The sequence below is a fragment of the Streptomyces sp. NPDC052043 genome, from assembly GCF_044548235.1.
Lineage (GTDB): Bacteria > Actinomycetota > Actinomycetes > Streptomycetales > Streptomycetaceae > Streptomyces.
Window position 1 is genome coordinate 700,102 of sequence record NZ_JBIUBT010000002.1, and the last position, 53,453, is coordinate 753,554.

Annotated in this window: 39 protein-coding genes, 1 tRNA gene and 1 pseudogene (1 of these 41 running past the window's edge); 22 read left to right on the forward strand and 19 right to left on the reverse strand. The window is 71.0% G+C overall.

Translation table 11 applies throughout. The annotated features are described in order from the left end of the window. On the forward strand, positions 1-72 hold the final stretch of the coding sequence (locus ACIHCX_RS07775) for a class I SAM-dependent methyltransferase (RefSeq protein WP_400027623.1). 846 nt of this gene lie to the left of the window's left edge; 72 of the gene's 918 nt are visible here — the last part of the coding sequence; its start codon lies beyond the left edge, outside the window; the stop codon is at positions 70-72. A gap of 64 nt (positions 73-136) precedes the next feature. Here ACIHCX_RS07775 and ACIHCX_RS07780 read toward each other — a convergent pair whose 3' ends face one another. The 3 genes from ACIHCX_RS07780 to ACIHCX_RS07790 form a co-directional block, all read right to left on the reverse strand. Further along, the gene (locus tag ACIHCX_RS07780; RefSeq protein WP_400027624.1) at positions 137-973 is read right to left on the reverse strand and encodes an aldo/keto reductase; all 837 of its coding nucleotides are present in this window, start codon (positions 971-973) and stop codon (positions 137-139) included. A gap of 93 nt (positions 974-1,066) precedes the next feature. Further along, a complete protein-coding gene (locus ACIHCX_RS07785; protein WP_400027626.1) occupies positions 1,067-2,893 on the reverse strand; it encodes an AMP-dependent synthetase/ligase in 1,827 nt (608 codons plus the stop codon). 230 nt (positions 2,894-3,123) lie between these two features. Continuing rightward, positions 3,124-4,011: a LysR substrate-binding domain-containing protein gene (locus ACIHCX_RS07790; RefSeq protein WP_400027628.1), complete on the reverse strand. Its 888-nt coding sequence runs from the start codon at positions 4,009-4,011 to the stop codon at positions 3,124-3,126. 169 nt (positions 4,012-4,180) lie between these two features. On the opposite strand from ACIHCX_RS07790, the gene ACIHCX_RS07795 reads away from it, so the two are divergent. Next, complete coding sequence (locus ACIHCX_RS07795; protein WP_400027630.1) at positions 4,181-5,227, forward strand: bile acid:sodium symporter family protein; 1,047 nt, start codon at positions 4,181-4,183, stop codon at positions 5,225-5,227. Between the two features lie 87 nt (positions 5,228-5,314). Here the strand turns inward: ACIHCX_RS07795 and fdhD are convergent, their stop codons facing one another. Continuing rightward, complete coding sequence (gene fdhD / locus ACIHCX_RS07800; RefSeq protein ID WP_400027632.1) at positions 5,315-6,163, reverse strand: formate dehydrogenase accessory sulfurtransferase FdhD; 849 nt, start codon at positions 6,161-6,163, stop codon at positions 5,315-5,317. A 314-nt stretch (positions 6,164-6,477) separates the two neighbouring features. Between fdhD and ACIHCX_RS07805 the strand changes: the two genes are divergently transcribed. From ACIHCX_RS07805 to ACIHCX_RS07885, 17 genes are all read left to right on the forward strand, one after another. Beyond that, positions 6,478-7,425 carry a beta-ketoacyl-ACP synthase III gene (locus tag ACIHCX_RS07805; RefSeq protein WP_400027634.1) on the forward strand — a complete coding sequence of 316 codons (948 nt, stop codon included), beginning with the start codon at positions 6,478-6,480 and terminating at the stop codon, positions 7,423-7,425. A 193-nt stretch (positions 7,426-7,618) separates the two neighbouring features. Beyond that, on the forward strand, positions 7,619-8,296 hold the full coding sequence (locus tag ACIHCX_RS07810) for a GntR family transcriptional regulator (protein WP_400027636.1): 678 nt from the start codon (positions 7,619-7,621) through the stop codon (positions 8,294-8,296). Between the two features lie 306 nt (positions 8,297-8,602). After that, the gene (locus ACIHCX_RS07815) at positions 8,603-9,784 is read left to right on the forward strand and encodes an ROK family protein (protein ID WP_400027722.1); all 1,182 of its coding nucleotides are present in this window, start codon (positions 8,603-8,605) and stop codon (positions 9,782-9,784) included. A gap of 169 nt (positions 9,785-9,953) precedes the next feature. Then, the gene (locus ACIHCX_RS07820) at positions 9,954-11,510 is read left to right on the forward strand and encodes a sugar ABC transporter ATP-binding protein (RefSeq protein WP_400027637.1); all 1,557 of its coding nucleotides are present in this window, start codon (positions 9,954-9,956) and stop codon (positions 11,508-11,510) included. After that, entirely contained in the window at positions 11,507-12,553 is a 1,047-nt protein-coding gene (locus ACIHCX_RS07825; protein WP_400027639.1) for an ABC transporter permease, read from the forward strand. The genes ACIHCX_RS07820 and ACIHCX_RS07825 overlap by 4 nt, the downstream gene beginning before the upstream one ends. Before the next feature lie 103 nt (positions 12,554-12,656). Continuing rightward, positions 12,657-13,697: a substrate-binding domain-containing protein gene (locus tag ACIHCX_RS07830; protein WP_400027641.1), complete on the forward strand. Its 1,041-nt coding sequence runs from the start codon at positions 12,657-12,659 to the stop codon at positions 13,695-13,697. A 79-nt stretch (positions 13,698-13,776) separates the two neighbouring features. Continuing rightward, the gene (locus ACIHCX_RS07835; protein ID WP_400027643.1) at positions 13,777-14,997 is read left to right on the forward strand and encodes a Gfo/Idh/MocA family protein; all 1,221 of its coding nucleotides are present in this window, start codon (positions 13,777-13,779) and stop codon (positions 14,995-14,997) included. A gap of 12 nt (positions 14,998-15,009) precedes the next feature. Then, positions 15,010-16,008, forward strand: a complete 999-nt coding sequence (locus ACIHCX_RS07840) for a sugar phosphate isomerase/epimerase family protein (protein ID WP_400027645.1) — start codon at positions 15,010-15,012, stop codon at positions 16,006-16,008. Positions 16,009-16,257: 249 nt separating this feature from the next. Further along, a complete protein-coding gene (locus tag ACIHCX_RS07845) occupies positions 16,258-19,413 on the forward strand; it encodes a ThuA domain-containing protein (protein ID WP_400027647.1) in 3,156 nt (1,051 codons plus the stop codon). Between the two features lie 750 nt (positions 19,414-20,163). Beyond that, a complete protein-coding gene (locus ACIHCX_RS07850) occupies positions 20,164-21,291 on the forward strand; it encodes an inositol-3-phosphate synthase (protein ID WP_400027649.1) in 1,128 nt (375 codons plus the stop codon). 248 nt (positions 21,292-21,539) lie between these two features. After that, complete coding sequence (locus ACIHCX_RS07855) at positions 21,540-22,499, forward strand: SCO3242 family prenyltransferase (protein ID WP_400027724.1); 960 nt, start codon at positions 21,540-21,542, stop codon at positions 22,497-22,499. Beyond that, entirely contained in the window at positions 22,496-23,509 is a 1,014-nt protein-coding gene (locus ACIHCX_RS07860; protein WP_400027651.1) for a sugar phosphate isomerase/epimerase family protein, read from the forward strand. Before ACIHCX_RS07855 ends, ACIHCX_RS07860 begins: the two co-directional genes overlap by 4 nt. Beyond that, the gene (locus ACIHCX_RS07865) at positions 23,506-24,204 is read left to right on the forward strand and encodes an EboA domain-containing protein (protein WP_400027653.1); all 699 of its coding nucleotides are present in this window, start codon (positions 23,506-23,508) and stop codon (positions 24,202-24,204) included. Before ACIHCX_RS07860 ends, ACIHCX_RS07865 begins: the two co-directional genes overlap by 4 nt. Further along, entirely contained in the window at positions 24,204-25,052 is an 849-nt protein-coding gene (locus ACIHCX_RS07870) for a TatD family hydrolase (RefSeq protein ID WP_400027655.1), read from the forward strand. The genes ACIHCX_RS07865 and ACIHCX_RS07870 overlap by 1 nt, the downstream gene beginning before the upstream one ends. A 3-nt stretch (positions 25,053-25,055) precedes the next feature. After that, the gene (gene eboE / locus ACIHCX_RS07875) at positions 25,056-26,225 is read left to right on the forward strand and encodes a metabolite traffic protein EboE (RefSeq protein WP_400027657.1); all 1,170 of its coding nucleotides are present in this window, start codon (positions 25,056-25,058) and stop codon (positions 26,223-26,225) included. Then, positions 26,222-27,646, forward strand: coding sequence for a nucleotide pyrophosphatase/phosphodiesterase family protein (locus ACIHCX_RS07880; protein ID WP_400027659.1), 1,425 nt, complete (start codon positions 26,222-26,224; stop codon positions 27,644-27,646). The genes eboE and ACIHCX_RS07880 overlap by 4 nt, the downstream gene beginning before the upstream one ends. Further along, positions 27,643-28,800 carry a sugar phosphate isomerase/epimerase family protein gene (locus ACIHCX_RS07885; RefSeq protein ID WP_400027661.1) on the forward strand — a complete coding sequence of 386 codons (1,158 nt, stop codon included), beginning with the start codon at positions 27,643-27,645 and terminating at the stop codon, positions 28,798-28,800. The genes ACIHCX_RS07880 and ACIHCX_RS07885 overlap by 4 nt, the downstream gene beginning before the upstream one ends. 62 nt (positions 28,801-28,862) lie before the next feature. Here ACIHCX_RS07885 and ACIHCX_RS07890 read toward each other — a convergent pair whose 3' ends face one another. Further along, positions 28,863-30,269, reverse strand: coding sequence for an OFA family MFS transporter (locus ACIHCX_RS07890; protein ID WP_400027663.1), 1,407 nt, complete (start codon positions 30,267-30,269; stop codon positions 28,863-28,865). Between the two features lie 325 nt (positions 30,270-30,594). Here ACIHCX_RS07890 and sucC point away from each other — a divergent pair, with 325 nt between their 5' ends. Together sucC and ACIHCX_RS07900 are read left to right on the forward strand one after the other, a co-directional pair. Then, a complete protein-coding gene (gene sucC / locus ACIHCX_RS07895; RefSeq protein WP_400027665.1) occupies positions 30,595-31,737 on the forward strand; it encodes an ADP-forming succinate--CoA ligase subunit beta in 1,143 nt (380 codons plus the stop codon). Between the two features lie 144 nt (positions 31,738-31,881). Continuing rightward, positions 31,882-31,966: transfer RNA gene (locus tag ACIHCX_RS07900), tRNA-Leu, on the forward strand. A gap of 284 nt (positions 31,967-32,250) precedes the next feature. Here ACIHCX_RS07900 and ACIHCX_RS07905 read toward each other — a convergent pair. The 14 genes and pseudogenes from ACIHCX_RS07905 to ACIHCX_RS07970 all read right to left on the reverse strand — a co-directional run. Then, a pseudogene (locus ACIHCX_RS07905) lies at positions 32,251-32,705 on the reverse strand (deoxyribodipyrimidine photo-lyase); the annotation flags it as partial. A gap of 38 nt (positions 32,706-32,743) precedes the next feature. Continuing rightward, complete coding sequence (locus ACIHCX_RS07910) at positions 32,744-34,321, reverse strand: SDR family oxidoreductase (protein ID WP_400027666.1); 1,578 nt, start codon at positions 34,319-34,321, stop codon at positions 32,744-32,746. A 610-nt stretch (positions 34,322-34,931) separates the two neighbouring features. Continuing rightward, complete coding sequence (locus ACIHCX_RS07915; RefSeq protein WP_400027668.1) at positions 34,932-35,834, reverse strand: hypothetical protein; 903 nt, start codon at positions 35,832-35,834, stop codon at positions 34,932-34,934. Then, the gene (locus ACIHCX_RS07920) at positions 35,831-38,038 is read right to left on the reverse strand and encodes a hypothetical protein (protein WP_400027669.1); all 2,208 of its coding nucleotides are present in this window, start codon (positions 38,036-38,038) and stop codon (positions 35,831-35,833) included. The genes ACIHCX_RS07915 and ACIHCX_RS07920 overlap by 4 nt, the downstream gene beginning before the upstream one ends. Positions 38,039-38,534: 496 nt before the next feature. Further along, positions 38,535-38,834 carry a hypothetical protein gene (locus tag ACIHCX_RS07925; RefSeq protein WP_400027671.1) on the reverse strand — a complete coding sequence of 100 codons (300 nt, stop codon included), beginning with the start codon at positions 38,832-38,834 and terminating at the stop codon, positions 38,535-38,537. Next, entirely contained in the window at positions 38,831-39,298 is a 468-nt protein-coding gene (locus ACIHCX_RS07930; RefSeq protein WP_400027673.1) for a hypothetical protein, read from the reverse strand. The genes ACIHCX_RS07925 and ACIHCX_RS07930 overlap by 4 nt, the downstream gene beginning before the upstream one ends. Then, a complete protein-coding gene (locus tag ACIHCX_RS07935; RefSeq protein WP_400027675.1) occupies positions 39,295-39,678 on the reverse strand; it encodes a TIR domain-containing protein in 384 nt (127 codons plus the stop codon). Before ACIHCX_RS07935 ends, ACIHCX_RS07930 begins: the two co-directional genes overlap by 4 nt. 455 nt (positions 39,679-40,133) lie before the next feature. Continuing rightward, positions 40,134-43,217, reverse strand: a complete 3,084-nt coding sequence (locus ACIHCX_RS07940; protein WP_400027676.1) for an NPCBM/NEW2 domain-containing protein — start codon at positions 43,215-43,217, stop codon at positions 40,134-40,136. Positions 43,218-44,064: 847 nt separating this feature from the next. After that, on the reverse strand, positions 44,065-45,159 hold the full coding sequence (locus ACIHCX_RS07945) for a recombinase family protein (RefSeq protein WP_400027677.1): 1,095 nt from the start codon (positions 45,157-45,159) through the stop codon (positions 44,065-44,067). A gap of 17 nt (positions 45,160-45,176) precedes the next feature. Then, positions 45,177-45,650 (reverse strand): nuclear transport factor 2 family protein, encoded by a 474-nt coding sequence (locus ACIHCX_RS07950; RefSeq protein WP_400027725.1) that lies wholly within the window; start codon positions 45,648-45,650, stop codon positions 45,177-45,179. Between the two features lie 217 nt (positions 45,651-45,867). Further along, positions 45,868-46,401 carry a flavin reductase family protein gene (locus tag ACIHCX_RS07955; RefSeq protein ID WP_400027679.1) on the reverse strand — a complete coding sequence of 178 codons (534 nt, stop codon included), beginning with the start codon at positions 46,399-46,401 and terminating at the stop codon, positions 45,868-45,870. A gap of 83 nt (positions 46,402-46,484) precedes the next feature. After that, positions 46,485-47,321 carry a daptide-type RiPP biosynthesis methyltransferase gene (gene mpaM, locus ACIHCX_RS07960; protein WP_400027680.1) on the reverse strand — a complete coding sequence of 279 codons (837 nt, stop codon included), beginning with the start codon at positions 47,319-47,321 and terminating at the stop codon, positions 46,485-46,487. Between the two features lie 93 nt (positions 47,322-47,414). Next, positions 47,415-48,218 (reverse strand): SDR family NAD(P)-dependent oxidoreductase, encoded by an 804-nt coding sequence (locus tag ACIHCX_RS07965; protein ID WP_400027681.1) that lies wholly within the window; start codon positions 48,216-48,218, stop codon positions 47,415-47,417. After that, a complete protein-coding gene (locus ACIHCX_RS07970) occupies positions 48,205-49,281 on the reverse strand; it encodes an LLM class flavin-dependent oxidoreductase (protein WP_400027683.1) in 1,077 nt (358 codons plus the stop codon). Before ACIHCX_RS07970 ends, ACIHCX_RS07965 begins: the two co-directional genes overlap by 14 nt. Positions 49,282-49,440: 159 nt before the next feature. On the opposite strand from ACIHCX_RS07970, the gene ACIHCX_RS07975 reads away from it, so the two are divergent. After that, on the forward strand, positions 49,441-53,453 hold a 4,013-nt coding region (locus tag ACIHCX_RS07975), incomplete at its 3' end, for a type I polyketide synthase (protein WP_400027684.1).

Sequence of the window (53,453 nt, forward strand, 5' to 3'; positions counted from 1 at the left end):
AGCGTGCACCGCAGGAACGACCTCTTCGTACTCAAGGCGCACACGGTGCACACGGCGGTACGGACCGCCTGAGCGGCAGGTGCCCGGCCACCGTTCGGCGCCGGGCACCGGCTCAGTTCGCCGCGCGCGGTGCGGGTCAGGCGACCTCGAACGCCGCCGGGTCCGGGCCCAGACGCCGGTCCTCGTTCAGGGCGCTGATCGCCGCGAGGTCCTCGTCGTCCAGGCTGAAGTCGAAGACGTCGATGTTCTCCCGGATCCGGGACGGCGTCACCGACTTCGGGATCACGACGGTGCCGAGCTGGAGGTGCCAGCGCAGCACGATCTGGGCGGGCGTGCGGTTGTGCTTCTGCGCGATCGCCACGATCGCCGGAACCTCCAGCAGGCCCTTGCCCTGGCCGAGCGGCGACCAGGCCTCGGTGGCGATGCCCTGCTCCGCGTGGTACTCGCGGGCCGCGTGCTGCTGGAGGTGCGGGTGCAGCTCGATCTGGTTGACCGCCGGGATCACCGAGGTCTCGGCGATCAGGCGCTCCAGGTGCTCCGGAAGGAAGTTGGAGACGCCGATCGCCCGGACGCGCCCGTCGGCGTGCAGCTTCTCGAACGCCTTGTAGGAGTCGACGAACTTCCCCCGGGCCGGCGTCGGCCAGTGGACCAGGTACAGGTCCACGTACTCCAGGCCGAGCTTGGCCAGCGAGGCGTCGAAGGCGCGCAGCGTGGAGTCGTATCCCTGGTCACTGTTCCAGAGCTTGGTGGTGACGAAGACCTCCTCGCGGGGGATCCCGGAGGCGGCGATGGCCTTGCCGGTGCCTTCTTCGTTGCCGTAGATCGCCGCTGTGTCGACACTGCGGTACCCGGCCTCCAGCGCGGTGGCGACGGCCCGCTCCGCCTCGTCGTCCGGCACCTGCCAGACCCCGAAGCCCAGCTGGGGCATCTCGACGCCGTTGTTGAGGATGATCGGGGGGACCTTGCTGCTCACGAGCTTCTCGATCCTTCGTTTGTGGTCGTGTGTCGGTCCCATCGTCAACGATCACGAGCCGTCACGCATTCCTGAGCTGCCGATCCGACCGGATCAGACCCGGTACAGCGCCTCCACCTCGGCGGCGTAGGCGTCCTCGATGGCCCTGCGCTTGAGCTTCAGGGACGGGGTCAGTAGACCGTGCTCCTCGGTGAACGGCTGGGCGAGGATGCGGAAGGTGCGGATCGACTCGGCCTGGGAGACCAGCGTGTTGGCGGCGACCACCGCGCGGCGGACCTCGGTCTCCAGGTCGGGGTCGTGCACCAGCCGGGCCGTCGGCATCAGCGGTTTGCCGCGCATCCGGAGCCAGTGCTCGACGGCCTCGTGGTCGAGGGTGACCAGCGCGGCGACGTAGGGGCGGTCGTTGCCGACGACGATGCACTGGGAGATCAGCGGGTGGTCGCGCACCCGCTCCTCCAGCAGGCCGGGCGCCACGCTCTTGCCGCCGGAGGTCACCAGGATCTCCTTCTTGCGGCCGGTGATCGTCAGATAGCCGTCCTCGTCGAGGGAGCCGAGGTCGCCGGTGGCCAGCCAGCCGTCGTGCAGGGCCTCGTCGGTGGCCTTCTTGTTGTGGAGGTAGCCCTGGAAGACGTTGTCGCCGCGCAGCCAGATCTCGCCGTCGTCGGCGATGCGCACGGTGGTGCCAGGAACGGGCTGCCCGACCGTGCCGTAGCGGGTGCGTTCGGGCGGATTGGCGGTGGCCGCCGCGGTGGACTCGGTCAGTCCGTAGCCCTCGTAGATCTGCACGCCGGCGCCCGCGAAGAACAGTCCGAGCCGGCGGTCCATGGCCGAGCCGCCGGACATCGCGTTGCGGATCCTGCCGCCCATCGCGGCACGCACCTTGGAGTACACGAACGTGTCGAAGAACTGGTGCTGCATTCTCAGGGCCGCCGAGGGGCCGGCGCCGACGCCCCAGGCCTTGGCCTCGACGGCGTCGGCGTACCGCACGGCGACCTCGACGGCCTTCTCGAACGGCCCGTCCCTGCCCTCCTTCTCCGCCTTGCGGCGGGCCGCGCCGAACACCTTCTCGAAGATGTACGGCACCGCCAGGATGAACGTCGGCCGGAACGCCTGGAGGTCGGGCAGCAGCGCGGCGGCGCTCAGTTGCGGCTGATGGCCGAAACGGACCTTGCCGCGGATCGCGGCGACCTCCACCATCCGCCCGAAGACGTGGGCGAGCGGCAGGAACAGCAGCGTGGCCGCCTCGTCGCCCTTCCTGCTGTGGAACACCGGCTCCCAGCGCTCGATCACGGTGTCCGACTCGAACATGAAGTTGCCGTGCGACAGCACACAGCCCTTGGGGCGGCCGGTGGTGCCGGAGGTGTAGATGACGGTCGCGACCGAGTCCGGGGTGACCGCCTCCCGGTGCCGGTGCACCACGTCGTCGTCGATGTGCCCGCCCGCGTCGTACAACTGCTGCACGATGCCGGTGTCCAACTGCCACAACAGGCGCAGCCGCGGGAGCCGGTCGATGACGGTGGCGATCGTCATCGCGTGCTCCTCGTGCTCCACGACCGCCGCCGTGACCTCCGCGTCGTGCAGCGCCCAGAAGCACTGCTCGGCCGAGGCGGTGGGGTAGAGCGGCACCACCTGGGCGCCGATCGTCCACAGCGCGAAGTCGAACAGCGTCCACTCGTAGCGGGTACGGGACATGATCGCCACGCGGTCGCCGAAGCGGATGCCCTGGGCCAGCAGGCCCTTGGCGAGGGCCAGCACCTCGTCGCGGAACTCGGCGCAGGTCACATCCCGCCATCTGCCGAACTCGTCCTTGCGGCCGAGCGCGATGTGGAGCGGGTCGTCCAGCGCATGCTGGAAGACGACGTCGGCCAGTCCGCCCACCGGCGGTGGCAACGTCGACGGAGGGCTGGTGAACTCGCGCAAACCCCGCTCCCGTTCCTTGTGACGCTCCGCACAGCGCCGTGAAAGCTACCCCAGCGCGGCAGGGGCGTCTGGGCCCGCGGAGGCGGGCGGTGCCCGGGTGGACGCCGGAAAATGCGCTCACAAGGGGAAGGGTCGGACAGACTTTCCTACGGACCCGTAAGGTTCGGTGCCGTTATCTGCACCGAATCTGTACCGCCCGATTACGGCCCTCGCGACCGGCCGGAGAGGCCCTAATAGGTCGTGTCCTGGCCGACTCCGCGCCGGTGGAGGCGGTCGCCGCTGGTCAGGATGGCCGTGGCCAGGGCGTCGGCCGCGTGGTGCGGGGTGTCGTGGCGGCGGCCGTGGACGAGCACGAAGTCGACTCCGCCCAGCTCCGGCAGGCCCGCCCGGTCCGGGACGCGCACCAGGCCCGGCGGGATCAGGCCACGGGAGTGGGCCATCACGCCCAGGCCCGCGCGGGCGGCGGCGATCAGGCCGTTGAGGCTGCCGCTGGTGCAGGCGACGCGCCACGGCCGGCCCTGGCGCTCCAGCGCCGCGAGCGCCAGGGCCCGGGTGATGCCGGGCGGCGGGTACACGATGAGCGGCACCGGGCGGTCGGGGTCCAGGCGCAGCCGCTCGGCGCCGATCCACACCAGGCGGTCGCGCCAGACCGGCTCGCCCCGCGGGTCCTCGGGGCGCCGCTTGGCCAGCACCAGGTCCAGCCTGCCGGCGGCGAGCTGCTCGTGCAGCGTGCCCGACAGTTCCACTGTCAGCTCCAGGTCGACCTCGGGATGCTCGTAGCGGAAGCCCTCCAGGATCTCCGGCAGCCGGGTGAGCACGAAGTCCTCCGACGCGCCGAACCGCAGCCGGCCGCGCAGCCGGGCGCCGGTGAAGAACGCGGCCGCCTGCTCGTGCACCTGGAGGATCCGGCGCGCGAAGCCCAGCATGGCCTCGCCGTCCTCGGTCAGCTCCACCGAGTGGGTGTCGCGGGAGAACAGCAGCCTGCCGGTCGCGTCCTCCAGACGGCGCACGTGCTGGCTGACGGTCGACTGGCGCAGCCCGAGCCGCCGCGCCGCCCCCGTGAAGCTGAGGGTCTGGGCCACGGTCAGGAAGGTGCGCAGCTGGGCGGGGTCGTACACGGGACCAGGCTAGCGCGGTCATCGCGGAACACGATGACAGTCAGAGCGGTATGACGGATTCCCGATCAACGCCCGGCCGGGCACGATGGAGAGGGGACCCGTCGGACCTTTGCCGCACGGGCGTGACGGCGCCCGTACCGACCCGAAGAGCACGAGCAAGTGGAGCACCGTGAAACGCCTGCGCCGGACGAACTGGCTGCCGATCGACCCGTACATCGTCCTGTTGCTGGGGACGGTGGGCATCGCGGCACTCCTCCCGGCCCGCGGCGCGGCCGCCCATGTGGCCTCGGGCGCCTCGACCGCCGCGATCGCCCTGCTGTTCTTCCTCTACGGTGTCCGGCTGTCCACCCGTGAGGCGCTGGACGGACTGAAGCACTGGCGGCTGCACGTCACGGTCCTGGCCTGCACCTTCGTGATCTTCCCGCTGCTCGGCATCGCCGCCGGCGGACTCGTCCCGGTGCTGCTGAACCAGCCGCTCTACCAGGGCCTGCTCTTCCTCACCCTGGTCCCGTCGACCATCCAGTCGTCGATCGCTTTCACCTCCATCGCCCGCGGCAACGTGCCCGCCGCGATCTGCGCCGGCTCCTTCTCCTCCCTGGTCGGCATCGTCCTCACCCCGCTGCTCGCGGCCGCGCTGCTCGGCAACAGCGGCGGCGGCTTCTCCGGGCACTCGCTGGTCACGATCGTGGTGCAACTGCTCGTGCCGTTCGTCGCCGGGCAGCTCCTCAGGCCGTGGATCGGACGCTTCGTCGCCCGGCACAAGAAGATCCTCGGGCTGGTCGACCGCGGCTCGATCCTGCTCGTCGTCTACACCGCGTTCAGCGAGGGCATGGTGCGCGGCATCTGGCACCAGGTCAGCGCCGTACGGCTGGGCGGGCTGCTCGTCGTGGAGGCCCTGCTGCTGGCCGTGATGCTCGCCCTGACCTGGTACGGCACCCGGGCGCTGGGCTTTTCCCGCGAGGACCGCGTCGCCGTGCAGTTCGCGGGCTCGAAGAAGTCGCTGGCCTCCGGGCTGCCCATGGCGAGCGTCCTGTTCGGCGCCCATGCCTCGCTCGCCGTGCTGCCGCTGATGCTCTTCCACCAGATGCAGCTCATGGTGTGCGCGGTGATCGCCAAGCGCCGGGCGCGCGACGCCGAGGTGCGGCAGGAGACCGCCGGGCCGGCGCCGTCCGCGGCGTCACCGTCCGCGGTCGGTACGACGAACCCGCCTCGGTGACCTCTGCGCAGCGTGACGGCTGCGGCACCGGCGCGGCCGTCGGATCGGGGCCCGGATCGGGCCGGTCCGTTCCGGCCACCGGGCTGCTCAGCCGTGTGCGGCCGGCTCCGGCAGGGCGATCCGCCCCCCGCCCGCGTACACGTTCATGGAGCTGCCCCGCAGGAAGCCCACCAGCGTCAGCCCCGTCTCCGCGGCCAGGTCCACCGCCAGGGACGACGGGGCCGAGACGGCCGCCAGGACCGGGATGCCCGCCATGACGGCCTTCTGGGCCAGCTCGAAGGAGGCGCGGCCGGAGACCAGCAGGATCCTGCGGGACAGGGGCAGGTCGCCGCTCTGCAGGGCGCGGCCGATCAGCTTGTCGACCGCGTTGTGCCGGCCCACGTCCTCGCGTATGTCCAGCAGTTCGCCGTCCTCGCTGAACAGCGCCGCCGCGTGCAGCCCGCCGGTGCGGTCGAAGACGCGCTGGGCGGCCCGCAGCCGGTCGGGCAGGCTCGCCAGCAGCTCGGTTCCGATCCGCAGCGGGGGAGTGTCGGAGATCGGCCAGCGGGCCGTCGTACGGACCGCGTCCAGGCTCGCCTTGCCGCACAGGCCGCACGACGAGGTCGTGTACACGTTGCGCTCGAGGGTGATGTCGGGCAGGACGACGTCCGGCGCGGTCTTCACGTCCACCACGTTGTACGTGTTCGTCCCGTCCGCCGTCGCGCCCGCGCAGTACACGATGTTCAGCAGGTCGGACGCGGCGCCCAGGACGCCCTCGCTCACCAGGAAGCCGGCCGCCAGCGCGAAGTCGTCACCCGGGGTGCGCATGGTGATCGCCAGGGGTTTGCCGTTCAGCCGGATCTCCAGCGGCTCCTCGGCGACCAGGGTGTCGGGGCGGGACGAGACGGCTCCGTCCCGGATGCGGATCACCTTGCGTCGTTCCGTGACTCGTCCCATGCCCTGATCAGCCCCGGTTCTGTGCGCTCTTCGGCCGAAGCGGCCCCGATCATCTCATTGTCCTGCACGTACGGCAGGCATCGCGGCGGGAGAACCGCTCCCGCCGCAGAACTGGATACTGTCGACGATGCATTGTCCACTGCCGCGCGCCGCTCCGGCAAGGTGCCTCCGGCCTCTCGCGGTGAGGGGCACCCCCTCTGACCGAAGCCGACAAGAGGGGCCCGTCAATCCTGTGACTTCACCTGCCGCGTTACCCGCGAGTCACTGACCAGACTGGTGAATCCCGCTACCCACGGCCACGAGGGGAACCACCCATGAACGGCTCGCGCATCACCGCCGTCGGTCACTACCAACCCGCCAAGGTGCTCACCAATGAGGACCTGGAGGGCATCGTGGCGACCAGCGACGAGTGGATCAGGAGCCGGGTGGGCATCCGGACCCGGCACATCGCGGGGCCCGACGAGCCGGTCGACGAACTCGGCGCGCACGCCGCCGCCAAGGCGCTCGCGGCGGCGGGGCTCACGCCCGCCGACATCGACCTGGTGCTCGTCGCCACCTCCACGGCCACGGACCGCTCCCCGAACACCGCCGCCCGCGTCGCCGCCCGGCTCGGCGTCCCGGGGCCGGCCGCGATGGACGTCAACGTCGTGTGCGCGGGCTTCACCCACGCCCTGGCCACCGCCGACCACACCGTGCGCGCCGGGGCCGCGACCCGCGCCCTGGTCGTCGGCGCCGACAAGATGTCCGACGTGACCGACTGGACCGACCGCACGACCTGCGTGCTCGTCGGCGACGGGGCCGGGGCCGCCGTGGTCGAGGCCTGCCGGCCGGGCGAGGAGCCCGGGATCGGGCCGGTGCTGTGGGGCTCGGTGCCCGAGATGGGACACGCGGTGCGGATCGAGGGCACGCCCCCGCGGTTCGCGCAGGAGGGGCAGAGCGTCTACCGGTGGGCCACCACCCAGCTGCCGCCGCTGGCCCGGCAGGCCTGCGAGCGCGCCGGCTTCGCGCCCGAGGAACTCGCCGCGGTCGTCCTGCACCAGGCCAACCTGCGCATCATCGAGCCGCTCGCCGCGAAGCTGGGGGCCGTCAACGCCGTGGTCGCCCGCGACGTCAGCGAGTCCGGCAACACCTCGGCCGCGAGCATCCCGCTGGCCCTGTCCAAGCTCGTCGAACGGGGCGAGGTGACCACGGGGGACCCGGTGCTGCTGTTCGGCTTCGGCGGCAACCTGTCCTACGCCGGGCAGGTCGTGCGCTGCCCGTGAGCGGCCGCCGGCGAATCCCGCGCGGTGCGTACGCGGGCGTCGCGCGCGTGTGCGTGTGACGCGCCCGACATCCACTGATCGCGGCGACTGTGCATCGTAGACTGTAGACGAACGGCGATCGACGCTCCGTCCGAGTGTCAAGGACCCGGCCGTCCGCCTGCTGCGCACGCGCCCGGCCGAGGAGGGGACCGCGATGTTGTCGACAGGACTGCCGCAGGGGGCGGTGCCCAGGCTCGAGCGCCCCGGCCCGCTGCGCGAGCGCGTCTACGAAGCCCTGCTGGAACTCATCACCACCCGCGCCCTCCAGCCGGGCCAGCACCTCGTCGAGAGCGAGCTCGCCGGGCACCTCGGCGTCTCCCGGCAGCCGGTGCGCGAGGCGCTCCAGCGTCTGAACACCGAGGGGTGGGTCGATCTGCGGCCCGCCCAGGGCGCCTTCGTGCACGAGCCGACGGAGGAGGAGGCCGACCAACTCCTCAGCGTGCGCATGCTCCTGGAGGCCGAGGCGGCCCGCCTCGCCGCAGCGAACGCGGACCGCGACGGCGTCGCCGCCCTGGAGGAGCTGGTGGCGCGGGGGTTCGAGGCCGTCGCCGCCGACGACGTGGAGACGGCCGTGGCCCTGAACGCCCGCTTCCACGCCAAGGTCGTGGAGCTGGCCGGCAACGCGGTGCTCGCCGAACTCGCCGCCCAGGTCGACCGGCGGGTGCGCTGGTACTACACCCCGGTGGCCCGGCAGCGCGGCCGCCAGTCCTGGATCGAGCACCGCGCGCTCATCGAGGCGATCGGCGAGCGCGACGAGCAGCGCGCCACCCGCCTGATGCGTGAGCACACGGAGCACACCCGCAGGTCGTACCACGGCCAGGCCAAGCCCTGACCGCGCGTCAAGCCCTGACCGCACGCCAAGCCCTGACCGCAGGCCAAGTGCTGATCCGCGCCAAGCCCTGACCGCACGCCAAGTGCTGACCCGTGCCAAGTGCTGACCCCACGAAGTCCGGCCCTCTGGCTTTCGCTCGGCGCCTCCAACTTTGTCCTGTCGGTGGGGAAAGTTGGAGGCAATCCCTGCGCAACTTCTTCCCAGTTCCGGCAGTCGCTGCTACGTTCCTCTCTCAAGCAAGCAGTCAAGTGGTCGAAATCCCGTGTGCGTAGGCCGAATTGAGGCGGGGAGGGGCACGTGAGACGTATGACGGCACGACCCGCCAACCCCCATCAGGCCCGGCTGCTGAAGCTGCTGCGCGACGGGGGACCCAGCTCCCGGGCACAGCTCGGCGACCGCGTCGAGCTGTCCCGGTCGAAGCTGGCCGTGGAGGTCGACCGGCTCCTGGAGACGGGACTGGTCGTGGCCGACGGACTCGCCGCCTCACGCGGCGGCCGCCGCTCCCACAACGTCCGGCTCGCCCCCGAACTCCGCTTCCTGGGCGTCGACATCGGCGCGACCTCGGTCGACGTCGCCGTCACCAACGCCGAACTGGAGGTGCTGGGACACCTCAACCAGCCGCTGGACGTACGCGAGGGGCCCGTCGCGGTCTTCGAGCAAGTCCTCGCCATGGCCGCGAAGTTGCGGGTGTCGGGGCTCGCGGAGGGATACGACGGCGCCGGCATCGGCGTCCCCGGCCCCGTCCGCTTCCCCCAGGGCGTCCCCGTGGCGCCCCCGATCATGCCCGGCTGGGACGGCTTCCCCGTGCGGGAGGCGCTCAGCCAGGAACTCGGCTGCCCGGTCATGGTCGACAACGACGTGAACCTCATGGCGATGGGGGAGCAGCACGCGGGCGTCGCCCGCTCCGTGGACGACTTCCTCTGCGTCAAGATCGGCACTGGCATCGGCTGCGGCATCGTCGTCGACGGCGAGGTCCACCGCGGTACGACCGGCAGCGCGGGCGACATCGGGCACATCCAGGCCGTGCCGGACGGACGCCCCTGCGTCTGCGGCAACCGGGGCTGTCTGGAGGCCCACTTCAGCGGCGCCGCCCTGGCCCGTGACGCGCTGGAGGCGGCCCAGCAGGGCCGGTCGGCCGAGCTCGCGACCCGGCTTGAGGCGAACGGCGCCCTCACCGCCGTCGACGTGGCCGCCGCGGCCGCCGCGGGCGACGCCACCTCGCTCGGCCTGATCCGGCAGGGCGGTACCCGCACCGGCCAGGTCATCGCCGGACTCGTCTCCTTCTTCAACCCCGGCCTGGTGGTGATCGGCGGCGGGGTCACCGGCCTCGGCCACACCCTGCTCGCCGCGATCCGCACCCAGGTCTACCGCCAGTCGTTGCCCCTGGCGACCGGCAACCTGCCCATCGTCCTGGGCGAGTTGGGGCCCGCCGCCGGAGTCATCGGCGCGGCCCGGCTCATCAGCGACCACCTGTTCTCGCCGGCCTGACCGGCGCGCACCACCCCGCACCGCCCCGCACCACCGGTACGCCCCGCACCACCAGCACGCAGCACGGCACCACCACCGGCCCGCCCCGCGTACATCAGACCCGTGTACACCAGCCCCGCGTACGTCAGCCCTGCCCTGAGACCGGCCGTATCCGCCGAGGGGAACCACCATGGCTCCAGAACCACCCCTGCTCAGCATGTCCGGCATCACCAAGTCGTTCCCCGGAGTCCGTGCCCTGGACGGAGTCGACCTGGAGGTACAGGCCGGAGAGGTGCACTGCCTGCTCGGCCAGAACGGCGCAGGGAAGTCCACCCTCATCAAGGTACTCGCCGGGGCCCACCAGCCCGACGACGGGAAGATCACCTGGCGGGGCGAGCCGACCGTCCTGAAGTCTCCGATCGCCGCCATGAACCTCGGTATCGCCACCATCTACCAGGAACTCGACCTGGTGGGACATCTGTCGGTCGCCGAGAACGTCTTCCTCGGCCACGAACCCACCGCCGCCGGCTTCGTCGTCCGCCGTCGCGAGGCCCGTTCCGCCACCGCCGCCCTCCTGGGGCGGCTCGGCCACCCCGAGATCGACCCGGCCCGGCTCGTCGGCGAACTCTCCGCCGCCCAGCAGCAGGTCGTCTCCATGGCACGGGCCCTCTCCCACGACGTCCGGCTCATCGTGATGGACGAACCGTCCGCCGCCCTCGACCCGGACGAGGTCGACAACCTCTTCCGCATCGTCGGCGACCTCACCGCCGACGGTGTCGCCGTCGTCTACATCTCCCACCGCCTGGAGGAGATCCGCCGCATCGGCGACCGGGTCACCGTCCTCAAGGACGGCCGCGCCGTCGCCGGGGGCCTGCCCGCCGAGTCCACCCCGACCCGCGAGATCGTCTCCCTGATGACGGGCCGCAACGTCGAGTACGTCTTCCCGCCGCGCCCGCCGGCCGGTCCCGCGCACCTCCCGCCCGTCCTCACGGTCGAAGGACTCGCCCGCGACGGGGAGTTCGCCCCCCTCGACCTCGAACTGCGGCCCGGCGAGATCGTCGGCCTCGCCGGACTCGTCGGCTCCGGCCGCTCCGAGATCCTGGAGACCGTCTACGGCGCACGCAAACCCAGCGCGGGCCGCGTCCTCGTCGACGGCACACCGCTGCGCCCCGGCAGCGTGCGCTCCGCCGTGCGCGCCGGACTCGGGCTCGCCCCCGAGGAACGCAAGGCCCAGGCCCTGCTGATGCTGGAGTCCGTCACCCGCAACGTCAGCGTCTCCACGCTGCCGCGCTTCGCCCGCGGCGGCTGGCTGGACCGGCGCGCCGAACGGAACGCCGCCCGGCAGGCCACCCGCGAACTCTCCCTGCGCCCCGACAACCCCGACGTCCCGGTGCGCACCCTCTCCGGCGGCAACCAGCAGAAGGCGGTCCTCGCCCGCTGGCTGCTGCGCGGCTGCCGTGTCCTGCTCCTCGACGAACCCACCCGCGGCGTCGACGTCGGCGCCCGCGCCGAGCTGTACGCGGTGGTGCGCCGCCTCGCCGACGAGGGCCTGGCCGTCCTCCTGGTCTCCAGCGAGGTGCCCGAGGTGCTCGGCCTCGCCGACCGCGTCCTGGTGCTCCGCGAAGGGCTCGTCGTCCACACGGCACCCGCCCGGGAACTGGACGAACACCGCGTACTCGACCTGGTCATGGAAGGAAGCCCCGTGTCCACGCAGTCCGTAACCGAGGAAGGGAGCGCGACGTCATGACGCACCCCGCCACCCCGGCCCAGCAGGGCGGACCCGACGCCGGGCCGTCCCCCGCCGACCGCGCGGACGCCCCGGCCGGCGGCGCCGGCCCGCTGCGCGTCGTGTGGGCGCGCGCCGACCTGCGCACCCTGTCGCTGCTCGGCGTGCTCGCCGCCCTCGTCCTCATCGGCGGCCTCACCAAACCCGACGCGTTCCTGGACACCCGCAACCTGCAACTGGTGCTCACCCTGTCGTCCGTCATCGGTGTCGTGACCGTCGGGATGACCTTCGTCATCATGAGCGGCGGCATCGACCTGTCCGTCGGCGCGATCGTCGCCCTCTCCTCCGTGTGGGCCACCACCGTCGCCACCCAGGAGTACGGCTTCGTGGGCGTGCTGTTCACGGCGGTGCTCGTCGGTGTCGGCTGCGGACTCGTCAACGGCGTCCTCATCGCGTACGGCGGCATGGTCCCGTTCATCGCGACGCTCGCCATGCTCGCCTCCGCGCGCGGACTCGCCCTGCACATCACCGGCGGCAAGACGCAGATCGTCACCATCGACGGCATCCTGAAGCTCGGCGATCGCGACTCCTACATCCTCGGCGTGCCGCCGCTGGTCCTGGTCTTCGCCGCCGTCACCGTCATCGGCTGGCTCGTGCTGAACCGCACCACGTTCGGGCGGCGCACCGTCGCCGTCGGCGGCAACGCGGAGGCGGCCCGCCTCGCGGGCATCGACGTCCGCCGCCAGCGCCTCTACCTCTACCTGCTGTCCGGGCTGTGCTGCGGCATCGCGGCCTTCCTGCTGATCGTCCTGTCCGGGTCCGGCCAGAACACCAACGGCAACCTGTACGAACTCGACGCCATCGCCGCCGCGATCATCGGCGGGACCCTGCTGAGCGGTGGCCGGGGCACCATCGTCGGCTCCGTCCTCGGTGTCCTGATCTTCACCACGATCTCCAACATCTTCGCCCTGAACAACCTCCAGAGCGACGTCCAGCAGATCGCCAAGGGCGCCATCATCGTCGCCGCCGTCCTCGTCCAGCGGCGCACCGCCTCCACCCCCTAGGGCCTGTTCCGAGTTCTCCGCGCGGACGACGGTGAACTCGGAACAGGCCCCAGCCCAGCCGAGCCGCCCGCTCCGTACGGCCCTCAACGGAAAGGCCATCGCCATGCCCCAGACACCGAGCCGCAGAGGTCTGCTCTTCGGTGGCGCCGCCGTCGGCGCCACCGCCTTCCTCGCCGCCTGCACCAGCAACGAGACCAAGGACGACAAGCCCTCGGCGAACGACAAGCCCGCCGCCGACAACACGCCCGGCAAGGCGGTCACCATCGGCTTCGCCGGCCCCCAGGCCGACCACGGCTGGCTCAACGCGATCAACGAGAACGCCAAGAGCCGCGCCAAGACGTACTCCGACGTCACCCTGGAGATCACCGAGGGCTCCAACGACACCGCCGCGCAGATCGGGCAGATCGAGACCCTGATCAACAAGAAGGTCGACGTCCTGGTGATCCTGCCCGCCGACGGCAAGGCACTCACCCAGGTCGGCCTGAAGGCGATGCGCGCGGGCATCCCCGTCGTCAACCTCGACCGGGTCTTCAACTCCCCGCAGGCCTACCGCTGCTGGATCGGCGGCGACAACTACGGCATGGGCTTCAACGCCGGGCAGTACATCGGCGAGCAGCTCAAGGGCAAGCCGAACGCGAAGGTCGTCGAACTCGCCGGCCTGGACAACCTGGAGCTGACCAAGCAGCGCAGCCAGGGCTTCGACGACGCGCTGAAGAACTACTCCAACATCACCAAGGTGGCCCGCCAGGCGGCCGAGTTCACCGTCGAGTCCGGCCAGTCGAAGATGGCCCAGCTCCTCCAGGCACAGAAGCACATCGACGCGCTGTGGAACCACGACGACGACCAGGGCGTCGGCGCGCTGCGCGCCATCGAGCAGGCCGGGCGCGACGAGTTCCTGATGGTCGGCGGCGCCGGCGCGCTCTCCGCGTTCGAACAGATCAAGCAGGACAAGGGCGTCCTGAAGGCCACCGTGCTGTACCCGCCGACGATGGCCGCGTCCGCGATCGACCTGGCCCGCGCACTGGGCCAGGGCAAGGGCGTGTCCGGCATGGCGGAGTTCGAGATCCCCGCGTCCATCACGTTGTTCTCGGCCGTGGTCGACAAGACCAACGTGGACCAGTACATGCCCACCGGCTTCAAGTAATGGGCGCTGCCAACCCCCCACATCACGGTCACGGCGTCGGGAACGCCGCTGCGAACGTTCACGAGAAGGAGTTATCGGTATGGGCCTGAAGGGACAGTCGGAGCAGGCCGAGAGCGAGCCCGCGGCCGGGAAGCCTCCGCTGCGTGTCGGCATGGTCGGATACGCCTTCATGGGCGCCGCCCACTCCCAGGGATGGCGCACCGTGGGCCGCGTCTTCGACCTGCCGCACCGGCCCGTACTGGCCGCCGTCGCCGGACGTGACGGGGCGGCCGTGCGGGGCGCGGCCGCCCGGCTCGGCTGGGCCGACGCGGAGACCGACTGGCGCGATCTGATCGCCCGCGACGACGTCGACCTCGTCGACATCTGCACCCCGGGCGACAGCCACGCGGAGATCGCCGTGGCCGCCCTGGAGGCCGGCAAGCACGTGCTGTGCGAGAAGCCCCTCGCCAACTCGGTCGAGGAGGCGCGGGCGATGACCGAGGCGGCCGAGCGGGCCCGGGCCCGCGGCCAGGTCGCCATGGTCGGCTTCAACTACCGGCGGCTGCCCGCGACCGCGCTGGCCCGCCGCATGGTCGCCGAGGGCCGCCTCGGCACCCTGCGGCACGTACGGGTCAGTTACCTCCAGGACTGGCTCGTCGACCCGGAGTTCCCGCTGACCTGGCGGCTGCGCAAGGACGCGGCGGGCTCCGGCGCGCTCGGCGACCTGGGCGCCCACATCGTCGACCTCGCCCAGTACCTCGCGGGCGAGCCGATCACCGGGGTGTCCGCGGTCACCGAGACCTTCGTCCGGGAGCGCCCGCTGCCGGCCGGGGCGGCCGCCGGGCTCAGCGGCGTCGGCGGCAGTGGCCTGGGAGAGGTCACCGTCGACGACGCGGCCCTGTTCACCGCCCGGTTCGGCTCGGGCGCGCTCGCCTCCTTCGAGGCGACCCGGTTCGCCTCCGGCCGCAAGAACGCGCTGCACATCGAGCTCAACGGATCGCACGGCTCGCTCGCCTTCGACCTGGAACGACTCAACGAGCTCTCGTACCACGACCACACCGAACCCGCGGTCAGCGCCGGTTTCCGCCGGATCCTCGTCACCGAACCCGACCACCCCTACCTCGCGGCCTGGTGGCCGCCGGGCCACGGCCTCGGCTACGAGCACAGCTTCGTCCACCAGGCCCGCGACCTGGTGCTCGCGATCGCCGCGGGCACCGCGCCCGAACCGTCCTTCGCCGACGGGCTCCAGGTCCAGCGCGTCCTGGCCGCCGTCGAGGAGAGCGCGGCGAAGAATTCCCTCTACACGCCCGTCCCGGTCTAGGGAGGCCCGGTCATGTCACGCTCGTTCACCCTGTTCACCGGCCAGTGGGCCGACCTCCCCCTGGAGGAAGTCTGCCGACTGGCCCGCGACTTCGGCTACGACGGACTCGAACTTGCCTGCTGGGGAGACCACTTCGAAGTCGACAAGGCACTGGCCGACCCCGCCTACCTCGACGGGCGGCGCGCGCTGCTCGACAAGTACGGCCTCAAGTGCTGGGCCATCTCCAACCACCTGGTAGGTCAGGGGGTCTGCGACCACCCGATCGACGAGCGCCACCAGGGCATCCTGCCGGCCAGGATCTGGGGCGACGGGGAGCCCGAGGGCGTACGGCGGCGGGCCGCCGCCGAGCTCAAGGACACGGCGCGGGCGGCGGCCGCCTTCGGCGTCGACACCGTCATCGGCTTCACCGGATCCTCGATCTGGCACCTCGTCGCCATGTTCCCGCCGGTGCCGCCGGGCATGATCGAACGCGGCTACGAGGACTTCGCCGAGCGCTGGAACCCGATCCTCGACGTGTTCGACGCCGAGGGCGTCCGCTTCGCGCACGAGGTGCACCCCGGCGAGATCGCGTACGACTACTGGACCACCCGGCGGGCCCTGGACGCGGTCGACAACCGGCCCGCGTTCGGGCTGAACTTCGACCCGAGCCACTTCGTGTGGCAGGACCTCGACCCGGTCGGCTTCCTGTACGACTTCCGCGACCGGATCTACCACGTGGACTGCAAGGAGGCCCGCAAACGCCTCGACGGGCGCAACGGCCGCCTCGGCTCCCACCTGCCGTGGGGCGACCCCCGGCGCGGCTGGGACTTCGTCTCCGCCGGACACGGTGACGTCCCGTGGGAGGACGTCTTCCGCATGCTGCGGTCCATCGACTACACCGGCCCCGTCTCGGTGGAGTGGGAGGACGCCGGCATGGACCGGCTCCAGGGCGCCCCCGAAGCGCTGCGCCGGCTCAAGGAGTTCGACTTCGACCCGCCGAGCGCGTCGTTCGACGCCGCCTTCGGCCAGTAGCTCCGCCGGTTGGCTCCGCCGGTTCGGCGGGGGGCGCGGAGCGCCACCCGTCGGTTCGGCCTGCCCGAAAACCGCTTTGTCCTGACGCTGGAAAAAGGCCAACTTCTCTTCTGTACAAGGACTACCCGACTCCGACAAAGCCAGCTACGGTCCCGGAGTTGTACAGGTCACGCACATCTCCGGAGTGACGGCGCACCCCGGCACACAGCATCTGCCCCGTACGACCCCCACCCTCCCGGAGGGATCTTCGTGCACAGGAAACGTCCCAGATTCCGCAAGGCACTCGCACTCCTCACCGGTTCGCTCCTCGCGGGTACCTCACTCGCGCTCGCCGCGCCGCCGGCGAGCGCGAGTGACCCCGACGCCACCAGACCGGCCGCCGCGGCCGCCGAGGACTTCCAGCAGGTCACCCTCGCCAAGGGCGTCGCCGAGGTCGGCGAACCGATGTCGCTGGCCGTCCTTCCGGACCGCAGCGTCCTGCACACCTCCCGCGACGGCACCCTGCGCCTGACCGACGCGCAGGGCAACACGTCCGTCGCGGGCAAGTTGGCCGTCTACGACCACGACGAGGAGGGGCTCCAGGGCATCGGGATCGACCCCGACTTCGCCGAGAACCGCTTCGTCTACCTCTACTACGCGCCGCCCCTGAACACCCCGCCCGGCGACGCCCCCGAGAACGGCACCGCCGCCGACTTCGCGCCCTTCGACGGCGTCAACCGGCTCTCCCGGTTCGTCCTGGACGAAAACGGCACCCTGGACCTGGCCAGCGAGAAGAACGTCCTCGAGGTCAAGACCTCCCGCGGCATGTGCTGTCACGTCGGCGGCGACATCGACTTCGACAAGGACGGCAACCTCTACCTGTCGACCGGTGACGACTCCAACCCGTTCTCCTCCGACGGCTACGCGCCCATCGACGAGCGGCCCGACCGCAACCCGGCCTTCGACGCCCAGCGCAGCGCGGGCAACACCAACGACCTGCGCGGCAAGATCCTGCGGATCAAGGTCAATCCGGACGGCTCCTACGACATCCCCGAGGGCAACCTCTTCGCCCCGGGCACCCCGAAGACCCGTCCCGAGATCTACGCGATGGGCCTGCGCAACCCGTTCCGGTTCAGCATCGACAAGCCCACCGGCACCATCTACATCGGCGAGTACGGGCCGGACGCCGGCGCCGCCAACCCGAACCGCGGCCCCTCCGGCATGGTCGAGTTCAACCGCGTGACCAAGCCCGGCAACTTCGGCTGGCCCTACTGCGTCGGCCAGAACCAGGCGTACGTCAAGTACGACTTCGCCACCCAGAAGTCCGGTGACGCCTTCGACTGCGCGGCGCCGAAGAACACCTCCCCGAACAACACCGGCCTGGTCGACCTCCCGCCGGCCCAGCCGGCCTGGATCGACTACGACGGCGCCTCCATCCCCGAGTTCGGCGACGGCTCCGAGTCCCCGATGGGCGGCCCGGTCTACCGCTACGACGCCGACCTGAACTCCCCCGCCAAGTTCCCCGAGTCCTACGACGGGGACTTCTTCGCCGGTGAGTTCGGCCGCCAGTGGATCAAGCGGATCGAGCAGGACGACGACGGCACCGTCCAGTCCATCAACCCCTTCCCCTGGTCCGGCACCCAGGTGATGGACATGGCCTTCGGCCCGGACGGCGCCCTGTACGTCCTGGACTACGGCCTGTCCTGGTTCGGCGGCGACGAGAACTCCGCGCTGTACCGCATCGAGAACGTCACCAACGGCCACGCGCCGACCGTGACCGCCACGTCGGACCGGACGTCGGGCAAGGCGCCCCTGAAGGTGTCCTTCTCCGCGACCGGCAAGGACGCCGACGGCGACGCGCTCACCTACGCCTGGGACTTCGGTGACGGCACCACCGGCACCGGCGAGTCGCCCCAGCACACCTACCGCACCAACGGCACGTACACGGCCACCGTCACCGTGACGGACCCGACGGGCTACACCGCCACCGCCAACGTCCACGTGGTCGTCGGCAACACCGCGCCCACCGTCACCTTCCAGACCCCGGCCGACGGCACGCTGTTCGAGTTCGGTGACACCGTCCCGTTCAAGGTGAAGGTCACCGACGCCGAGGACAAGAAGATCGACTGCTCCAAGGTCACCGTCCGCTACATCCTCGGCCACGACAACCACGGCCACCCGATCACCTCGGCCAAGGGCTGCGAGGGCACCATCACCGCGCCCGCCGACACCGAGCACGACCCCAACGCCAACATCTTCGGCGTCCTCGACGCCGAGTACACCGACAACGGCGGCGGCGGTCAGGAAGCGCTGACCACGCACGACCAGATCGTGCTCCAGCCCCGCCACCGGCAGGCCGAGCACTTCAGTGCCCAGAGCGGCATCCGCACCTACGACAAGGCCGAGGCCAACGGCGGGAAGACCGTCGGCGACATCGACAACGGTGACTGGATCTCGTTCAAGCCCTACAACCTCAGCGGCGCCCAGACGCTCACCGCCCGGGTCTCCTCCGGCGGCGCCGGCGGGTACCTGGAGGTCCGCACCGGGGGCCCGAACGGCACCCTGCACGGGTCCGGGGTCGTCCCGGTGACCGGCAGCTGGGAGACCTTCCAGGACATCGACATCCCGCTCAGCAAGCTGCCGAAGAAGACCACCGAGCTGTACCTGGTCTTCAAGGGCGGCGACGGAGCGCTCTTCGACCTCGACGACTTCGTGATCTCCGACAAGAAGCCCGCGAAGAACGACAAGCGCGTCCTCGTCTTCTCCAAGACGGCCGGCTTCCGGCACGACTCCATCGAGACCGGGGTCCAGACCCTGAAGGACCTCGGCAAGCAGAGCGGCATCGCCGTCGACGCCACCGAGGAGTCCCAGCAGTTCACCACCGCCAACCTCGCCCGCTACGACGCCGTCGTCTTCCTCTCCACCACCGGCGACGTCCTCAACGCCGACCAGCAGCAGGCGTTCGAGAAGTACATCGCCGGCGGCGGCGGTTACATGGGCATCCACGCGGCCGCCGACACCGAGTACGACTGGCCGTTCTACGGCGGCCTGGTCGGCGCGTACTTCGACTCGCACCCGCAGATCCAGCAGGCCACCGTCCAGGTCCCCGAGCACGACCACCCGGCGACCAAGGGCCTCGACGACGCGTGGGACCGCACGGACGAGTGGTACAACTACCGCTCCAACCCGCGTGACCACGCCCGTGTCCTGGCCACCCTGGACGAGAGCAGCTACGAGGGCGGCACGATGAACGGCGACCACCCGATCGCCTGGTGCCAGTCCTACCAGGGCGGACGCTCCTTCTACACCGGCCTCGGCCACACCAAGGAGTCCTACGCCGAGGACGGCTTCCGCAGTCACCTGCTCGGTGGGCTGAAGTACACCACCGGCCAGGAGAAGGCGGACTGCAAGCCGCGCACCGACTGAACCAAGGAACAGCCGCCCGTCACGGGCGCCTGAAACGGCGGCGGGCGGGAGACGCCGGACTCCCGCCCGCCGTCCCCGCCCCACCCGCCCACCCCGCCGACCGGGGCTGGAACGGGCCCGACCCCCTGACTCCGGTACCGGGCCCGGCTCCAGGTCTCGGATCTGGGTTCCGGTTCCGGTCCGGGTCCGGTTCCGGATCTCGGTCCGGTCCGGTCCGCATTCCGGTTCTGGGCCCAGGCCCAGGCCCAGGTCCGGATCCGGGTTCCGGTCCGGGACCGGGTCCCGATCTCGGTCTCGGATGGGTCCAGGTTCCGGTCCGGGTCCGGGTCTTGGGTTCGGCTTCGGTTTCGGCTCTGGCCGAGGCCTTGCCCGGCCGGAAAGCCGGCGCCGGTACCCGCACGGTCCCGGACCGGGTACCCGTCCCGGACCCGGCCCCGGTGCCGGTGCCGGTGCCGGTGCCGGTGCCGGTGCCGGACCACAGTCCCGGATCTCGGTTCGGCGCTCGGTTCGGATCCCGGTTCAGGGTCCCGGCGTTGGCTCCGGTCCCGAGCCCGGTCCCGGTCCCGGTCCGGTCCCGGTCCCGGTCCGGTCCCGAGCCCGAGCCCGAGCCAGGTCCCCGCTCGGGGCGAGACGTCGCCCGGCCGGGAAGCCGGCTCCGGGCCCGACCTCGGCGCCGGCGGCACCCCGGAGGCCGTCCGGCGTCCGAGCACCCGTCCGGCTTTCGGTTCGCGTACGACAAGGAGGCTGCCCATGTCCGCCGAACCTTCCGCTTCCCCCTCCCGCACCGGCGTCTGGCTGATCGGCGCGCGAGGCTCCGTCGCCACCACCGCCATCACCGGATGCGCCGCCGTGGCCGCCGGACTGCATCCCACCGCCGGCCTCGTCACCGAGACAGAGCCCTTCGCCGCGAGCGGCCTGCCGGCTCTGTCCTCCCTCGTCTTCGGCGGGCACGACACCGTCGACTGCCCGCTGCCCAAACGCGCCGAGACCCTCGCCGCCGGCGGCGTCCTGCCGCACGGCCTGCCCTCCGCCGTCCGCAGTGAACTGGCCGCCGCCGACGAGGAGATCAGACCCGGCGGTCCGCTGCCCGGCGACACCCGGAGCGAGGACACCCTCATCGACGCCCTCGCCGACGACATCCGCGACTTCACCCACCGCCACGGACTCGCCCGCACCGTCGTCGTCAACGTCGCCTCCACCGAACCCGCCCCCGAGGGCACCGCCCTGCCCGCCAGCTCGCTCTACGCGGCAGCGGCCCTGCGCGCGGGCTGTCCGTACGTCAACTTCACCCCGTCGACCGGGCTGCACCACCCCGCGCTCGCCGCCGAGGCGGAGGCCGCCGCCCTGCCCTACGCGGGCCGCGACGGCAAGACCGGGCAGACCCTGCTGCGGTCCGTGCTCGGCCCGATGTTCACGCAGCGGGCGCTGCGCGTGCTGGCCTGGTCCGGAACGAACCTCCTCGGCGGCGGGGACGGCGCCGCCCTCGCCGACCCCGCCGCCGCCGCGGCGAAGAACTCAGGCAAGGAACGGGTCCTCGCGGACACCCTGGGCACGGTCCCCCAAGGAGAGGTGCACATCGACGACGTGCCCGCGCTCGGCGACTGGAAGACCGCCTGGGACCACATCGCCTTCGACGGCTTCCTCGGCTCCCGGATGACCCTCCAGACGACCTGGCAGGGCTGTGACTCGGCGCTCGCCGCGCCCCTGGTCCTCGACCTGGCCCGGCTGCTGGCCCGCGCCCACGCACGCGGACTGACCGGGCCGCGCCCCGAACTCGGCTTCTACTTCAAGGACCCCGACCCGGGCGCCCCCGCCGCGCTGGGGGAGCAGTACGCGGCGCTCCTGGACTTCGGCCGACGGCTGGGGGACCGGCGGTGACCCGCCACGGTCTGGTGGCCGTCGCCCTGGCGGTGACCGTCGCCGCCGTCGTCGGAGCGCGCGGGGCCTCGGGCCGCGGCCGCCGCCCACGCCACGACGTCCGAGCTCCGGACCCGGCCGGCCCGGCGGGGGAGAGCGCCACAGCCACCCCCACGGCCTCCGCCGAACGAACGGTGCCGGCCACCGACCCCGCCGGACGACGACCGGAGGCGTCCGGCGCGGCGCAGCGGGCTTCCCGCCCGGCGCCGGTGGACGGCGATCCCGTCGCACCCTCCCTGGGCGTCGGCACCCCCGCCGACTGGGTCGAACTGCTGCGACTGCCCGCCCTGTTCACCGTCCCCGGTGACGCCCTCGCCGGGGCCGCGGCGGCCGGGCGGGGCGGCCCCGGGGCCCGCACGCTCCTTGCCATCGGCTCGTCCCTGTGCCTCTACCAGGCGGGCATGGCGCTCAACGACTGGGCGGACCGCGCCGAGGACGCCGTGGAGCGCCCGCACCGGCCGCTCCCGTCCGGGCGGATCGCCCCCGGCGCCGCGCTCGCCGCGGCCGGCGCGCTCACCGCCCTGGGCCTCGCGCTCGCCGCCCGCGCCGGCCGCCCCGCGCTCACCGTCGCCGTTCCGCTCGCCGCCACCGTCTGGGCGTACGACCTCGGGCTGAAGCGGACCTGGGCGGGACCGCCGGCGATGGCGGCGGCCCGGAGCCTCGACCTCGTGCTCGGCGCCGCCGCGAGCGGCGGCCGGGTCCGCGCGGCCGTACCGTCCGCCGCCGCCCTGGGCGCCCACACCCTGGCCGTCACCGCCGTCTCCCGCCGCGAGACCCAGGGCGGCTCCACCGCCGTACCGCTCGCGGCCCTCGCCGCCACCGCCTGCGTCGCGTACGCGCTGACCCCGCCCGCCGTGGCCCTCCGGCTCCCGGCGGACCGAGGCGGAGCAGCCCCCCTCGGTCCGCCGGGCCTCCCCCCGGCACCGGGCGGCGCGCTCCGCGCGGCCCTCGCCCTCGGCTACGCCGCCACCGCCGCCCGTCCCCTCGCCCACGCCGTCCTCAACCCCTCACCGCCGCTCACCCAGCGGGCCGTCGGCGGTGGCATCCGCGCCATGATCCCGCTCCAGGCCGCGCTGTCCGCCCGCGCGGGCGCACCGGTCACCGCCCTGTGCACGGCCGCTCTGGCCCCCCTGGCCCGAAGGTTCGCGAGGAAGGTGAGCGTGACATGAGCCCCGATCCCGCCGCGGCCCCGCGCTTCGGCTACGGCACCAACGGCCTCGCGGACCTGCGCCTCGACGACGCCCTCGGCCTGCTCGCCGACCTCGGCTACGACGGCGTCGGACTGACCCTCGACCACATGCACCTCGACCCGCTCGCCCCCGACCTGGCCGCCCGCACCCGCCGGGTCGCGCACCGGCTTGACGCGCTCGGCCTGGGGGTGACGGTGGAGACGGGCGCCCGCTATGTGCTCGACCCGCGCCGCAAGCACGGCCCCTCCCTCCTGGACGCCGACCCGGAGGACCGTGCCCGGCGCGTGGACCTGCTGCTGCGCGCCGTACGGGTGGCCGCCGACCTCGGCGCCCACGCCGTGCACTGCTTCAGCGGCATCACCCCGCCCGGCACCGACCGGGACACGGCGTGGAAGCGGCTCGCCGAGTCCCTGGGCCCCGTGCTGGAGGCCGCCACCGCCGCCGGCGTACCCCTCGCCGTGGAACCCGAACCCGGTCACCTCCTCGCCACCCTCGCCGACTTCCACCAGCTGCGCCGCACCCTCGGCGACCCGGAGAACCTGGGCCTCACCCTCGACATCGGCCACTGCCAGTGCCTCGAACCCCTCCCTCCGGCCGAGTGCGTCCGCGCCGCCGCGCCCTGGCTGCGGCACGTCCAGATCGAGGACATGCGCCGCGGCGTGCACGAACACCTCCCCTTCGGGGACGGCGACATCGACTTCCCGCCCGTCCTCGCGGCCCTGGCCGCCACCGGCTACGAGGGCCTGACCGTCGTGGAACTGCCCCGGCACTCCCACGCCGGCCCGCACCACGCCGAGCTCTCCCTGCCCTTCCTCCGCCAAGCGGCCACCACCGCCACGCCCACGGACGAGCCCCCGGCCCCCGTCCCTCCGGCCGCCGTCCCCTCCGCCTCCGCGCCCGCAACCCCCGTTCCCGCGGTCCCCGTCCCCTCCGCCTCCGGGCTGGACGCCCCCGAGCATCCGGTCACCCCAGAAGGGAGCACCCGATGACCCACCCGCACGGCACCGGCACCGCGGGCACCCCCACGGCCGGCACCGCCCCCGCACCCACGGACGAGCTGCGCGCCCGGACGGAGACCGGCCTCACCCCGGCCGCACGGGCCTGGCTCGACCAGGCGCTCGACGAGGCCGCCGCCCGCCCCGGAACCCACGGGCCGATCTCCGGGTGGGAACTGCGTCTGGCCGAGGCCGGCCGCCGCTGCGGGCCCGCCCACGCCGACGCCGCCCGCGTCCTCATCCTGCACGCCGCCCAGGCCGACCTCGGCGCCCTCACCCGGGCCTACCGCCAGGGCACCGCCGACGAACGCCGCGCCGTCCTGCACGCCCTGCCCCACCTCGTGCCGGGACCCGACGCCCTCCCACTGGTCGACGACGCGCTGCGCACCAACGACACCCGGCTGCTCGCTGCCGCCGTGGGCCCGTACGCCGCCCGACACCTGGCACCCCACGCATGGCGGCACGCCGTGCTGAAGTGCCTGTTCACGGGTGTGCCCGTGGACAGCGTCGCGGACCTGGGCCGCCGCGCCCGAGGCGACGCCGAACTCGCCCGCATGCTCGGCGACTACGCCGCCGAACGCACCGCCGCCGGCCGGCAGGTCCCCGAGGACCTGCACCGCGTCCTGGCCCTGACCGAGCCCGACACCGCGCCGCACAGCCCGGTCGACCCCCACGGCAAGGAGTCCTGATGCGCATCTTCGATCCCCACATCCACATGACGTCCAGGACCACCGACGACTACGAGGCCATGCACGCCGCCGGCGTCCGCGCCGTCGTGGAACCGGCCTTCTGGCTCGGCCAGCCCCGCACCTCGGCCGCCTCCTTCCTCGACTACTTCGACTCCCTGATCGGCTGGGAACCCTTCCGCGCCGCCCAGTACGGCATCGCCCACCACTGCACCATCGCCCTCAACCCCAAGGAGGCCAACGACCCGCGCTGCCTGCCCGTCCTCGACGAACTGCCCCGCTACCTCGTCAAGGACCAGGTCGTCGCCGTCGGCGAGATCGGCTACGACTCGATGACACCGGAGGAGGACACCGCACTCTCCGCCCAGTTGCAGCTCGCCGCCGACCACGGGCTGCCCGCCCTCGTCCACACCCCGCACCGCGACAAGCTCGCCGGGCTGCGCCGCACCCTCGACGTCGTGGCGGAGTCGGCGCTGCCCCTGGATCGCGTCCTGGTCGACCACCTCAACGAGACCACCGTCAAGGAGGCCAAGGACAGCGGCTGCTGGCTCGGCTTCTCCGTCTACCCCGACACCAAGATGGACGAGGAGCGGATGGTCGCGATCCTGCGCGCCCACGGCCCCGAACGGGTCCTCGTCAACTCCGCCGCAGACTGGGGCAGAAGCGACCCCCTCAAGACCCGCAAGGTGGGCGACCTCATGCTCGCCGAGGGCTTCACCGAGGACGAGGTGGACCGCGTGCTGTGGCGCAACCCGGTCGAGTTCTACGGCCTCAGCGGCCGGCTGGGCCTCGACGTCGCCGCGACCGGCGCCACCCACGAGGGCAACAGCATCCTGCGCGGCGGGGAGTGATCGATGCGCTTCCGGCACCCCGACGGCTCCACCGTCCACCTCGCCTACTGCACCAACGTCCACCCCGCCGAGACCCTCGACGGCGTCGTGGCCCAACTGCGCGACCACTGCGAGCCCGTCCGTCGCCGCCTGGGCCGCGACCGCCTCGGCATCGGCCTGTGGCTCGCCCGGGACGCCGCCCGCACCCTTGACACCGACCCGTCCGCGCTGCGCGCCCTGCGCGCCGAACTCGACCGGCACGGCCTCGAGGTGGTCACCCTCAACGGATTCCCCTACCAGGGCTTCGGCGCCCAGGAGGTCAAGTACCGCGTCTACAAGCCCGACTGGGCCGACGCGGAACGCCTCGAGCACACCACCGCGCTCGCCCGCATCCTCGCCGGCCTCCTCCCGGACGACGTCCGCGAGGGCAGCGTCTCCACCCTGCCCCTGGCCTGGCGCACCGCCTACGACGACACCCGCGCAGAGCAGGCCCGCGCCGCCCTGCGCACCCTCGCCGAACGCCTCGACGCCCTCCAGGAGCTGACCGGCCGTTCCATCCGGGTGGGCCTGGAACCCGAACCCGGCTGCGTCGTCGAGACCACGCACGACGCCATCGCCCCGCTCACCGCGATCGCCCACGACCGCATCGGCATCTGCGTCGACACCTGCCACCTCGCCACCTCCTTCGAGGACCCGCACACCGCCCTGGACGCCCTCACCGCCGCCGGCGTCCCCCTCGTCAAGTCCCAGCTGTCCGCCGCCCTGCACGCCGAACAGCCCCACCTGCCCGACGTCCGCGAAGCCCTCGCCGCCTTCGACGAACCCCGCTTCCTGCACCAGACCCGCACGCTCACCGCCGCGGGCCTGCGCGGCACCGACGACCTCGGGGCGGCGCTCGGCGGCGACACCCTGCCCGACGCCGCACCCTGGCGCGCCCACTTCCACGTCCCGCTGCACGCCGCCCCCGCCGCACCCCTCACCTCCACCCTCCCGGTCCTCAAGACCGCCCTGACCCGGCTCGTCGGCGGCCCGCGGCCGCTCACCCGCCACCTGGAGGTCGAGACCTACACCTGGCAGGCACTCCCGCCCGAGCTGCGCCCCCGCGACCGCGGCCGGCTCGCCGACGGCATCGCCGCCGAACTCGCCCTCACCCGCGACCTGCTGACCGACCTCGGCCTGAAGGAACTGCCATGACGCCGCCCCAGGGACGACCGACCCCCCTGCTCGTCCTGGACGTCGTCGGTCTCACCCCGCGCGTCCTCGACCACATGCCCCACCTCAAGGCCCTCGCCCAGTCGGGCTCCCGCGCCGCGCTCGGCACCGTCCTGCCCGCCGTCACCTGCGCCGCCCAGTCCACCTTCCTCACCGGCACCATGCCCTCCGAACACGGCATCGTCGGCAACGGCTGGTACTTCCGCGAACTCGGCGACGTCCTGCTGTGGCGGCAGCACAACGGCCTCGTCGCCGGCGACAAACTGTGGGACGCCGCCCGCCGCGCCCACCCCGGCTACACGGTCGCCAACATCTGCTGGTGGTACGCCATGGGCGCCGACACCGACATCACCGTCACCCCACGGCCCGTCTACTACGCCGACGGCCGCAAGGAACCCGACTGCTACACCCGCCCCCCAGCCCTGCACGACGAACTCACCGAGAAACTCGGCACGTTCCCCCTCTTCCACTTCTGGGGCCCTGGCGCCGACCTCGTCTCCAGCCAGTGGATCATCGACGCCACCCGGCACATCCTGCGCACCCGCCGGCCCGACCTGACGCTCTGCTACCTGCCCCACCTCGACTACGACCTGCAGCGCTACGGCCCCGACGACCCGCGCTCCCTGCAGGCGGCGGCCGACCTCGACGCCGCCATGGCCCCGCTCCTGGACGACGCCCGCGCCGAGGGCCGTACCGTCGTCGTGCTGTCCGAGTACGGCATCACCCGCGCCGACCGGCCCGTCGACATCAACCGCGCCCTGCGCAGGGCCGGCCTGCTCGAAGTGCACACCCAGGACGGCATGGAGTACCTCGACCCGATGGCCTCGCGCGCCTTCGCCGTCGCCGACCACCAGATCGCCCACGTCTACGTGCGTCGCCCCGAGGACATGGACGCGACCAGGGCCGCCCTCGACGGACTGCCCGGCATCGAGAGACTCCTCGACGACGAGGGCAAGAAGGCCCACCACCTCGACCACCCGCGCTCCGGCGAACTCGTCGCCGTCGCCGAGCCGGACGCCTGGTTCACGTACTACTACTGGCTCGACGACGAGCGCGCGCCCGACTTCGCGCAGCTCGTCGAGATCCACCGCAAACCCGGTTACGACCCGGTCGAGCTCTTCATGGACCCGCACGACCCCTATGTGAAGGTCAGGGCGGCGACCGCGGTGGCCCGCAAGAAACTCGGCCTGCGCTACCGCATGGCGGTCGTACCCCTCGACGCCTCACCCATCCGCGGCAGCCACGGCCGCCTGCCCGCGAGCGACGACGACGGTCCGCTCCTCCTGTGCTCCACCCCCCGCGCCGTCGGCGACCGCATCGCGGCCACCGACGTGAAGTCCCTCCTGCTCCACCTCGCCGGTCTCGGCCACGCAGACCCCAAGTCCGAAGAGAGGCACCCGTGAACGACATCCAAGCCACCGACCACGGCACCGACGAACAGCTGCGCCGCAGCCTGGGCATCGGCCGCCGCAGCTTCCTCAGCACCTGCACCGCCGTCGCGGCCGGGGCGATCGCCGCTCCCGTCCTCGGCGCGGCCCCCGTGCTGGCGGCCCCCGCCGAGTCGAACGGCAAGGCCAAGGGCCACCTGCTCGTCCCCGAGGACAAGCGCGGCATCATCCTCTACACGGTGCGCGACGCCACCGGCCGCGACCCGCTCTCGACCAGTCTGCCCTCCGGCTTCCGGGCCGTGTTCGAGCAACTGGCCCGCTTCGGCTACCGGCAGGTCGAGTTCGCGGGCTACGGCCAGCACCCCAACGCACCCGGCGGCGCCGACCTGGAGACCGTCGAGGGCGCCCGGCTGCTGCGCCGCTGGCTGGACGAGTACGGGCTGCGGGCGCAGGGCAACCACGGCTTCATCCCGGGCTCCTGGCCGCTGACCACCGGCGACCTGGACACCTTCAAGAAGCACCTGGAGATCGCCAACATCCTCGGCATGCAGCACATGGGGACCGGCAACGACCCCACCGGCAGCGACTACAAGGCCGACTGGGACGTCGCCGCCGACAAGTGGCACGTCCTTGGCGAGATCGCCCGCCGCGCCGGGATCAAGCTCTACACCCACAACCACGACGCGGCCTACGGCTTCCTGCTCGACGGCGGTCCGCTCGACGCCCAGGGCCGCCCGACCCGCAGCTCCGGGATCCGCAAACTGGAGTACTTCCTGTCCATCACCGACCCCAAGCTGATCTGGCTGGAGATGGACATCTACTGGGCGCACGTGGCCCAGTACAAGTTCCGCACCTACACCGACCAGGGCGGCGCCACCCGGCAGAACATCTTCGACCCGGCCGGCCTGGTCACCCGCCACAACAAGCGCTACCCGCTGTTCCACGCCAAGGACGGAGTCGTCAACACCACCAACGGACAGGGCTACGACATGGTCCCGTTCGGCACCGGCGTCATCGACTACACGACGTTCTTCTCCCGCGTCGGCCATCCCAACTACCACCACCCGATGGTCGAGCAGGACAACGCCCCGAGCTCCACCGACCTGGCCCAGTCGATGGAACACGCGCGGATCGGCTACCAGAACCTGGCCGCGCTGCGCCGCAAGTGACCAACGGGAAGGGGCCCTCCCCGCGACCGCGGGAAGGGCCCCTTCGCCCGTCGTGCGCGGTGTCAGCCCGCCGCCGTGTCGGCGGCGGGTGCGGCGTCCCGGCCGCTGCGCCCCGGCTGCCGCAGCAGCAGCGCCAGGGCGGCGGCCACCATCGACACGCCACCGGCCAGCGCGTAGGCGCCGTAGTAGCCCCAGGCGGCGACCACCATCGCGCCGAGCCCGCCACCGAACAGACCGCTGACCAGCTTCCCGCTGTAGACCAGCCCGTAGTTGGTGGCGTTGTAGTTCTCGCCGAAGTAGTCCGGGGTCAGCGCGGCGAACATCGGGTAGAAGGCGCCGCCGCCGAAACCGGAGAGGAAGGCGAAGAACAGGAACAGCCACTCGTTCTTCATGTGACCGGCCCAGATGACACCGAACTGGGCCAGTCCGAGGACCACGATGACGAACACCAGCGCGGACTTGCGGCCCCACAGGTCGGACAGCCAGCCCACCACGGCCCGGCCGACGCCGTTGATGACGGCCATGACCCCCATCGAGGACGCGGCGACCAACGGCCCGAAGCCGACCTCCTTGGCGAAGGCGACCTGGAAGGAGATACCGAAGATCGACACGCCGGCGGTCATCACGACCGTCACCCACATCAGCGGCAGCATGCCGGTTCTGATGGCCTCCATGGGGGTGTACTGCCGGGCCGCCGGCGGGTTCTTGGCCAGGCTCGCGGTGTTCTTGTTCTTCGCGGAGTGCGACAGCGGGTCGATGCCGGCGGGCCACCAGTTCTTCGGCGGGTCCTTGAAGAAGAACGCGCAGACCGCGACCGCGATCAGTACGTAGACGCCGATCAGGTCGAGCACCTCGTGGTAGTTCCCGGTGTCGAAGGCGTAGTTGAAGATGAATATGAACGGCAGCGAGCCGTACGCGAAGCCGCCGTTGACGAACCCGGTCTTCGCGCCGCGCCGTTCCGGGAACCACTTGCCGACCATGTTGATGCAGGTGGCGTAGACCAGCCCGGAGCCGACGCCGCCCACGACGCCGAAGCCGAGCAGGGCGAGCATCACGTTGTGCAGGTGGGAGAGGGCCAGGAAACCGACGAGGCACATGGCGGCACCCAGGTACATGGCGCGGCGCGCCGTGAGGATGCCCCGCTCGCGCAGCCACCCGGCAGGGAAGGCGATGCCGGCCTGGAAGAACACCCAGATGCTGAGGATCCAGAACGTGTTGCTCTGGGTCCAGCCGTGCGCCTTCGACAGGGTGTCCTCGGCAGAGCCGTAGGCGTACTCGGAGACGCTGATGGCCATCATGCAGACCCATGGCAGGTACACCATGATTTTGCGTGAATGGCCGAGTATGTCCCGGTCGGTCTCACCGACGCGGTACACCCGCCCCCGGGCGTCGGTCACTTCGCGATACGCGCCGTGCGCCGTGCGGGCCTCGCCCGGCGCACTTCTGGTCGATAGGGGATCCGCGGTCATGTCGGGCCATCTCCTCGCCGTGTCGGTGGGGATCGGGGACAATGCGCCGGGCGTTTGCTCGGCCCGGTGTCTTGCGGAACTTCGCCGGAACAGCGCCGGTACGGCGCGGGGCGGCTCCGGCGCGGCCTTGTGCGGTCGTGCGTACGCTCCCGGGGCGGCCCGCGCCCACCACCGGCCGCTCCCGGACTCGACCTGCTCGCCGACCGTCCCTCATTGCATACAGTCGACGAATACTGTATGAAGTTTGTTATCCCGCATCCCGCCAATGGTGTCCAGGGGTTGCGCAGCACTTTTCAGCCAGGAGCCGTCGCGCACGGGAGCCGGAATGGACCTCTACGAACACCAGGCAAGGCAACTCTTCGAGGAGTACGGCATCGTGGTGCCGCGCGCCGAGGTCACGGACTCCTCCAAGAAGGCCCGTGAGATCGCCCGCAGGCTCGGCGGCCGGGTCGTCGTCAAGGCGCAGGTGAAGACGGGTGGACGGGGCAGGGCGGGCGGGGTGAAACTCGCCGCCGACCCCGCGGCCACCGAACTGACGGCCCGCCACATCCTCGGCATGGACATCAAGGGCCACCGCGTCCGCACGGTGATGGTGGCCGAACCGATCGACACCGTCGAGGAGTTCTACGTCGCCTACGCCCTCGACCGGGCGAGGGGCGGGTTCCTCGCCGTCGCCTCGGCTCAGGGCGGCGCGGAGATCGAGGAGGTGGCCGCGCGCCGGCCCGAGGCGGTGGCGCGCGTTCCCGTCGACCCGGCCGAGGGGGTCACCTCGTCGAAGGCCGCCGAGATCGCCACGGCGGCGGGCCTGCCTCCGCAGACCGTGGACACCCTGGTCCGGCTCTGGCAGGTCCTGGTCCGCGAGGACGCCCTGCTGGTGGAGGTCAACCCGCTGGTACGCACGAGGCAGGGCCGGATCGTCGCACTCGACGGCAGGATCACCCTCGACGGCAACGCCCGCTTCCGCCAGGCCCGCTGGGGAACGGAGCACACCGAGCACGACGACCCGCTGGAGGCGGCGGCCGCGGCCCGCGGCCTCACCTACGTCAAGCTGGACGGAGAGGTCGGCGTCATCGGCAACGGTGCCGGCCTGGTCATGTCCACGCTGGACGTGGTCGCCGGCCATGGCGCCCGCCCGGCCACCTTCCTCGACATCGGAGCGGACATCGGAGGCGGAGCCTGCGCGCGCCTCATGGCCGACGGACTGTCCGTCGTCCTCTCCGACCCGTCCGTGAGATCGGTCCTCGTCAACGTCTTCGGCGGGATCACCGCGTGCGACACCGTCGCCGAGGGCATCGTCCGGGTCCTGGACGCCGTCCGGCTCACCAAGCCGCTGGTCGTACGCCTCGACGGCAACAACGCGGCCCGCGGCCGCGCCATCCTCGACGAGCGCGCGCACCCCCTGCTCGAGCAGGCCCCCACCATGGACACCGCCGCGAGCCGCGCCGCGGAACTCGCCCGGCAGGGATGACCCTCGTCACGCCCCGATCACGATCCGTGTCCACCGCCTCCGTCCCCTCCCAGCGCGGATACGCAGGTGAAACGCACCGCGAAACCTTGGTATCGTTGTCCATGTCGCCGCGGGGAACACCCCCGGTCAGGCGGCAGACACCTAGTCCGGGTGGCGGAATGGCAGACGCGCTAGCTTGAGGTGCTAGTGCCCTTTATCGGGCGTGGGGGTTCAAGTCCCCCCTCGGACACTCACAGTAACGACACAGTAGCGAGGGCTTCGACCTGACGGTCGGGGTCCTTGTTGCGTTGTCGTAGGTGAGGGTGATCTCCAGGGCTCCGTAAAGGGGACCCTTCCACGGCGAAGCCCCCACGACTCAGACAACACCGAACTCGCCGACCGGACACGGCCACCAGGACCGATCCACTGTCTGACCTGGGGGTTTCTCTGGGCGGCTGGAGCGTAGCGGGCCGCGGAGTGGTCAGGGGTGACCTTCGGCAGGCCGCCCATCGATCGTGCGACAGCGCCGCAGGTAGTGACAGCGTCCCTACCAGGGCGAGGTCCCCCCACCGGATGCGGTGGGCGCTGGCCCGACGCAGCATCAGCAAACCCACCTCGCGCGCTGTTGGGGACGCGTACCTTCCGCGGCGCCGGGCAGGTCTCCCTCAGCCGTTCCTGCGACCAGCGGCGGAAGTAGGAGGTGAACACGGCGAAGTGGTCGGCGCCGGCCGGTGTGACGGTTCCGGGTGCGACGGCGGTGACCACGGCGTCGTGCACACGCAACAGCGCCACTCCACGTCCGCGGAGCTCCTCGCGCAGCCGCTCTTCCCGGTGCTGGGCGTATCTGGTGACGCCCGCGGCCATGTGTACCTCAGCGGACCGGCACTCGGCGGCTACACCACCTCGTCAGCCGTTGCCATTGCTGTGCGCAGTGGTGGATGGTCGTGCAGACGTCGATCCGAGGTGAAGAGGACGACCGCGGCGATCATGGCGTCACTCCTGGTGCGGTGATGCGGGATGGTCTGCGCTAATGCCGGACTTTCCGTTTGCGGCGGGGGTGCCGGACGCGGTGGGCGTGCGACGCGCTCCCGCGCGCGCTCATGCCCTTGGCAGCGGCCTGGGTGATGTTGCGGGCCATGCCGCCGAAGACGACGGCGTGGAACGGGGAGACGGACCACCAGTAGGCGTGGCCCAGCAGACCGCGCGGGTGGAACAGGGCGCGCTGCCGGTAACGAGTGCGGCCCTCGGTGTCCGTCTCGACGTACATCTCCAGCCAGGCCAGGCCCGGTAGCCGCATCTCCGCCCGCAGCCGCAGCAGCCGCCCGGGCTCGATCTCCTCGACCCGCCAGAAGTCCAGCGAGTCGCCGACCCGCAGGCGCTCGGCGTCGCGTCGTCCACGGCGCAGGCCGACGCCACCGACGAACCGGTCCAGCCAGCCGCGGACCGCCCAGGCCAGTGGGAAGGAGTACCAGCCGTTGTCGCCGCCGATCCCCTCGATCACCTTCCACAGCGCATCCCTGGACGCATCGAGTGGCAGGTGGCGCTCGTCCTGGTAGAGGCTGCCACCGGCCCAGTCCGGGTCGGTGGGCAACGGATCGCTGGGCGCCCCAGGTACGGCGGCGGACGACCAGCGCGTGGCGACCTGCGCCTCCCGCACCCTCCGCAGAGCCAGGGTCAACGCCTCGCCGAACGGCAGCGGCCGGCCCGGGAGGTCGGGCACGTACCGGGCGATGTCGTGTTCGCGGCAGACGACCTCGTGCCGCAGCGACTCGGTCAGCGGCCGGGCAATGGAGGCGGGCACAGGAGTGACGAGGCCGACCCAGTGGCTGGACAGCCGTGGGGTGAGGACCGGTACCGGCACGATGAGCCGCCGCCGCAGTCCGGAGACGGCGGCATAGCGGCGCATCATCTCGTGGTAGGTCAGGACGTCCGGCCCGCCAATGTCGAACGCCCGGTCGACGCAGTCCGGCATGGTGGCCGAGCCGACGAGGTAGCGCAGCACGTCACGGACCCCGATGGGTTGCGTACGGGTGTGCACCCAACGGGGGGTGACCATGACCGGCAGCCGTTCGGTGAGGTAGCGCAGCATCTCGAATGATGCCGATCCCGAGCCGATGACGACGGCAGCCCGCAGCACGGTGGCGGGCACCGGGGCGTCGAGGAAGATGCGCCCGACCTCGGCCCTGGAGCGAAGGTGGGGGGACAGGGAGTGCTCGGGTACGCCCCGCGGGGTGAGCCCACCGAGGTAGACGATCCGCCGCACGCCGGCGGCGTACGCCTGCTCGGCGAAGATCCGTGCCGCACGACGGTCGGTGTCCTCGAACCCAGAGCCGGATCCGAGGGCATGCACCAGGTAGTACGCGACATCGATGCCTCGCATGGTCGCGGCGACCGACTCGGCGTCCGTCACGTCCCCGCGGACCGTCTCGGCATTGCCCGCCCAGGGATGGTCACGCAGTTTGCCCGGGGACCGCACCAGACAACGGACGCGATGACCGGCCTCCAGCAGCTCCGGCACCAAGCGCCCGCCGATGTACCCGGACGCTCCGGTGACCAGGCAGTGCAGCCGCTCCACGTTCCGCTGTCCCTCCGTGCCCACGGCCATCCCTCCACGCGCTCCATACGTTACTGGTCCCTTGCCCTCCCGTTCGATCATGGCTGCAAGAGCGGGACCGTGCCTGTCGCAGCGACGCGGCCAGCGGCCACGAGGGCAAGGGAACCGCCAGGCTCCGCCGCGACATCAGCCAGAGAGCCCCACGCGGCGGCACGGGCTCACGCATGTCCACACGCAGCCTGGTCACGGCCGCGGCTGTCATCCCGGAGTTCAGCAAAGTCGCCTGCTGCCCGGCTTCCCAGCACTGCCGGCGCGGACAGCCAAGGCCGGCCGGGGAGCAGCACCGGATGAACGGGATCGCGCTGGACGATCATCTACCGCCCTGCGGCACCCGCGCCAGAATAACGTCGGGACCGACGGCAGCGCCTACTGCGGCGGCCGAAGGGACCAGAAGTTCGGCGGAGCGACCGCGTCCGCGCAGGAGGTCCCGCGTACGCCGGACGGGCGAACCCGTGTGATGCACGACGCGAACGGCGTACCCGGGCCGCTTGACAGGACGATCACGGCCCGCACGCAACACTCGCCGCGTAAACCCGACTGTCACCCGAGCATGCGGCAGTCCCCACGAGCAACGTGTCCTCGGACGCTTCGTCGTGACCCATCACCTGATCCCTTCCAGGTTGGCTGCATAGATGCGCTCGCCCACGAGGTCGCCATGGAGACGACACTCCGCGAGCGCCCGTTCGGTGAAACGCTGGGCCTCCGGAAGGACACCGAGCCGGAAGTGGTTCAGACCGAGCAAGCCATAGATCTTGCCCAGGTAGCGCTTGCCGACATCCTCGTCAGCCCCCGCCCTGTCGGAATCTTCGAGCAGCTCACACAACACGTCGTTGCTTGCCACGTACCGTCTGGTGTCACTGAGGTCCTGTGCGTACGAGATGCGCTCCCGGTATCGCATCAGCTGCCGACCGAGGGGAGTGCCGAGCCGGATCTCCTGGGCCGCGTACACGGTTTCAAGGTTCTCAGCGTAGATCCACTGGCCCTCTAGGTCGCCGATCTCGGTGCAGCATTGGAGGGCCCGCTCGGTGTACCGAACGGCTTCCGGAATTGCATCAAGACGCACCGAGTTGGCGCCGAGCGTGCCGTAGGCCTTGGCCCGCAGGTCGTCCACAGACGGGCCCTGCCAGCCGTCCATCTCGGCCAGCAGCTCATGCAGTACCTCTGAGCTGGCGGCGAACTCACCGTCCTCGTGTTTCTGCTGCGCCCTGTGCATCAGGTGGCTCAGCTTACGGAGGGGATTGGCCGTTCCCCGTGGTGCGAGCCTCTCCATCGGCTGCGGATATCCGAGAGCCTGCATAACCTCGGCGACCGTGACCAGGACCTGGCCCCAGTGGGCAACCAGCCGCTGGTCCGTTCGATACTCCTCCGGTACCTTGGCCCACTCGTCGAACTGCTCGATGATGGAACCGGCGTAGTTTCGGCACAGCTCGACGAGCAGCCGCTCCTCACCACGGAAGACGGCAGCGAACACGTTGTCGCGGAGGGCCATCCGGTCGCCGTTCACCGGCGTGCTCCGGTGGCCGCCCGGCGCAGCTCTTCCAGCAGTTGGTACCGGAAGAGTCCTCCCCGCCACGCAGTGGACTGGGCCTGCCGTGCCGCCACCCGGACCACCGCATCGGCGTCATCGTTCATTCCGCCGTCCGTCGGAGCGAAGCGCATGACGTTGTCTTCCGGTACGTCGATCGTCAGCGTCACGAGCGGCATCCGCGCCGCGCGGAGCGCCGTGAGCAGACTGCTTACCACAGAGCACCGCAGAAAGCGGACGTCACTGGCGACCAGCACCCACAACGGCGCGTCCACGTGGGTGGTGCGCAGCGTTCCCTCCGCGAAGTGTCCGACCGGCGCCACATCGGTGGCCAGCCAGGTCAGTGATCCGATAGGCACCCCCACAGCGTGCTCCAGCTCGTCCTTGCGGGACACGATCCAGTTGGCGAGGAGCACCGCTTCGCCCTCGCACGCTCCGACGACCGCAACGTGGCAGGAACTGCGCCACCGTCCCCGCTCCAGGACGACATGAGACTCGATCGAGAGTGGCTCCGCGGCAGGAATCCAATCCACCGACGTCGCGCCTGTCCAGTCCAGCGTCGTGGTCCGCGTCGGCTGCGGCTCGTTCACCAACCGCGCGGTGGTGGTGGGCAGGACGATCGTGCGCCCGCGCTGGACGACGGGAAGGGGAAACGTGCCGGTGACCACCTCGCTGTCGTCGATGTGGATCTTCCGCGGGGCGCCCAACCGACAGAGCCCCTGATAGATCGTCGGCAGGTCGGCCGTGTCGGTCGCCGCCAGCTCGAGCCTTCGCATGCAGTCTGCCAGTGTCTGGACCCGGAACACCTCAGTGTCCAGCACAGCACGCCACACGACATGCGGCCGGTCCTGCAGCAGCATGCTCAGGTGATGTTCCGTCCGTCCCTTCACCACGGTCGGGCGGTCGGCCCCCACCAACACGTCGAAGTTCTCCAGAGCGTCGGCCGTCAGCACTTCGAGCGTGCACCATGCCCTGCTTAGGTAGTCGTCAGCGTCATCGAGCAGAATGGCGCTCCTGCCCAGTGCCTGGAGCAGACCGAAGTGCCCCATTGCGAAAGCGAACTCCTCCTGTTCCTCAGCGGTGCGCGGAGGCTGGGGGACGCAGCTGTAGTCGTACCAGACGTGGAAACGAGCAAGCAGGCCTTCGAGCAGAGGGCGATCGCCGATCAACTCGCGCAGGTGGCCCAGGCCGATGTCCGAACGAGCCATCCGGGTGCCGTTGTCCGCGGTGACCTCCTGAAGCGGCAGTACCTCTTCGTACACGCCAGCCAGGGCGGAGGGAGTCAGTGCCTTGCGCAGCACATTGACGAGGAGGGACTCGGCGAGGTCGGATCCTGCAGCTCCGACTGCGCCGTTGGCGATCTGGCTGTACTTCCGGGGTGTGTGCAGGCCGCGTTCTCTCGCCACATAGACCGCTTCGCACATGGCCGAGACCAGCTGCCAGGCCACCAATTGGGCCTGGAGGCCGTCGGGGTCCGGCGCGGTCGGCGTGAGCCAGCGGTGAGAGAGGAAGAGGTAGTAATGGCCGGGCAGGGTTTCCGAGACCAGTGACGTCCGCCACTGCTGGCATCGCACGAAACGGCCGGCGCCGATCAGGGCGGGCAGTGGTAACCAGTTCGGCCGCCGACCGTCGGTCAGGTCGTACCGTGCGTACTGGCTCAGCAGCTGGGGCAGATCACGGTCCTGTGCGCCGTCTAGGAACACGCTCGGCGGTGAACTCAACGGGAACGACCACACGATGCCGTCCTCGGGCTCGCCGTGTTCGGCCTTCTGTACCATGTTGAACAGGTTCCCGCTGGTCTCGTGGGCCCACCGCCCGTCAGGCACGCTGAACGGTCGGTGTCTCAGTTTCGGCTGCTGCTCGAACAGCGTCTCGAGCAGCTCGGCTGCGCGCCACCGCTGCTGCCGCTGGGCGTCCGCCCGCGCCTGGGTGAAACTCTTGAACGGTACCTGTCCCTGGAACGGCGTCACGCTCAGGGAACGGAAGCCGATCTCGTCGTAGGACAGGGAACCCCCGCTCCTGGCGTATTTTAGGGCCCTCGCCGCGGCCTCATGAGGGGCGTCCTCCAGGTACCTCGCGATCAGTTCCGGCCGGCCCGCGAACTGCTCGGCCGGGACGTCCTGCCAGGCTGCGATGTCGATGTCGTGCAGCTGGTCGTGCACCAAGGCTTCGATGTGTCTCAAGCCCGCCTCCCCGTAGGTGGTCAGGTCACAGACCTCTCAACTTCTCCGGAAGGACGTCGCCTGGAGTGAAGAGATGCCTACCCAACTTCCACCGGTTATAGGGTAGTTGGAAAGCGGTGCCACGGTCTCCACAGCGGACCAGGCTGGGTGTCGGGAATCCACGCTGGAGGTGGCCACCGAGCGCAAGCGCCTGACGGACCGCCGGGCTGAGCCAGGATCAGGGTGCGGCGGCGCTGAAAACCCGCCGTGAGCCGGTGAGAAAGGGGAGGCCGGCTGCACGAGCCCCTTCGCCCCAAGGCGCCGTATCTAGCGATCTTTGAAGACGGACCCTAGTTCTGCGGCCTGCGGGCAGGCAGGTCCAGGTCCGCCCAGGAGGCGGACGGCGACTGCAACCGGCGGGACTGTTCCTGCCTGCCAGCACCCGGTCGGGGATCTGGTGCGGTCGTTTTGGCGCCGGGAGTACAGGGTGGACCGCCAGCCCTCCCGTGCTCCCGGATCAGCCTGTCGTGCGGTCCGACCGACGGGCTGCCACGCGAATGGCCTCTGCGTACGGGGCGTCGAAGGCGCGTGTCTTCGGATCAAGATCCTTGAACGGAACCAGCGCCTCATGAGTACAGTCCACAGACTGTATCCAGGCTGACCAGGCGTTGTGGACGTCTTCGTCGGTGACCTGCTCCCCCTTGGCCTGCAGAAGTACGGCGTAGATGCGGAACAGACCGTCTGAGTTGGCAGGCGGCCTGGCGTCAGGGGGCAGGCAGGACCGGATCAGGTCGGCAATGGGGTCGAGGTAGGTCACTCGGACAGTGTGCCCACAAAGAGGACCAGGTGTGCCACGGCGAACACCAGGGGGACGACGCGTTCCGAGGTGCCCAGTTCTGCGTAGCGCTTGCGCCAGCTGGGGATCGGATCGGTCGTGAGGGCCTCCCACTCATCAGCGAAGATCTTGACGGGGAGGTGCTCCTCCAACTTGTTGATGACCTTGAACTTTGCCATGTTGAGGTCCCGGTAGCTGCGAAGCTGCATCCACCAGGCAGCCGAGAGGGTGATACCGGCAAGAGTTACGGCGAACGACACCCACCAGGGAGAGTCGGAGAGCTTGGGGAAGCCGAAGCCGACCAGAGCAACGAAAGCGCTCTGTACAGAGAGGAAGAAGGCATTGGCCGTTCCTCGGCGCGCGGAGACGCGGTCGGCCATCTCCACGGCGAGCTTGTAGAACTCGAGTATCTCCGGTCGCTGGTTCGGCCCAGGAGGCGTTGTCATCGGTTCCCTCCGACGAGCAGCTTGAGGTTCTCCCACGTCCACTTGTGGATCTTGTCCGTGGCCTTGGCCGTTGTCGGCTTCTTGGCGTTCTTGCCGCTGTTCCCGTTCAGCAGGAAGTAGTCGATCTCCTCGGCCTGGGCGATCTTGAGCTCGATGGCCACGCCGGCGGCCGTGTCGGTGTGCTCGCCGCAGATGACGATGACGATGTCCGAAGCCCGGATTCTGGTACGGGCCTTGTCCTTCCAGTCGGGGGACGCTTCCTTGATCGACCAGTCGTGGATCTCGAAGGGCGAGCCGGGGTTCTTGGCCTGCCCGATCAGGAAGTCCTTCAAGGGTTTGTCGTAGTCGTAGTCGAAACTGACGAAGACGCGCTTTGGCATGGTGGCTCCTACTCCAGATAGCTTTGTCTGGGCATACCGTAGACGAAGGTACTGACACCGGTGTCGGCCTAACCGGCCGTGGCTCAGGGCCAGTTGCGGCCATACGCGGCCACAAGGTCCGAGGCGTCTTCCAGAGCCTCCGCTGCGATGCGCAGCTCGTCTTTGTTCAACTCTTAGTCAAGGCGCCCTTCGTCCCACAACACACCCCTCTGATCAGGCATGTTGCTTCGACTGGTTGAACCCGGGCAGTTCCGGTGGCAACGAGTTCTGCGTCGCCGCCACCTCGGCCGGAGATTGACGCCCGTCAGATCCTGCGGTACCGCTTCTCCGCGCCGACCTTGTCCAGGTCGAGATGGCCGAACTCGTCCCCACCCCTACGACACGTCGGCCGTCGAGACCACAGCTCGGTCTTGACGGCCGACGTCACGCGGGGCCCCGGCGCTGCCGCGGCGGCGTCAGGCGCAGTGGAACTTCGCGTCCGCCCAGTCGCCGTGGTCGCCCGACTTCGTGCCGTCGGTGTCGGTGACGACGAGATGGACGTGACGGGCACCGTCCAGTGTGACGTTCACCGGCACGGGATCGGACTTGCCGCTGACGGTGGGGGAGGACCACAGCGTCCTTCCGTCGGCGACGACGGAGAAGGACACGCCGCCGTAGCCGTCGATCTCGTCGTCGATGCCAACGACGGCGGTGAACGAGGAGCACTGGCCGCCGAGCCAGAACTCGATGTCGGAGTCGGCGTGCGCGCCGATGCCCTTGGCGTAGGTGGTGCCGTTCAAGGTGAGCGGGTGGCCGTCATCGGCCGCCGACTCCCCGTTGCTGCGGTCGCGTTCGGGCGGTCCCCAGCCGTTGGTGGCGTTCAGCCAGGGCAGATCACTGGCCCAGGCGTCACCCTTGGGCGGGGCGGGCATGGTGCGTACCCCCGCCCGCTGCGTGGCGACCGCGTCCTGACCCGCCGCCTGGTAGCGGGCGGTGCCGGTGAGCACCGCCTCGCCCACACCGGCGTCGGCCGGCGCGGTCACGGTGAACTCCGCGCTCGCCCGTTCCCCCGGCTTCAGACGGCCGAGCGTCCGCGCCGGTGAGACGGTCCAGCCGTCGGGTGCGCTCAGGGACAGCTCGGTGGCCCCGGCACCCGTGCGACCCGCGGTGAACCCGACCGAGACCTTCTCCGACACTCCGGCGCCGATCTCCTCGGGCGGCGCGACCGAGACCGTGCCCGTCGCCCCGGGGACCTTGCCACCCACCGCGCTCGCGCCGTCCACGTCGACCCGGAAAGCCCGGCCGGTGCTGATGCTGAGGGTCTTGATCTGGACGACCCCGCCCCGGTCGGAGACGTCGTACCACCAGCCCTGGCCGGCGGCGTCGAAGGCGGCCTTGGAAGTGAACCGGGGCAGCGCACCGCCGTCCAGCGCCACGTGGTGCGGGGCGGAGCCGGTGTGCACGGTGAACCGGTACGGGCGGCTCTTCTGCTTGCCGTCGAAGTCACCGGCGTTGGCGCCGACCGCGATGCGCACCGCTCCCGCTCCACTGTCCGGGGCGGTCACCGTCACCCGCTGCTCGGCGTACTTGCCCTGCCGGTGCTGCCGGGTGACACCGTCGTCCTCGTACAGGGTGAAGGAGGTACGGCCCTGCGGGTAGACGTCCCAGGCGAGCGGGGAGTCCGCGGTGCGGTCCTGGTAGGAGTTGATGCCGGGCCACATCGGAATCGACGCACCCGCCTTGACGAACAGCGGCAGGGTGTCCAGGGGAGCCTGGTAGCCGTCGACCGTGGTCGGGCCGTGGTAGGTGCGCCCGGACCAGTAGTCGATCCAGTCGCCCTTGGGCAGGTAGATGCCGTCCCGGACGGTGGTGTCGCTGTAGACGGGCGCCACCAGGAAGTCCTCACCGGTGAGGAACTCGTACTTGGCGGCGTCACTCGCCGCCTTCGGGTCACCGGGGTACTCCAGCGCCAGCGGCCGGACCGCGCCGACACCGGTGCGGTTGGCCTGCGCCGCGTAGGTGTACATGTACGGCAGCAGGGATTCCTTCAGCTTGAGGTACTTGCGGTTGATGGTGGTGTACGGCTCCCCGTACTGGTAGGGCTGCTTGTCCTTGGCGGCCCAGCCGTCCATCGTCATCACGGCCGGCAGGAACGACTTCCACTGCAGGTCGCGGGTGTAGGTCTTGGCGCTGCCACCGAAGATGCCGTCGACGTCTCCGCTGGTGTACGCGAGACCCGACATGGTGGCGCCGGCGTACGTGGGTATCTGCCAGCGAATGTAGTCCCAGGTGCCGGACTGGTCACCGCTCCACTGCACACCGCAGCGCTGGGCGCCGGCCCAGCTCTCCGGGGCCCAGGTGAAGCCGCGCGCGTCGCTGTTGTCCTCGATGCCGCGGTAGGCGGCCTTGCATCCGTCCAGGGCGAACTTGTAGCCGGAGCCCACCCAGGCAACGTCCAGCTTGGCCACCCGCTGGCCCGCCTTGACCTGGTCGGCCAGCTTGTCCAGGCCGTCCTGGGTCCACAGGCCCATCTGCATCTTGCGGTCGTTGAGGCCCTTGGCCGTCTCGGCGAGGTTCTCGTAGCCGCAACCGTAGCCGTCGTTGACGAGCATCCAGCCCAGCGGCATGTCGTTCTTGACGTAGTCGTCGGCGACCTTGAGGGCGTCCAGGGTGCGCCGCTCGCCGCGGTTGGCGTTGTGCAGATAGCAGTCGGAGTCGCCGACCTCCAGGCCGTAGATCGGGGGAAGCATGGGGCGCCCGGTGAGCTTGGTGTACTGGCCGATGACGTCCTTGGAGGAATCGCCGGCGAAGTAGTAGGCGTCGAAGCGGTTCTCCTGCTCGGTGGCGGTGACCGGGTCGGCGAAAGCGTAGGTGCCGGGGGCGTAGGTGTTGCGGTAGACGCCGTAGCCCGCCGAGGAGAGGTAGAACGGCACCGAGTTGGGGTGGCCGCCCTCGTCCCAGTTGTAGTCGACGCCCACCTTGAGCGTCTTGCCGCGATGCGAGGTGTTGCCGCTGCCGTTCTGCTCGCCCGTGCCGTAGAACTGCTCGTCGGCGCCGCGTGTGAGCGTCTGGGTGGTGGCGGTGCCGTCCCAGCTGATGCCGCGGGTCTCCTCCCACAGGCGGGTGCCGTCGGCGCGGTACAGGGCGAACCGCAGTGGCGACTTGTACACCCGCAGGGTCACCTTGTTCGTGGACAGCTCGTAGCGGTCACCGCGGTCGGTCCAGTGGGTGGCCGGTGGATCGCCCTGCGGCAGCACGACATCGCCGCCGACGGGGTCGGTGAACGTGCCGTCGGGGGCCACCTCGATGCGGAAGGTGTCGGCCGAGACGAAACTGACCCTGGCCTTCGCCGCGCCCGCCGTGAAGGTGTAGGCGGCGCCGGACCGGGAGAACCCGGTGACCGCCCCGATGACGGTTGGGGTCCCGGCGGCGGTGGCGGTCGCGGCTTCGGCCGGCACGCCCGGTCCGACCTCGGCCGCCAGGACGGCGAACAGAGCTGTGGCGGCCAGGACCGCCCCTCTGGAACGGAAAGCCTTGCGTCTGCGGGATGGAGCGCTCATGTCGATCCCTTCGCACACGTCGATCGGTGTGGGGCACTTGCTTGAACGTGCTTGATACGCCGATGAATCAAGCACAATTAATCACGCGCAGAAGGTATAGCGCACAGGGAACGCCTGTGACCAGAGTGCGTACCGGGTGAGGTGAGCGCGGGTGCCGAGCGGCTCGGCGGCACGGCGCCGGCGGCTGGATGGCACGCGTGCGGCTCCGCGTACCCTGGTCATCGCCGCGACCCGCTCAGCTACGAGATCTCATCCGGTGGGATCGCTGCGGCACAGGTGCGGTCGGTTCGGTCCGCGTCCTTGACTTCGGGGATTGGTCTGTTCGCCGAAGAGGCGGGTCTCCGGACGCCCGCGGAAGGCCACCGCGACCGCTTCACCCGCACTGGCTGTTCAATTGTCGGCCAGGACGGCGACCGGTGGGTGCTCCTGGCGACGGGCTGGCTGCCGCCCCAGCCGGCCGACTCGCCGTCTACGTAGGGGGCATCGTTCTTGATCGCCCCGACGGACTTCTCGCCGTCGGCATCCACGAACATGCCGACTTTGCCGTCGCCCAGGATTCTGCTGCGCAATTCGCCGCGGGGAGTGGCATGTTGACGAGGTGATCGTTCCCGTGGTCGCTTTCCTGCTGTGCGGCCGCAGGGGAGATGGTGCGGATGTCGTTGCAGCCGAAGGGGCTGCCGGAGGTCCCTGAGCAGACCGCGGCGGTGGCCCGGGCGGCTTTCCCCAAGGGGAGCCTGCCTGATTCGGGTGCGGGACCGTCTGGCGGAGGCCTTCGCCGACGAGCCGTTCACCGGCGCCTTGGGGGTCCGTGGCGCCCCGGGGATGGCACCGGCGGTGCTGTCTCTGGTCACGGTTTTGCAGTTCGCCGAGCCCTTCCGGCAGGTCCCAGTTCGGGTACTCCACAGCCGGTGTGGGGGACACCGTGCAAGGACGCGGCAGCGTCCGGGGACTTCGTTCCCGCGTTGGAGCAGTTCCTCGGCGGCTGGGGGAGGCCTGCGGGCGGACCTTGCAGCCGGAGCTGTCCTTGCGCGACCACGACCGTCTCGTTAGTGGTCGAATCCCCCCTCGGACACAGAGCCCCTACGGCGCCCTGTTCTTGGGCAGGGGGCATCGGCGCCCGCTTCCGGCTCCCGGCCGGGGCGGGTTTTTGTCGTTGGGGTGTCTTCGGTTCGGCTTCTCCCGGACGCCGACCTGGATGGTTCCAGGCGGCTGGTGAGGCGGAGGTGCAGGCCTGCAGGTGCGGCAGAACCTGGTCTTCGCGCACGTACGCGTTGGGAGCCCGACCGGGGCCGGGCTGGGTGGCTTCGCGGTGGCCTAGGGTGGTGTTGGGGGAGTCGAACAGGTCGTGGTCGGTGCGCTGGCGGTTCCAGACCTGTCGGCCGGTGTAGCGGGGGTTGGTGAGGATGGCCCGCACCGTGTTCAGTACCCAGCGCTGACCGTTGTGTGGCGGATTGCGGGCCCGGTCGGTGGCGGACGGAGAGGGGATGCGGGCGTCGTTGAGGGCGCGGGTGATACGGGCGATGCTGTGCCCGGCCAGGCGCTGGGCGAAGATCCAGGACACGATCGGCCCGCACTCGGGGTCGGTGTCCAGGAGCTGTATGCGTACGCCGCGGCGGGCGAGGGCCCGGTTGGGGTGCGGTCCGGCATTGATGAGGCGGTAGCCGTAGGGCGGGCGGCCGCCGAGGTAGTGCCCCTGGTCGCGAATCGGCTCCGGCGTCGAGGGCGGCCGTGGTAGCGGGCGAGCCGCCGCTCGCATTCGGGCATCCCCGAGGACGCCTGGACGCCGATCAAGTACGCCAGTGCCGTCTGGGACTCCGAGGAGGAACGCTGGATCTCCGACGCCGAGATCGCCGAAGTCCCGTTCACCAGCAAGGAGAAGGCGTTCCACGTAGGGGGCATGGCGCTGGGGAGTTGTGCGAGGGCTGTGTCTGTGAGTCCGCATGCCGATTTTCGTCGCGCTCAGTGAACGGTCTTGTGCTCGCGCTCAAGAATGGCTGTGGTAGCGGGCAACCGCCGGAGCGAATGGGCGACTCTCAGGGCGTCCATGTAGTCACGTGCCCGGGTGATCAGCCCGCCACGGACGCGGATCACCAGCACGTTGGGGAAGGCGAAGGGCTCACCGCTGCCGGTCACCGTGCCGACGACGGTCTGCTCGGCGACGACGACCTCAGGATCGGCCGTGGTGTGAACGGTCACGTCACGCAACGCGCTTGTTCGTGCCGTGCTGTGCTCCCAGGCTGCCCGGTAAGTGGCCCGCACCTCCTCTCGGCCCTTGAGGCAGGAGGGCATTCCGGGGAAGAGGAACGGCAGCTCGTGCACCGCATCCATCTCGTACAAGTCAGCCAGGTCGTCGGCGGACATGGCGAGCATCGCCTGGTGGTAACGCTTCAGCACCTCGTGGGGCGAGCGGTCGGCGGGCTGCACGGCGGACATGGTGGTCACGGCTCCGTTCGTCTGCTTCCGGAATGTGCTCCGGGAGCCGAGTCTGCCGAAGCAACCGTGGTGCGGAGGGCGATTGACCTCGACTTGGGCCTGCTTCACCCCTGCGAGTGGACTGGGCGGCCCGGGCCGTCCGAATAGCCGTGTCCGCCTGGCGCTGGTGTCCGGTGGCCACTTGCGGACGAGGCAGCCGGGGCCTGACCGGTCGCGGTCAGCGCGGCGCGGAAAGCAGACCCGGCTGGAAGGTGCCGTAGCGGCCGCCGTGGAAGAGCAACGGAGCATCGCTCTCGCCGGTCGCCAAGTGGTGAACGTGGCACAGTGCGATCACATGGTCGCCGGCCCAGTACTCGTCTCGCAGGGAACATTCGAGCCAGCCGATCGCGCCCGCCAGGAGCGGCGCTCCGCCGGGGGAGAGGTGCCACTCCGTGCCGTGCAGCTTGTCCGGGCCGCTGGCGGCCAGCCGGTCGCACACGGGCAGCTGGCGGTCGGCGAGGATACTCACCCCGATCCGCTCGGTCGGCCGGATCCGCGGCCAGCTGCTGCTCGTCTCCGCCACGCAGAAGGAGACCAACGGCGGCCGGAGGGAGACGGAGGCGAAGGAGTTCACCGCCAGCGCGGCGGGTCGGCCGACGGTGTCCAGGGCCGCGACGGCGACGATGCCCGTGGCGAACCTGCCGAGAACCCGGCGGAACTCTTCGGACGTGACGGCATCGGCCTCGCGCGACGCCGGTAGCGGGTCGGTCACCTGGGGCGCCTCGCTTCCTGCTGGGAACCCGGTGCCCGGAGCGGGCCCTTGGGCCGCGCCGGGCACCGTGGTCGCGTTTATGGTCAGAGCGTGGCCTCGAGGAGCAGTCGACGGCGCGCGCTGCTGCTGCGGGTGATCTGGTGACGGTTCACCAGCTCCCGCTGGGCGACCAGCTTCAGGCCCTCGGCCGCCAGTTCCTTCTCCAGGGCGCCGAGCGGAGCCAGATGCGTCCAGGCGGTGTACATGGCCGTGTCGACGACCTCACCGTTCTCCACCCGGTTGGCGAGGATGCTGGTGGAGCGCAGGCCGTCCGGCTCTATCCGGTCCATGAAGGTGCACAGCACCGGCGAACGGTCGTCCTTCGTCGGGAAGACCGAGGTGTACTCGAAGGCGGCGGGCGCGCTCTCGAACCCGGCAATGTCCAGCACGGTCAGCAGGAAGCGGCCGTCCTCGGCGAGGTGCTCGCGCACACAGCGGAACAGCTCCGCGCGCTGCTCCTGGGTGAGGTTCCACACCGCCGTCGCGCCGAGCACGATCAGGCCGAACTTGCGGTCCAGCGAGAAGTCCGTCATGTCGCCCTCGACGGTGCTCAGCCGGTCCGCGTACTCCTGGTGCTCCGGCTCCCGCATCCGCTCGTCGAGGATCTCCAGCATCGACGGCGAGTTGTCGAGCCCGACCACCTCGAAGCCGTTCTTCAGGAGCGGCAGGGTCAGCCGGCCGGAGCCGCAGCACAGCTCCAGCACCGGGCCGGGCCGCCCCTCGGCGGCGCTCAGCAGCTCCTCCACCTCGGCGTTGTCCCGAAGAGTGAACGAGTGGTAGAAGGTGGAACCCTCCGAGTCGTACATGCCATGCTGGTGGATCTTCCCGGCGAACAGCTCCACCAGAGCTGCCGCGGTGCCCTTGAGCTGGTATTCGGTCATGCTTTCCTCCGGTCGCCCATCGTTGATCGAGACCCTAAGTCAGGGCTCTTACAGGCGGCTTGGGCCTCGCTTAAGCCGCCCCGGCCGGGGGATTCAGAGTCGGGAACGGGCCGGTAGCAGGCGCGGATCCATGCTCAGCAGGACACCCCGACTGCCCCCGTCGACGGGGAGTGAGACCCCGGTGGTCGAACCCGCGGCCGGGCCGGCGAGATAGCAGATCGCGGCGGCCACCTCCTCCGGTGTGACCAGCCGCCCGTTCGGCTGGCGCCCGCTGACCGCGGCGAAGGCGGCCTCCGGGTCCGGCGCGGCGTCCACGAGTCGTCGTACCCACGGCGTGTCGACCGGCGCCGGGGTCACACAGTTGACCCTGATGCCCTCGTGCAGGTGGTCGGCGGCCATGGCCGTGGTCAGGGCGAGCACCGCCCCCTTCGAGGAGCAGTACACCGCCGCGTTGGACAGTCCGACGGTGGCACCCAGCGAGCACATGTTGACGACGGACGCGTGCTTTGAGCGCCGCAGATACGGCAGCGCGGCACGGGCGACCCGCACCATGCCGAACACGTTGACGTCAAAGACCCGCTTCCACTCGCCGAGATCACCCGACTCCACGGTTCCCCGGCCGAGGATGCCCGCGTTGTTCACCAGTATGTCCAGGCCACCCAGCCTGTCGGCGGCCTCCGCCATGGCCGCGTCGACCGAGGCGTCGTCCGCGACGTCGCCGTACACCCCGATCAGCGGCTCCGGAACGGCCGACTTCCCGTCCGCGTCCAGTGCGTTGAGGTCCAGGCAGGCCACCCTCGCGCCCCGCGCCGCCAGCATGCGGGCGGTAGCCAGACCGATGCCGGAGGAGCCACCGGTCACCAGGGCGGCCAGTCCGGTCAGTTCACCGCTGCTCATGACGGCCCTCCTCATGGTCGTCGGCACACCGCTCGCGGAGTGCGTCCAGGTAGTGCATGCCCTCCAGCACCCGGTCCTCGGGCACCCCGAAGTCGATCAGGCAGGCGACCTCGTCGACTCCCGCCGCGCGCAGCCGCCGTACGGTCTCCATGCCGTCCTCGACCGTGCCGAACAGGCCGCCCGTGTCGAAGTAACGGTCGAACGAACGCGTCACGAGGAACTCGCGGTCCTGGGGTGACAGTCGTTCCAGGTCGATGCCGTCGGGCAGTGCCGCCGCGGCCGTCTTCATGATCAGTCCGATCGAGCTGCGCAGGTAGTCACCAAACGGCTCGCGGACCTCCTCACGGACCTTCTCGCGGTCCGTGCCAAGCAAGGTGTGCAGCATCAGCGCCACATGGCCGCGCGCCCCAGGGCCGTGCGCGGCGGCCAGTTCCGTCCGGTACGCGGCGATGTTGCGCTCCAGGTCGGGGATCTCCTGGCCGATCAGATGTGTCAGCACACCCGTGCCGAGCCGGCCGGCCGTACGGAACGTCTCGGCGGAACCGGCACTCGTCAACCACAACGGCAGCTCCGGCTGGACCGGCGGCGGGAAGATCCGCACCTTCGACTCCTGGCCCGCGCCGTCCGGGAACGCCACCTCCTCCTTTGCCCACAGCCGGCGCAGCGTCTCCACGGTGCGCACCAGGACCTGCTTTCGGTCCCGGTAGTTCTCCGGCCGCAGGACGAAGTCCACTGCGTGCCAGCCCGACGCCAGCGACACGCCCGCCCGGCCCCGGGACAGGTTGTCCACCACGGACCACTCCTCGGCGATCCGAGCCGGATGGTGCAGCGGTGCGACCACACTGCCCGCGCGGATGGCTATCCGCTCGGTCGCCACCGCCAGTGCCGCGCCGGTGACGGCCGCGTTGGGATATTGGCCGCCGAATTCATGGAAATGGCGCTCCGGTGTCCACACTGCGGTGAATCCGTGGGTGTCCGCGAATTTCGCGCTGTCCAGCAGAAGACGGTAGCGGTTGTCGGCCGCGCCCCCGTAGTCCGCGAAATAGAAGAGACTGAACTCCACGAAACTCCTCCCACCTGGCGCGGCTTGTCCGAAAGGACCGTAGCCGCGACCTCGCCACGCAGGGAACTCGCCTTTAGCGTGCGCCAAGAAGGCCTTTGGCAGAGGCGGTGACACTGACCCGACGATCTGCGATCGGCACAGAGGGAGCAGTGAGCCACCGTGGCGAAGAAGAGTTTTTCCGACGGTTCCCCGACGGATCCGGTGGGCCCGGCCGAACACGAGGCGATTGCGGTGGTCGGCCTCTGCTGCCGCCTTCCACAGGCCCCCGACCCCGCCGCGTTCTGGAACCTGCTGCGGGCCGGCCGTGACGCCATCAGCCCGCCGCCGCCCGGCCGTTGGCAGGCCGACGCGCCCGGGGACCTCATGCCGGACGCCGTCACCGGAGCCGCCCGCGGCGGCTTCCTCGACCAGGTCGACGCGTTCGACGCCGAGTTCTTCGGTATGTCCCCGCGCGAGGCCGCCTCGGTCGACCCGCAGCAGCGCCTGGTCCTCGAACTCGCCTGGGAGCTCCTGGAGGACGCCGGCGTCCTGCCCGTCAACCTGGCGGGGAGCCGCACCGGCGTCTTCATCGGCGCGATGCACGACGACTACGCCGCGCTGCTCCAGCGCCGTGGCACCGGCGCCGTCACCCCGCACTCCGCGACCGGTCTGAATCGGGGAGTGCTCGCCAACCGGGTCTCCTATCTGCTCGGCCTGCACGGGCCCAGCCTGGCCGTTGACACGGCGCAGTCCTCAGCCCTGGTCGCCGTCCACCTGGCCTGCGAGAGCCTGAGCCGCGCCGAATGCGATCTCGCTATCGCGGGCGGCGTCAACCTCAACCTCACGCTGGCCGGTACGGTCGAAGCGTCCCGTTTCGGCGGCCTCTCCCCGAACGGACGCTGCGCCACCTTCGACGCCGCCGCCGACGGCTACGTACGCGGCGAGGGCGGCGGCCTCGTCCTGCTCAAGCCGCTGGCCCGGGCCCTCGCCGACGGCGACGAGATCCACGGAGTCCTGCTGGGCAGCGCCGTGAACAACGACGGCGCCACTCCCGGACTGACCGTGCCCGACCAGGCGGCCCAGCAGCGCGTCGTGGAGGCGGCCCACGAGCGGGCCGGAATCCGCCCCGAGCAGGTCCAGTACGTCGAACTGCACGGCACCGGCACCAAAATCGGCGATCCGATCGAGGCGGCCGCCCTGGGCGCGGCCCTGGGCCGGGACCGCGCGACTTTGCTGGCGGTCGGCTCGGCCAAGACCAACGTGGGCCACTTGGAAGGCGCCGCGGGCATCGTCGGCCTGCTGAAGACACTCCTGAGCATCCGGCACCGCCGACTGCCCCCCAGTCTCCACTTCCGCACCCCGAACCCGCGCATCCCGCTCACCGACCTCGGCCTCACCGTCCAGCGCGAACTGAGCGACTGGCCCCGCCCGGACGCGCCCCTGATCGCCGGCGTCAGCTCCTTCGGCATGGGCGGCACCAACTGCCATGTCGTGGTGTCGGAGCCGCCCGCGCGGACGAAGGCGGTGCGGCGGAGTGACGTGCCCGAGACGGAGCGGGCGGCCGCCGACGGACGGCCGGTGGTGTGGCCGTTGGCCGGGCGAGGGACCGAGGCGCTGCGGGAGCAGGCGGCCAGGCTGCACGCCCGGCTGACCGCCGATGGCGCGGCCCCCGACCCCGCCAACGTCGGGTACTCCTTGGCCACCACCCGCACCCAGTTCGAGCACCGGGCCGCCGTGGTCGGCTCCGAGCCCGGCCGGCTGCTCGGCGGCCTCGCTGCCCTCGCCCGGGGCGAGGCGGCCCCCGGCGTCGTGACCGGAACCACCGCGCAAACCGGCGGCCTCGCCTTCCTCTTCTCCGGACAGGGCAGCCAACGGGCAGGCGTGGGAGCCGATTTGTACCGCACCCATCCCGCCTTCGCCGAAGCACTCGACCGGGTCTGCGTCGAACTCGACCGGCACCTGGAACGTCCCCTCCAAGAGGTGCTTTTCGCGGCCCACGGCACCCCCGAGGCCGTCCTGCTGGACCGCACCGGCTACACCCAGCCCGCCCTGTTCGCGGTGGAGGTGGCGCTGTTCCGCCAGCTGGAGGCCTGGGGCGTCACCCCCGGCCACCTGTTCGGCCACTCCGTCGGCGAACTGGCCGCCGCCCACGTCTCCGGGGTCCTGGACCTCACGGACGCGGCGATCCTGGTGACCGCCCGCGGACGGCTGATGGAGGCGCTGCCCGGTGGGGCCATGGCCGCGCTGGAAGCCTCCGAGGAGGAGGTCCTGCCGCTGCTGGAGGGCCGGGCCGGACAGGCCGACATCGCGGCCGTCAACGGCCCGCGCGCCGTCGTCGTATCGGGCGAGGAGACCGCGGTCGACGAGATCGCCGCAGCCGTGGCCGCACTCGGCCGCCGGACCCGACGGCTGCGGGTCAGCCACGCGTTCCACTCCCCGCACATGGACGCCATGCTGGAGGAGTTCCGCGCCGTCGCAGCCGGACTGACCTATGCCCCGCCGTTGATCCCCGTCGTCTCCGACGTCACCGGCCTGCCCGCGACCCCGGAGCAACTGTGCTCGCCCGACTACTGGGTACGGCATGTGCGGTCCGCGGTCCGCTTCGAGGCGGGCATGGCCACCCTTCTCGAGGCCGGCACCACCGCCTTCCTGGAGATCGGCCCCGACGGTGTCCTCACCGCCATGGGCCGCGAGTGCCTGCGCGGCCGACGGGCCGTCCTGCTGCCGACCATGCGCCGGTCGTCGGCATCCGAACCGGACGCCCTGCTCACCGCCGTCGCCGGACTCCACGTCCACGGCCACGCGCCGGACTGGGAGAGCCTGTTCGAGGGCGGGGGAGCCCGGCGCATCCCCCTGCCGGGCTACGCGTTCCAACGCCGACGGCACTGGTACGACGACGGGACGCATCCGCTCGGACAGCAGGCCCAGGGCGCGCAGGTGACGCCGGTGGTCACCCCGGAGCCGAGGCGGGTCGATCCGGCTGCCGGGCAGGATCATGCCGACTCCGCTTCCGAGGCGCCGGCAGGGCGCCGGACCGGAGCGGCGGATCAGGAGCGCGCCATGCTCGATCTTGTACGCTCCGCCGCCGCCATCGTTCTCGGCCACGGCACGGCCGCCTCCGTCGACCCCTCCCGGTCGTTCCGGGACCTCGGCTTCGACTCGCTCCTCGCCGTCGAGTTGCGGGACCGGCTCAGCGAGGCCACCGGCCTTGCCCTGGAGCCCGGGCTGCTGTTCAACCACCCCACGCCCGCCGAACTGGCCCAGCGCCTGTCGGACCGCGATGACCCTGCCGATCCGCACGGCGCCGAACCGGCCACGGCCGCCACGGTGGACGATCCCGTGGTCATCGTCGGAATCGGCTGCCGCCTCCCCGGCGACGTGCACGGCCCCGAAGACCTGTGGCGGCTGGTCGCCGACGGCCGGGACGCCATCGGCTCCTTTCCCACCGACCGCGGCTGGGACCTGGACGCCCTCCACGCCCCGGACGCCGAGCACCCCGGTGCCACCTACAGCAGCGAGGGCGGCTTCCTGGCCGAGGCCGGCCACTTCGACGCCGCGTTCTTCGGCATCTCGCCCCGTGAGGCCACGGCCATGGAACCCCAGCAGCGGCTGTTGCTGGAAACCGCATGGGAGTCGCTCGAACGCGCCGGCATCGTCCCCGAGCAGCTGCGTGGCACCCGCACCGGTGTGTTCGTCGGCGGCACTGCCCTGGACTACGGCCCCCGTCTGCACGAGGCGGACGAGGAAACGGGCGGCTACCTGCTGACCGGCAGCACCGCCAGCGTGATGTCCGGCCGCATTGCCTACATCCTCGGTCTGGAGGGTCCGGCGCTGACGGTGGACACGGCGTGCTCCTCGTCCCTCGTCGCCATCCACCTGGCCGCCCAGGCGCTGCGGCGCGGCGAGTGCGCCCTCGCCCTCGCCGGCGGGGTGACGGTGATGGCCACCCCGGGCATGTTCGTGGAGTTCAGCCGTCAGCGCGGCCTGGCAGCGGACGGCCGCTGCAAGGCGTTCGCGGCGGGCGCGGACGGCACGGTGTGGGCCGAGGGCGCGGGCATGCTGCTTCTGGAGCGGTTGTCGGATGCGCGGCGCAATGGTCATCGGGTGTTGGCGGTGATTCGGGGGAGTGCGGTCAATCAGGATGGTGCGTCGAACGGGTTGACGGCGCCGAACGGTCCGTCGCAGCAGCGGGT

What these genes read in the sequence shown, in the direction of transcription:
- ACIHCX_RS07825 (WP_400027639.1), top strand. Translation starts at nt 11,507, where the DNA reads ATGACGCACCCCGCCACCCCGGCCCAGCAGGGCGGACCCGACGCCGGG.
- ACIHCX_RS07870 (WP_400027655.1), top strand. Translation starts at nt 24,204, where the DNA reads ATGCGCATCTTCGATCCCCACATCCACATGACGTCCAGGACCACCGAC.
- ACIHCX_RS07930 (WP_400027673.1), bottom strand. Translation starts at nt 39,298, where the DNA reads ATGACAACGCCTCCTGGGCCGAACCAGCGACCGGAGATACTCGAGTTC.
- ACIHCX_RS07910 (WP_400027666.1), bottom strand. Translation starts at nt 34,321, where the DNA reads ATGGCCGTGGGCACGGAGGGACAGCGGAACGTGGAGCGGCTGCACTGC.
- ACIHCX_RS07815 (WP_400027722.1), top strand. Translation starts at nt 8,603, where the DNA reads ATGACGGCACGACCCGCCAACCCCCATCAGGCCCGGCTGCTGAAGCTG.
- ACIHCX_RS07860 (WP_400027651.1), top strand. Translation starts at nt 22,496, where the DNA reads ATGAGCCCCGATCCCGCCGCGGCCCCGCGCTTCGGCTACGGCACCAAC.
- ACIHCX_RS07810 (WP_400027636.1), top strand. Translation starts at nt 7,619, where the DNA reads ATGTTGTCGACAGGACTGCCGCAGGGGGCGGTGCCCAGGCTCGAGCGC.
- ACIHCX_RS07840 (WP_400027645.1), top strand. Translation starts at nt 15,010, where the DNA reads ATGTCACGCTCGTTCACCCTGTTCACCGGCCAGTGGGCCGACCTCCCC.
- ACIHCX_RS07850 (WP_400027649.1), top strand. Translation starts at nt 20,164, where the DNA reads ATGTCCGCCGAACCTTCCGCTTCCCCCTCCCGCACCGGCGTCTGGCTG.
- ACIHCX_RS07965 (WP_400027681.1), bottom strand. Translation starts at nt 48,218, where the DNA reads ATGAGCAGCGGTGAACTGACCGGACTGGCCGCCCTGGTGACCGGTGGC.
- ACIHCX_RS07935 (WP_400027675.1), bottom strand. Translation starts at nt 39,678, where the DNA reads ATGCCAAAGCGCGTCTTCGTCAGTTTCGACTACGACTACGACAAACCC.
- ACIHCX_RS07940 (WP_400027676.1), bottom strand. Translation starts at nt 43,217, where the DNA reads ATGAGCGCTCCATCCCGCAGACGCAAGGCTTTCCGTTCCAGAGGGGCG.
- ACIHCX_RS07820 (WP_400027637.1), top strand. Translation starts at nt 9,954, where the DNA reads ATGGCTCCAGAACCACCCCTGCTCAGCATGTCCGGCATCACCAAGTCG.
- fdhD (WP_400027632.1), bottom strand. Translation starts at nt 6,163, where the DNA reads ATGGGACGAGTCACGGAACGACGCAAGGTGATCCGCATCCGGGACGGA.
- ACIHCX_RS07835 (WP_400027643.1), top strand. Translation starts at nt 13,777, where the DNA reads ATGGGCCTGAAGGGACAGTCGGAGCAGGCCGAGAGCGAGCCCGCGGCC.
- mpaM (WP_400027680.1), bottom strand. Translation starts at nt 47,321, where the DNA reads ATGACCGAATACCAGCTCAAGGGCACCGCGGCAGCTCTGGTGGAGCTG.
- ACIHCX_RS07865 (WP_400027653.1), top strand. Translation starts at nt 23,506, where the DNA reads ATGACCCACCCGCACGGCACCGGCACCGCGGGCACCCCCACGGCCGGC.
- ACIHCX_RS07830 (WP_400027641.1), top strand. Translation starts at nt 12,657, where the DNA reads ATGCCCCAGACACCGAGCCGCAGAGGTCTGCTCTTCGGTGGCGCCGCC.
- sucC (WP_400027665.1), top strand. Translation starts at nt 30,595, where the DNA reads ATGGACCTCTACGAACACCAGGCAAGGCAACTCTTCGAGGAGTACGGC.
- eboE (WP_400027657.1), top strand. Translation starts at nt 25,056, where the DNA reads ATGCGCTTCCGGCACCCCGACGGCTCCACCGTCCACCTCGCCTACTGC.
- ACIHCX_RS07890 (WP_400027663.1), bottom strand. Translation starts at nt 30,269, where the DNA reads ATGACCGCGGATCCCCTATCGACCAGAAGTGCGCCGGGCGAGGCCCGC.
- ACIHCX_RS07880 (WP_400027659.1), top strand. Translation starts at nt 26,222, where the DNA reads ATGACGCCGCCCCAGGGACGACCGACCCCCCTGCTCGTCCTGGACGTC.
- ACIHCX_RS07945 (WP_400027677.1), bottom strand. Translation starts at nt 45,159, where the DNA reads ATGCGGACTCACAGACACAGCCCTCGCACAACTCCCCAGCGCCATGCC.
- ACIHCX_RS07950 (WP_400027725.1), bottom strand. Translation starts at nt 45,650, where the DNA reads ATGTCCGCCGTGCAGCCCGCCGACCGCTCGCCCCACGAGGTGCTGAAG.
- ACIHCX_RS07805 (WP_400027634.1), top strand. Translation starts at nt 6,478, where the DNA reads ATGAACGGCTCGCGCATCACCGCCGTCGGTCACTACCAACCCGCCAAG.